This window comes from Robertmurraya siralis (assembly GCF_005502275.1).
GTDB classification, from domain to species: domain Bacteria; phylum Bacillota; class Bacilli; order Bacillales; family Cytobacillaceae; genus Robertmurraya; species Robertmurraya siralis.
The window spans coordinates 1-57,671 of sequence record NZ_SWLZ01000017.1 but is presented as its reverse complement, the minus strand read 5'-3'; the positions used below and the strand labels follow the sequence as shown (position 1 = coordinate 57,671).

General features: G+C 39.4%; 53 protein-coding genes, 1 other RNA gene, 1 pseudogene and 2 other annotated features (1 of these 57 running past the window's edge). Of the genes and pseudogenes, 48 read left to right on the top strand and 7 right to left on the bottom strand.

Features of this window, described 5'->3' with window-relative positions:
• The 3 genes from obgE to pheA all read left to right on the top strand — a co-directional run.
• On the top strand, nucleotides 1-848 hold the 3' portion of the coding sequence (gene obgE, locus FCJ93_RS17255) for a GTPase ObgE (protein ID WP_137744263.1). It extends 439 nt beyond the left edge of the window; only the last 848 of its 1,287 coding nucleotides appear in the window; its start codon lies beyond the left edge, outside the window; its stop codon occupies nucleotides 846-848.
• A gap of 63 nt (nucleotides 849-911) precedes the next feature.
• On the top strand, nucleotides 912-1,367 hold the full coding sequence (locus FCJ93_RS17250; RefSeq protein WP_095307251.1) for an ACT domain-containing protein: 456 nt from the start codon (nucleotides 912-914) through the stop codon (nucleotides 1,365-1,367).
• A 238-nt stretch (nucleotides 1,368-1,605) separates the two neighbouring features.
• The gene (pheA, locus tag FCJ93_RS17245; protein ID WP_095307250.1) at nucleotides 1,606-2,478 is read left to right on the top strand and encodes a prephenate dehydratase; all 873 of its coding nucleotides are present in this window, start codon (nucleotides 1,606-1,608) and stop codon (nucleotides 2,476-2,478) included.
• Nucleotides 2,479-2,515: 37 nt separating this feature from the next.
• Here pheA and FCJ93_RS17240 read toward each other — a convergent pair whose 3' ends face one another.
• Nucleotides 2,516-3,052, bottom strand: coding sequence for a transcription repressor NadR (locus FCJ93_RS17240; RefSeq protein ID WP_095307248.1), 537 nt, complete (start codon nucleotides 3,050-3,052; stop codon nucleotides 2,516-2,518).
• 430 nt (nucleotides 3,053-3,482) lie between these two features.
• Between FCJ93_RS17240 and safA the strand changes: the two genes are divergently transcribed.
• The 10 genes from safA to yajC all read left to right on the top strand — a co-directional run bounded on the left by safA (nucleotide 3,483) and on the right by yajC (nucleotide 12,368).
• Nucleotides 3,483-5,015 carry a SafA/ExsA family spore coat assembly protein gene (safA, locus tag FCJ93_RS17235; protein ID WP_137744262.1) on the top strand — a complete coding sequence of 511 codons (1,533 nt, stop codon included), beginning with the start codon at nucleotides 3,483-3,485 and terminating at the stop codon, nucleotides 5,013-5,015.
• Nucleotides 4,990-5,991, top strand: coding sequence for a phosphotransferase (locus FCJ93_RS17230; RefSeq protein ID WP_235879532.1), 1,002 nt, complete (start codon nucleotides 4,990-4,992; stop codon nucleotides 5,989-5,991). Before safA ends, FCJ93_RS17230 begins: the two co-directional genes overlap by 26 nt.
• Before the next feature lie 103 nt (nucleotides 5,992-6,094).
• Complete coding sequence (locus FCJ93_RS17225) at nucleotides 6,095-6,811, top strand: YhcN/YlaJ family sporulation lipoprotein (protein WP_170211343.1); 717 nt, start codon at nucleotides 6,095-6,097, stop codon at nucleotides 6,809-6,811.
• Nucleotides 6,812-7,054: 243 nt separating this feature from the next.
• Nucleotides 7,055-7,522, top strand: coding sequence for an intercompartmental signaling factor BofC (locus FCJ93_RS17220; protein WP_095307752.1), 468 nt, complete (start codon nucleotides 7,055-7,057; stop codon nucleotides 7,520-7,522).
• A gap of 327 nt (nucleotides 7,523-7,849) precedes the next feature.
• The gene (gene ruvA / locus FCJ93_RS17215; protein WP_137744285.1) at nucleotides 7,850-8,458 is read left to right on the top strand and encodes a Holliday junction branch migration protein RuvA; all 609 of its coding nucleotides are present in this window, start codon (nucleotides 7,850-7,852) and stop codon (nucleotides 8,456-8,458) included.
• 15 nt (nucleotides 8,459-8,473) lie between these two features.
• Entirely contained in the window at nucleotides 8,474-9,487 is a 1,014-nt protein-coding gene (gene ruvB / locus FCJ93_RS17210; protein ID WP_137744259.1) for a Holliday junction branch migration DNA helicase RuvB, read from the top strand.
• Entirely contained in the window at nucleotides 9,471-9,677 is a 207-nt protein-coding gene (locus tag FCJ93_RS17205) for a DUF2905 domain-containing protein (protein ID WP_095307231.1), read from the top strand. Before ruvB ends, FCJ93_RS17205 begins: the two co-directional genes overlap by 17 nt.
• Nucleotides 9,678-9,830: 153 nt before the next feature.
• Nucleotides 9,831-10,859, top strand: a complete 1,029-nt coding sequence (gene queA / locus FCJ93_RS17200) for a tRNA preQ1(34) S-adenosylmethionine ribosyltransferase-isomerase QueA (RefSeq protein WP_095307228.1) — start codon at nucleotides 9,831-9,833, stop codon at nucleotides 10,857-10,859.
• A 46-nt stretch (nucleotides 10,860-10,905) separates the two neighbouring features.
• Nucleotides 10,906-12,045 (top strand): tRNA guanosine(34) transglycosylase Tgt, encoded by a 1,140-nt coding sequence (gene tgt / locus FCJ93_RS17195; protein ID WP_095307227.1) that lies wholly within the window; start codon nucleotides 10,906-10,908, stop codon nucleotides 12,043-12,045.
• 38 nt (nucleotides 12,046-12,083) lie between these two features.
• Complete coding sequence (gene yajC, locus FCJ93_RS17190; protein ID WP_095307226.1) at nucleotides 12,084-12,368, top strand: preprotein translocase subunit YajC; 285 nt, start codon at nucleotides 12,084-12,086, stop codon at nucleotides 12,366-12,368.
• 297 nt (nucleotides 12,369-12,665) lie between these two features.
• Here the strand turns inward: yajC and FCJ93_RS17185 are convergent, their stop codons facing one another.
• Nucleotides 12,666-13,028, bottom strand: a complete 363-nt coding sequence (locus FCJ93_RS17185; protein WP_321177919.1) for a TIGR04086 family membrane protein — start codon at nucleotides 13,026-13,028, stop codon at nucleotides 12,666-12,668.
• Nucleotides 13,029-13,320: 292 nt separating this feature from the next.
• Between FCJ93_RS17185 and FCJ93_RS17180 the strand changes: the two genes are divergently transcribed.
• Complete coding sequence (locus tag FCJ93_RS17180) at nucleotides 13,321-13,965, top strand: DUF421 domain-containing protein (RefSeq protein WP_095307218.1); 645 nt, start codon at nucleotides 13,321-13,323, stop codon at nucleotides 13,963-13,965.
• Nucleotides 13,966-14,061: 96 nt separating this feature from the next.
• On the opposite strand, the gene spoVB is transcribed toward FCJ93_RS17180, so the two are convergent.
• On the bottom strand, nucleotides 14,062-15,621 hold the full coding sequence (spoVB, locus tag FCJ93_RS17175; RefSeq protein ID WP_137744258.1) for a stage V sporulation protein B: 1,560 nt from the start codon (nucleotides 15,619-15,621) through the stop codon (nucleotides 14,062-14,064).
• A gap of 184 nt (nucleotides 15,622-15,805) precedes the next feature.
• On the opposite strand from spoVB, the gene FCJ93_RS17170 reads away from it, so the two are divergent.
• From FCJ93_RS17170 to FCJ93_RS17125, 10 genes are all read left to right on the top strand, one after another.
• Nucleotides 15,806-16,102: a post-transcriptional regulator gene (locus tag FCJ93_RS17170; RefSeq protein WP_095307215.1), complete on the top strand. Its 297-nt coding sequence runs from the start codon at nucleotides 15,806-15,808 to the stop codon at nucleotides 16,100-16,102.
• Nucleotides 16,103-16,239: 137 nt separating this feature from the next.
• The gene (gene secDF, locus FCJ93_RS17165; protein ID WP_137744257.1) at nucleotides 16,240-18,510 is read left to right on the top strand and encodes a protein translocase subunit SecDF; all 2,271 of its coding nucleotides are present in this window, start codon (nucleotides 16,240-16,242) and stop codon (nucleotides 18,508-18,510) included.
• Between the two features lie 247 nt (nucleotides 18,511-18,757).
• Nucleotides 18,758-19,096, top strand: coding sequence for a PadR family transcriptional regulator (locus tag FCJ93_RS17160; RefSeq protein WP_137744284.1), 339 nt, complete (start codon nucleotides 18,758-18,760; stop codon nucleotides 19,094-19,096).
• Nucleotides 19,086-19,844 (top strand): HAAS domain-containing protein, encoded by a 759-nt coding sequence (locus FCJ93_RS17155; protein ID WP_137744256.1) that lies wholly within the window; start codon nucleotides 19,086-19,088, stop codon nucleotides 19,842-19,844. Before FCJ93_RS17160 ends, FCJ93_RS17155 begins: the two co-directional genes overlap by 11 nt.
• 753 nt (nucleotides 19,845-20,597) lie before the next feature.
• Entirely contained in the window at nucleotides 20,598-21,491 is an 894-nt protein-coding gene (locus tag FCJ93_RS17150; protein WP_095307206.1) for a cation diffusion facilitator family transporter, read from the top strand.
• Nucleotides 21,492-21,636: 145 nt separating this feature from the next.
• Complete coding sequence (gene recJ, locus FCJ93_RS17145; protein WP_137744255.1) at nucleotides 21,637-23,994, top strand: single-stranded-DNA-specific exonuclease RecJ; 2,358 nt, start codon at nucleotides 21,637-21,639, stop codon at nucleotides 23,992-23,994.
• Nucleotides 23,985-24,497, top strand: coding sequence for an adenine phosphoribosyltransferase (locus tag FCJ93_RS17140; protein WP_095307195.1), 513 nt, complete (start codon nucleotides 23,985-23,987; stop codon nucleotides 24,495-24,497). The genes recJ and FCJ93_RS17140 overlap by 10 nt, the downstream gene beginning before the upstream one ends.
• A 243-nt stretch (nucleotides 24,498-24,740) precedes the next feature.
• The gene (locus FCJ93_RS17135; RefSeq protein ID WP_095307188.1) at nucleotides 24,741-26,936 is read left to right on the top strand and encodes a RelA/SpoT family protein; all 2,196 of its coding nucleotides are present in this window, start codon (nucleotides 24,741-24,743) and stop codon (nucleotides 26,934-26,936) included.
• 123 nt (nucleotides 26,937-27,059) lie between these two features.
• The gene (gene dtd, locus FCJ93_RS17130; protein ID WP_095307182.1) at nucleotides 27,060-27,500 is read left to right on the top strand and encodes a D-aminoacyl-tRNA deacylase; all 441 of its coding nucleotides are present in this window, start codon (nucleotides 27,060-27,062) and stop codon (nucleotides 27,498-27,500) included.
• Nucleotides 27,501-27,578: 78 nt separating this feature from the next.
• Entirely contained in the window at nucleotides 27,579-27,809 is a 231-nt protein-coding gene (locus tag FCJ93_RS17125) for a hypothetical protein (protein WP_235879530.1), read from the top strand.
• Nucleotides 27,810-27,998: 189 nt separating this feature from the next.
• Here the strand turns inward: FCJ93_RS17125 and FCJ93_RS17120 are convergent, their stop codons facing one another.
• The gene (locus FCJ93_RS17120) at nucleotides 27,999-29,729 is read right to left on the bottom strand and encodes an SH3 domain-containing protein (RefSeq protein WP_137744254.1); all 1,731 of its coding nucleotides are present in this window, start codon (nucleotides 29,727-29,729) and stop codon (nucleotides 27,999-28,001) included.
• Between the two features lie 305 nt (nucleotides 29,730-30,034).
• On the opposite strand from FCJ93_RS17120, the gene FCJ93_RS25060 reads away from it, so the two are divergent.
• From FCJ93_RS25060 to ssrS, 4 genes are all read left to right on the top strand, one after another.
• The gene (locus FCJ93_RS25060; RefSeq protein WP_170211341.1) at nucleotides 30,035-30,211 is read left to right on the top strand and encodes a hypothetical protein; all 177 of its coding nucleotides are present in this window, start codon (nucleotides 30,035-30,037) and stop codon (nucleotides 30,209-30,211) included.
• A gap of 58 nt (nucleotides 30,212-30,269) precedes the next feature.
• Nucleotides 30,270-30,508, top strand: a binding site (T-box leader).
• Nucleotides 30,509-30,572: 64 nt separating this feature from the next.
• Complete coding sequence (gene hisS / locus FCJ93_RS17115; RefSeq protein ID WP_095307171.1) at nucleotides 30,573-31,844, top strand: histidine--tRNA ligase; 1,272 nt, start codon at nucleotides 30,573-30,575, stop codon at nucleotides 31,842-31,844.
• A gap of 11 nt (nucleotides 31,845-31,855) precedes the next feature.
• Nucleotides 31,856-33,622, top strand: a complete 1,767-nt coding sequence (aspS, locus tag FCJ93_RS17110; protein WP_095307164.1) for an aspartate--tRNA ligase — start codon at nucleotides 31,856-31,858, stop codon at nucleotides 33,620-33,622.
• Between the two features lie 68 nt (nucleotides 33,623-33,690).
• A non-coding RNA gene (gene ssrS / locus FCJ93_RS17105) (6S RNA) lies at nucleotides 33,691-33,876 on the top strand.
• A 244-nt stretch (nucleotides 33,877-34,120) separates the two neighbouring features.
• Here the strand turns inward: ssrS and FCJ93_RS17100 are convergent.
• Nucleotides 34,121-35,338 (bottom strand): dicarboxylate/amino acid:cation symporter, encoded by a 1,218-nt coding sequence (locus FCJ93_RS17100; protein WP_137744283.1) that lies wholly within the window; start codon nucleotides 35,336-35,338, stop codon nucleotides 34,121-34,123.
• Between the two features lie 227 nt (nucleotides 35,339-35,565).
• Between FCJ93_RS17100 and FCJ93_RS17095 the strand changes: the two genes are divergently transcribed.
• Nucleotides 35,566-36,333, top strand: coding sequence for a tRNA threonylcarbamoyladenosine dehydratase (locus FCJ93_RS17095; protein ID WP_095307152.1), 768 nt, complete (start codon nucleotides 35,566-35,568; stop codon nucleotides 36,331-36,333).
• Nucleotides 36,334-36,622: 289 nt separating this feature from the next.
• On the opposite strand, the gene FCJ93_RS17090 is transcribed toward FCJ93_RS17095, so the two are convergent.
• Nucleotides 36,623-37,123, bottom strand: a complete 501-nt coding sequence (locus FCJ93_RS17090) for a Myb-like DNA-binding domain-containing protein (protein ID WP_095307146.1) — start codon at nucleotides 37,121-37,123, stop codon at nucleotides 36,623-36,625.
• Nucleotides 37,124-37,734: 611 nt separating this feature from the next.
• Here FCJ93_RS17090 and FCJ93_RS26030 point away from each other — a divergent pair.
• The 6 genes and pseudogenes from FCJ93_RS26030 to FCJ93_RS17065 all read left to right on the top strand — a co-directional run.
• A pseudogene (locus tag FCJ93_RS26030) lies at nucleotides 37,735-37,898 on the top strand (DDE-type integrase/transposase/recombinase); the annotation flags it as partial.
• A 255-nt stretch (nucleotides 37,899-38,153) separates the two neighbouring features.
• Nucleotides 38,154-38,918, top strand: coding sequence for a hypothetical protein (locus tag FCJ93_RS17085; protein ID WP_095307071.1), 765 nt, complete (start codon nucleotides 38,154-38,156; stop codon nucleotides 38,916-38,918).
• A 4-nt stretch (nucleotides 38,919-38,922) separates the two neighbouring features.
• Entirely contained in the window at nucleotides 38,923-39,294 is a 372-nt protein-coding gene (locus FCJ93_RS17080) for a GntR family transcriptional regulator (protein WP_095307069.1), read from the top strand.
• The gene (locus tag FCJ93_RS17075) at nucleotides 39,291-39,980 is read left to right on the top strand and encodes an ABC transporter ATP-binding protein (RefSeq protein WP_095307067.1); all 690 of its coding nucleotides are present in this window, start codon (nucleotides 39,291-39,293) and stop codon (nucleotides 39,978-39,980) included. Before FCJ93_RS17080 ends, FCJ93_RS17075 begins: the two co-directional genes overlap by 4 nt.
• 12 nt (nucleotides 39,981-39,992) lie before the next feature.
• Nucleotides 39,993-40,919, top strand: a complete 927-nt coding sequence (locus FCJ93_RS17070; protein ID WP_095307065.1) for an ABC transporter ATP-binding protein — start codon at nucleotides 39,993-39,995, stop codon at nucleotides 40,917-40,919.
• Nucleotides 40,912-41,871: an ABC transporter permease gene (locus tag FCJ93_RS17065; RefSeq protein WP_095307063.1), complete on the top strand. Its 960-nt coding sequence runs from the start codon at nucleotides 40,912-40,914 to the stop codon at nucleotides 41,869-41,871. Before FCJ93_RS17070 ends, FCJ93_RS17065 begins: the two co-directional genes overlap by 8 nt.
• Nucleotides 41,872-42,108: 237 nt before the next feature.
• Here FCJ93_RS17065 and FCJ93_RS17060 read toward each other — a convergent pair whose 3' ends face one another.
• Entirely contained in the window at nucleotides 42,109-43,380 is a 1,272-nt protein-coding gene (locus tag FCJ93_RS17060) for a replication-associated recombination protein A (protein WP_095307061.1), read from the bottom strand.
• A 377-nt stretch (nucleotides 43,381-43,757) separates the two neighbouring features.
• Here FCJ93_RS17060 and FCJ93_RS17055 point away from each other — a divergent pair, with 377 nt between their 5' ends.
• From FCJ93_RS17055 to FCJ93_RS16995, 13 genes are all read left to right on the top strand, one after another.
• On the top strand, nucleotides 43,758-44,447 hold the full coding sequence (locus FCJ93_RS17055) for a YczE/YyaS/YitT family protein (RefSeq protein ID WP_137744253.1): 690 nt from the start codon (nucleotides 43,758-43,760) through the stop codon (nucleotides 44,445-44,447).
• Nucleotides 44,444-44,863, top strand: a complete 420-nt coding sequence (gene cymR / locus FCJ93_RS17050) for a cysteine metabolism transcriptional regulator CymR (protein ID WP_137744252.1) — start codon at nucleotides 44,444-44,446, stop codon at nucleotides 44,861-44,863. The genes FCJ93_RS17055 and cymR overlap by 4 nt, the downstream gene beginning before the upstream one ends.
• A 67-nt stretch (nucleotides 44,864-44,930) precedes the next feature.
• Nucleotides 44,931-46,076 (top strand): cysteine desulfurase family protein, encoded by a 1,146-nt coding sequence (locus FCJ93_RS17045; RefSeq protein WP_137744251.1) that lies wholly within the window; start codon nucleotides 44,931-44,933, stop codon nucleotides 46,074-46,076.
• 28 nt (nucleotides 46,077-46,104) lie between these two features.
• Nucleotides 46,105-47,220, top strand: a complete 1,116-nt coding sequence (gene mnmA, locus FCJ93_RS17040) for a tRNA 2-thiouridine(34) synthase MnmA (protein WP_137744250.1) — start codon at nucleotides 46,105-46,107, stop codon at nucleotides 47,218-47,220.
• A 214-nt stretch (nucleotides 47,221-47,434) separates the two neighbouring features.
• Nucleotides 47,435-48,088: a tetratricopeptide repeat protein gene (locus FCJ93_RS17035; RefSeq protein ID WP_095307027.1), complete on the top strand. Its 654-nt coding sequence runs from the start codon at nucleotides 47,435-47,437 to the stop codon at nucleotides 48,086-48,088.
• Nucleotides 48,089-48,130: 42 nt separating this feature from the next.
• On the top strand, nucleotides 48,131-50,569 hold the full coding sequence (gene recD2 / locus FCJ93_RS17030; protein WP_137744249.1) for an SF1B family DNA helicase RecD2: 2,439 nt from the start codon (nucleotides 48,131-48,133) through the stop codon (nucleotides 50,567-50,569).
• Between the two features lie 221 nt (nucleotides 50,570-50,790).
• A complete protein-coding gene (locus tag FCJ93_RS17025) occupies nucleotides 50,791-51,261 on the top strand; it encodes a PRC-barrel domain-containing protein (protein WP_095307012.1) in 471 nt (156 codons plus the stop codon).
• Between the two features lie 25 nt (nucleotides 51,262-51,286).
• Nucleotides 51,287-51,478: a hypothetical protein gene (locus FCJ93_RS17020; RefSeq protein ID WP_095307005.1), complete on the top strand. Its 192-nt coding sequence runs from the start codon at nucleotides 51,287-51,289 to the stop codon at nucleotides 51,476-51,478.
• 105 nt (nucleotides 51,479-51,583) lie between these two features.
• Complete coding sequence (locus FCJ93_RS17015; RefSeq protein ID WP_095306997.1) at nucleotides 51,584-52,654, top strand: AI-2E family transporter; 1,071 nt, start codon at nucleotides 51,584-51,586, stop codon at nucleotides 52,652-52,654.
• A gap of 216 nt (nucleotides 52,655-52,870) precedes the next feature.
• Nucleotides 52,871-53,084, top strand: a binding site (T-box leader).
• A 167-nt stretch (nucleotides 53,085-53,251) separates the two neighbouring features.
• The gene (alaS, locus tag FCJ93_RS17010; protein ID WP_137744248.1) at nucleotides 53,252-55,885 is read left to right on the top strand and encodes an alanine--tRNA ligase; all 2,634 of its coding nucleotides are present in this window, start codon (nucleotides 53,252-53,254) and stop codon (nucleotides 55,883-55,885) included.
• 321 nt (nucleotides 55,886-56,206) lie between these two features.
• Nucleotides 56,207-56,476 carry an IreB family regulatory phosphoprotein gene (locus FCJ93_RS17005; RefSeq protein WP_095306982.1) on the top strand — a complete coding sequence of 90 codons (270 nt, stop codon included), beginning with the start codon at nucleotides 56,207-56,209 and terminating at the stop codon, nucleotides 56,474-56,476.
• Nucleotides 56,477-56,479: 3 nt separating this feature from the next.
• Nucleotides 56,480-56,902, top strand: coding sequence for a Holliday junction resolvase RuvX (gene ruvX / locus FCJ93_RS17000; RefSeq protein WP_095306975.1), 423 nt, complete (start codon nucleotides 56,480-56,482; stop codon nucleotides 56,900-56,902).
• A 9-nt stretch (nucleotides 56,903-56,911) separates the two neighbouring features.
• Complete coding sequence (locus FCJ93_RS16995; protein WP_095306967.1) at nucleotides 56,912-57,199, top strand: DUF1292 domain-containing protein; 288 nt, start codon at nucleotides 56,912-56,914, stop codon at nucleotides 57,197-57,199.
• The last annotated feature ends 472 nt before the right edge of the window (nucleotides 57,200-57,671 follow it).

Genomic DNA, 57,671 nt, shown 5'->3' with positions numbered 1-57,671 from the left:
TTGAAAAAGAAGTCGTTCTTGAATTGAAGCTTCTTGCCGACGTAGGGTTAGTTGGATTTCCAAGTGTTGGAAAGTCAACTTTGCTTTCTGTCGTATCGGCTGCGAAGCCAAAGATTGCCGATTATCATTTTACAACGATTGCTCCGAATCTTGGTATGGTGGAGACAGAGGATGGAAGAAGCTTTGTTATGGCCGATCTTCCAGGTTTGATTGAAGGAGCACACTCCGGAGTAGGGTTAGGGCATCAATTTTTACGTCATATAGAAAGAACTAGAGTGATTGTTCATGTCATTGATATGGCGGCAACAGAAGGAAGAGATCCGTACGAGGACTATAAAACGATTAATAATGAATTAAAAGAATATAATTTACGGTTGACGGAGCGGCCACAAATAATTGTAGCGAATAAAATGGACATGCCGGATGCGGAGGAAAATCTGGCAACGTTTAAAGAACAGCTGGAAGAGGATTATCCGGTATTTCCAATCTCTGCTCTGACACGGCAAGGATTAAGAGATCTTTTATTTGCAGTTGCTGATAAAATCGAAGAAACACCAGAGTTTCCTCTTGTACATGAAGAAGAAACAGATATTAATCGTGTACTTTATAAGCATGAAGCAGACCAAAAAGAGTTTGTGATTACCCGTGATCCTGACGGCAGCTTTGTGGTTTCTGGAGATGCGGTTGAGCGATTATTTAAAATGACCGATTTTTCGCGCGATGAATCGGTGCGCCGTTTCGCTAGACAGCTTAGAGGAATGGGCGTTGATGATGCGTTGAGAGAAAGAGGCATTCAGAGCGGAGATACGGTTAAGCTGTTAGATTATGAATTTGAATTTCTTGATTAAATTTTCTCGAAAAGGAGACGTTCAAGAACTTTGACGTTTACCCTTTTCTAATGGGGTGGGGAAATGAGCAAAGACAAATTTGATAAGAAATTTTATTTGGTTCGTGAGGATGTTTTGCCTGAGGCGATGAAGAAGACGCTAGAGGCGAAGGAAATGATCGAACGGAAAAAAGTCGAATCCGTTTGGGATGCTGTTCAACAAGTTGATTTAAGTCGAAGTGCATTTTACAAATATCGAGACACTGTTTTTCCATTTCATACAATAGTGAAGGAAAAATTAATCACTTTGTTTTTCCATTTAGAAGACCGTTCAGGAACCCTATCACAGCTACTTGGGGTTGTAGCATCATCAGGCTGCAATGTTTTAACGATCCATCAGACCATTCCACTTCAGGGGCGTGCACAAGTGACCATGTCCCTCAACATTACAGGAATGGGAATAGAAATCAATGAGTTATTGGCAAATTTAAAAAAGCTAGAATTTGTGGAAAATGTAGAAGTACTTGGGTCTGGAGCGTAGCTCCAAACCCTAGATTGATTGGAATTATTTGAAATTTTAGATAGAATGAATCGATTTCAAACGAACAATATCAAGTTTGACATCATTTATATCTGAATATTTATGAATAAAACAATGTTAAGAGATGTCCGTTTTTAACTTGAAGTGAGCAATATGAATTTGACTAGACATTAACATAAGATCAAGGCGTCCTTTTCATATAGACAACAGGATGACTTCTGGGGAGGAAAAAATCATAATGAAAATTGCATTTTTAGGACCGAAAGCAACGTTTACAGACATCGCAGTACGTGAAATGTTTCCGTCCGATGAGGGGATTCCATATATGACGATTCCTGATTGCTTGGATGCCGTCATGAAAAATGAAGTGGATGCTTGTGTCGTACCATTGGAAAATGCATTAGAAGGGTCGGTAAATATCACTCTTGACTATTTAATCCATGAGATAACGCTTCCTATTTTAGCAGAGGTAACAGCGCCAATTAGGCAGCATTTAATGGTTCATCCGCAAAATAAAGATAATTGGAAAAATATTGAGACGATCTATAGTCATTCGCATGCAATTGCGCAATGTCATAAATTTCTTCACCAAAATTGCCGTGGAGTTCAAAGAGTAAGTGTTACTTCGACGGCAGCAGCTGCGAAACACGTATTTGATCATCCGGCAGAACAAGCTGCTGCGATTGCAAATGAATTAGCAGCTGAAGAATATGGGTTAGCAGTTGTCGCCCCTGATATTCATGACTTTGATTTCAACCATACACGCTTTATTGTTCTAGCGAAGGAGGCGAGTAAATTCAGCAACAGTCCTTTGCAAATGGTTGGGAACAAAACGTCGTTAATGATTACTCTTCCAGCGGATGATCGTTCTGGTGCTCTCCATCAAGTATTGTCAGCATTTGCTTGGAGAAAGCTTAATCTTTCAAAGATCGAATCAAGACCAACTAAAACAGGACTCGGAAACTATTTTTTTATTATCGATGTCGAAATGGCGATGGATCAAGTTTTAATCCCTGGTGCAATTGCTGAATTAGAAGCACTTGGTTGCTCTGTTAATGTTTTAGGGAGTTATCCATACTATCAAGTAAAACAGCAAAAAGGGGTCAAATAGGCTCCTTTTGCTGTTTACTCCTATTTTTACGTTCATTTCATGCTTCGATAAGGAAGCCATTGGTACGTAATGCTTCTTCAGCTTTATTTAGGTCGTCTTCAGTTGCGGCAGCTAGAGTATGGAGGTGGATCCCGTCTGTTAATTCCGATAAATAGGAAGAATTAGTTGCGCTGATTTTCTCAATGAATTGTTGAACTTCTTTCACTGTTGAAACCATGATTGAGGCGGTTAAATCACCATATACGGAGTGTTCAATTTTTACATCAAGGACTGTTACTCCGTGTTGGACTATTAATAACAGCTCCTCTTCCGTTTTTTCTGGTGGATGGAAACAGGCGATTGTTCTTTCCACCCTGTTTAACATTTCCGGTCGTCTCATATACAGATATCCTTGGCTGGTTGCAATAATTGGTTCACCCTGAGCTTTAAGCAATGTAATATCTCCAACTATTACTTGTCTAGAGACATTGGTTTTCATTGCTAATTCACTTCCAGTTATCGGTTCTTGGCTTGTTTGGAGCCAGGTTACAATCAGCCTTCTTCTTTCGTCTCCTAGAATTTTCTGACCTTTCATTTGTTCTCCACCCTTTATTTCTATATTTTCCTTATATTAACTTTGTTAAACAGTAACGATTTTTGGCACATTTCGTGTGAGTCCTTGGTTTCGCACACCTTTTTAGTTGTGTTAAAGCGATGTGAAAAATTCACTTCAAGGAGTCAGACAGAAACAAGTCAAAAGTCAACACCAACCTAGTGCAAACCCCTATCTTAATTGAAAAAGTAACCATCTCGAGAATAGTTTATCGTAGTTTTTCCTTACAGTCGATATTCATGGACAGAACTAAACCCCCTTTTTTGACAAATTTCAAGCTTGTACGAGAATGTTTTCACTCTCTGCTAACATAATTTATTTAGATTAAGCATAAGTTTTTTTGAAGATTATTAGCAAATTACCCACACAATCATACAATATATGGACATTTGCATAGGAGGGAGAAGTCAGAGTGAAGATCCATATCGTACAGAAAGGGGATACTCTTTGGAAAATCGCCAAAAAGTACGGCGTGAATTTTGAAGAGCTGAAGAAACTGAATTCACAGCTCAGCAATCCTGATATGATTATGCCCGGAATGAAAATAAAGGTTCCAACTGCTGGGGGAAGCGTTAAAAAAGAAGCTCCTATTGGTCAGAAAGAAACACAGCTCAATATGGGTGTTAAAAAAGAAAAACAAGTAAAGGAGCAGCCGTTTGTAAAGGAGAAGAAAAAAGAGGCGCCGGTTGAAAAAGCGGAAAAACCAGTGCCTGAAATGCCGAAAGTGGAAACGCCGAAAAAACCATTTGTACCGAAAATGCCTAAACCGATCATTCCAGAAATTGATATTAACAACTATTATATGATGAATATGGCAAATGTTAATATGGAACAAAAGCCTCATGCACCGCAATTGCCACCAAAACCAGCAAATATTTTACCTGAAGCAAAACCGGTGAAACCAGTAAAACAGGTGAAACCAGTAAAACCAGAACCGGTGAAGCCTTTTAAGCCTGTAGAAACGGAATCTTTTGAGGAATCATCCTCAATCGAAATACCGATTAAAGGAGGATTTCAACAGCCAATGAATCCATTCAAACCTTACCCTGCTCCAGGAGGATATCCATATCAGCAATCACCAGTAAATCCTGAAGTACAAGGAGCAATGCAACAGCCACCATACTATGGAGGAATGCCGGGAGTAGAAAATCATTATTTTGATGATGAGTCGTCTCCGTTTATGCCTAATCAACCTGCAGGTGTAATGGGAGCATACGATAATGCCCAATTCCCTCCAATGGCAAACATGCCGAATATGCCAAACATGCCAAACATGCCAAACATGCCGCAAGTGTCACCGGAAATGGCGAATATGCCGCCGATGCCGCAAGTGTCACCGGAGATGGCGAATATGCCGCCGATGCCGCAAGTGTTGCCGGAAATGGCGAATATGCCACTAATGCCGCATATGGCTCCAATGATGCATGCGCCATATCCATGCCCGCCATATGCTGCTCCTTATCCAATGCCATATGGACCAGGACCGGGATTTGCACAACCATATCCTGCATTCCCACCGGCATATGGACCGGGGCCAGAGGTTGCTGGGGCATACGCTCCTCAAGGGATGCCATTCGGGCCGAACCAGCCGTTTCCAGCCGTACAAGGAGCGATGGACGATAAAGATTGCGGATGCGGTGGACCACAATTAGTGGGAAGCTATGGTCCTCAACCACAAATACCTGCAGGTTATGGAATGCCAGGAGGATTTGCACCAAACTATGGTGCCGTACCAACAGGATATCGGATGGAAACGTCAATGGGATATGAGGCTGAAGGGGGATATCCGGAAGCGGGAGGTTATGGATCAGGTGTTGCACCAGTTTATGCTCCACCGTATGGCCAACCGTTTGCTAGCCCGCCGTTTATGAACCCTTATGGACCAATGGGTGCTGGCTTCGGGATGGCAAGGAAACCAAATGAAAGTGATGGAAGTGACGATTAACGATCAGGGAGACGGTTTATATATGGATCGTCTCCTTTTTTATTTACAAGACCAGCTTCCCTTTCAAATTACATCGTTACAGCCTCTTCGCAATCATGTTTTCCTTCTTGAAAGTAAAGACTTTACCAAGTATATCGTCAAAGGTTATCCATCATATCGTCGCCTCAGGACGCAAGTAAACATAACAATGGATTTAAAGAAGCACGGATTTCCTCATACTTATTCTTTTTATAATTTAACAAATGGTTCCCCTTTATTATTTGAACAAACATTTTATGGCATTATCGAATACCTTCCCCCTTCCGCTCATTCATTTACCTATGAAGGGCATGATAATAGGGTTGAAGCTTTAGCTTTGTTACATCAATTCCATGAAGTCGGCAGAGTGCTTGTTGAAAAATATAATGGAAGGCTAAAAAAACAGCACTTACTAAATAAGTGGAGGGAAAGAACAATTGCTTTTCTGAACCAAATTTCATTTATAAAATTTTTTGTTCAAAAAGAAATTATTGAAGAGATATTACAATGGGCAGATTGGTCTTTTCGTGGTTTGGAGCAAGAAGATGGAGCCATCGATTGCCCCACTGTCTTACATGGGGACTTGGCGCATCATAATTTTCTACGAATAGAAGGGGAAGAGTTATATCTCATTGATTTCGATTTAATTACGATAGGAGATAGAAGTCTTGATTATCTTCAATTTGCTAATCGAATTCTTCCTCATATTGATTGGTCGCTTGAGCGGTTGGTAAAATTGGAATTAATACGTCCTTTCTTACATTCGAAATTCTTTTTGTATGGATTAGCTTTTCCATCTGACATTTTTAGGGAATGGAATAGATTGATCAGGGAGAAGCACTATAATAATCCGATTATTGTGCGTCAAGTTCTTGATTTAACAGTAGGCCAGTTTTTTGAAAGAGAGCGTTTTATTAAGGAGCTAAAGCTTGCTTTAAGTGTGCTTTCCCAAAAATAAAGCAGACTGGTCGGAACTGACAGGATGAAAAAGGAATGCACCTCACACTCTAATAGTGAGCAAGTGTTTTGCTCTTATTTGAGAGTAGAAGGGGCGTATTATCTTGAACTATAAAAAATTAACATGGCTTGCTGCTGTAGCTATAGTGTTAAGTCTCGGGGCATGTGGCAATAATGATGAGGCAGTAGACGGCCGGGATCGACAACCTCTTGCTATCGGTTATTATTCAAATGAACACCATGAGGAAGACGGAGGGAATACGAATTGGTTGAATGAGGATAACGATGGGCCCGTAACAGAATTAATGGATCATACCATTGCAGGAGAAGGAAGAAATAACGACATTCGCGGAATTAATAATGAGGCGGCTCCCGGAGGAGAATATAACCATACTTTATTTAGTCGCGATGATCAAAATTATCATGCCCATTTAAATGACAATAACAGTGGAGCAAGAAGCTCTTATTATACAGCCTATAATGGGAGGCTTGCTCAAAGAGTTGGAAATATCGCTACAACAGTTGTCAATGTTGCAGATGCGAGAGCGGTGGTGCATCGGGAGCGGATTATTGTCGGCGCTGTTTTGGAAGATCCTTTGAGAGCTGAAGAAACGAAAGCGGCAATTGTGGATGCTATAGAACCATATGCTGACGGCAGAATAGTTTCAGTTACGACAAATGACAGCACCTATAGCAGAATCCGTACGATTGATAATCAGCTTCGTGATGGTGGACCGCGCGACATGGTCGATGAAGAGATTGATCATATGTTTAAAACAATTAGTAATGAAAGAAATAGAAGTGTTGAGTATAATCAATGACTTAAAGGAGCAAGCTGAAAAAGGCTTTGCTCCTTTGTGTTTTTTCTTTTTTGGAAAAAATTTCTTTTTCTCTTATGAAAAAGGATAATATTTCTTTATTTGGTCAAAATAATAGTGGAGATATAGCAATTGTTTAAACGTTAATTGATATAGGTTTGATTAAAAGAGGTGACCACTGTGAAAGTCATTAGGTCTTTAATATTTTTACTGATTGCAATCTTCCTTTCCGGAATCAATGGCATCATGAGTGCTGAAGCAAAAAATGATCAGACTAAAGAAACGTTACAGTTTGAACCTCTTGAAGTTCAAGTGGTACTGGAACGGATGTATCTGGACGGGGAGTTCAGTCAAGAAACGATCAAAGAAACAATTTGGTCGATGGAGGATTTTTGGGCAAAATATGATGGCTGGCAGCTTATTGACATGACTGAAGATAGAGTAGTTTTTAGAGAATTCGTGGATGATATTTCGCCGCTCCTTAAAGCTAATGGTTATTTTGGGATTAATAACGATGGAGCATTGACCATTTTTAATGGCAAGCCGCAAACCTCAAAAATTATTCATACTTTTTTTCAATTAGATATCGGTAAGCTTGAAAGTAAAAAACATGAAGAGTTGAAGAAGGGAATCCCAATAAAGGATAAGCACCATTATGTCGAAGTGCTAGAAACTTTCAAAGACTTTACCCTAGAAGAGAAGGTAGCCAATTAATGAAGGATTGATGGAACCGAATTAAAATCGGTTCTTTTTTTATCGGTGTTAAGAGGTTGTTCATGCATCTGTCACTCTTATAAACTGTCTCACCACGACAAACGATTGCCATGTTTCGCATTCTGTATTGCAGATAGTGTCCTAGTCTGTTCAGCGTAAAACATTTTTTAAAATTTCCGCAGCATCAATTGTTGCTCCAAAAGAGAAAAATAGTGTTTTAACAGAAATGATTCATAAACGCCGCTCCTGTTTGAAATGAGGCTTTTCTTTATGGCAGGTGGATTGTATGATACAATGAAGTACAGCAAAATAGAGGGGCGAGTGCAGTTGTTTGAGTTTATTCAAGGGAAGGTCGATTTTATCGGCCCTGAATATATTGTGTTGGAAACGAGCGGAGTGGGCTTTCAAATTACAACGCCTAATCCGTTTGTTTATGCGAAGGATCAAGGAAAAGAAATTAAAATTTATACATATCACTATGTTCGTGAAGATATGATGGCATTGTATGGTTTTCAAACAAGGGAAGAAAAAACCTTGTTTACGAAATTGTTAAATGTCTCTGGTATTGGTCCCAAAGGGGCGTTAGCTATTTTAGCTGCGGGAGATCCAGAGCAGGTTGTCGATGCAATCGAAAATGAAGATGAAGGCTTTTTAGTGAAGTTCCCAGGGGTGGGAAAGAAAACAGCGAGACAAATGATTCTTGATTTAAAAGGAAAGCTTCATAATGTCGTGCCAGACTTTTTCCCTGATCTTTTTGCTCCTGACAAAGGGGTTCGAAAAGAGAGCGCAAATCAAGAACTTGAAGAAGCGTTTTTAGCTTTAAAAGCGCTCGGTTATTCTGAAAAAGAGGTTAAGAAGATTGCGCCTGAATTACAGAAAGAAACATTAACGACAGATCAATACATAAAAAAAGGTTTGCAGAAATTATTAAAATAGAAAGGGGTGAAGATCGTGGAGGAACGGATTGTGTCTGGTGAAGCTGATATGCAGGAGCTTTCCCTCGAACAAAGCTTGCGCCCGCAGAATCTAAAGCAGTACATAGGCCAGGATAAGGTGAAAGAGAATTTAGAAATTTTTATTGAAGCAGCAAAACTTCGTCAAGAAACATTGGACCATGTTCTCCTTTACGGTCCACCCGGTCTTGGGAAAACCACTTTAGCAACCATTATCGCAAATGAAATGGGTGTCAATATCCGAACGACGGCCGGACCTGCAATTGAGCGTCCAGGTGATTTGGCAGCCATTTTAACGGCGTTGGAGCCAGGCGATGTCCTTTTTATTGACGAAATCCATCGCTTACCACGATCAATTGAAGAGGTACTTTACCCGGCTATGGAGGATTTTTGCTTGGATATTGTGATTGGTACAGGACCTAGTGCACGCTCGGTTCGTTTAGATTTACCGCCGTTTACCTTGGTCGGTGCAACGACAAGAGTGGGCTCACTGTCGGCTCCTTTACGCGATCGCTTTGGGGTTTTAAGCAGGCTAGAATATTATTGTGAAGAGCAGTTAAGGGAAATTGTGATTCGAACGGCTGACGTATTTGAAGTTGATATCGATTCATTGGCAGCTGTCGAAATAGCAAGAAGATCAAGAGGGACGCCGAGAATAGCTAATCGGTTGCTAAGAAGGGTGCGAGACTTTGCACAAGTTCGTGGCAATGGAGCCATTGATCATTCGTTGGCACAGAAGGCTTTAGAGCTTCTGCAAGTGGACAGGCTAGGCTTAGATCATATTGACCATAAGTTACTAAAAGGAATCATTGAGAAATTTCGCGGCGGTCCAGTTGGTTTAGAGACGATTGCTGCTACAATTGGTGAAGAATCGACAACAATTGAAGATGTGTACGAGCCTTATTTATTACAAATTGGCTTCCTGCAAAGAACTCCTCGAGGTCGGGTTGTAACAGACCTAGTTTATCGCCATTTCGGGATGGAGGTGCCTTCAGTTGAGCGGAATTCCTAAACTTTTAATGATTGTGGGCGTAATCATTTTTGTCGTAGGATTTCTTATGCAATTTATTCAAATTGGAAAGCTACCTGGGGATATTGTTGTAAAAAAGGGCAACACAACCTTTTATTTTCCGATTGTTACATCGATTTTAATTAGTATCGTTCTTTCTCTCATCTTTTATTTTATTGGAAAATTTCGTTGATGCTGTTGTATATTTCAGCAGTTGTCAGCAAACTAAGAGCGAGTTATTTGGCTGTAGCTCATTTTTTCGTGAAATCTAATTTCACCAGAAGTGAGGAAGCATTAGAATATATTAAAGTGAATGAAGTTATGAACTAGAAACAGGGTGACATCATTGAAAGTAGATTTATTTGATTTTCATTTGCCTGAAGAACTGATTGCGCAAACCCCTTTACAGGAACGAGCGAGCAGCAGGCTGATGGTCTTAAACAAGGAAAATGGTGAAATTGAACATGATATTTTTAAAAATTTAAAGAGTTATGTTAAACCAGGTGATTGTCTCGTTTTAAATGATACGAGAGTTTTACCAGCACGGCTTTTTGGGGAAAAAGAAGATACAGGTGCAAAAATCGAAGTCCTTTTGTTAAAACAACTAGAAGGTGATACATGGGAGACTTTGGTAAAGCCGGCTAAACGGATTAAGAAAGGCTCTGTCATTTTTTTTGGGAATGGTTTGCTTTCTGCTGTTTGTGTTGGTGAAAAAGATCATGGCGGCAGACTTCTGCAATTTCGCTATGAGGGTATTTTTTATGAGGTACTAGAGGCTCTCGGGGAAATGCCGTTGCCCCCTTATATTAAGGAACAGCTTGAAGATAAAGAGAGGTATCAAACTGTTTATGCAAAGGAACGGGGCTCTGCAGCAGCACCAACTGCAGGTCTTCATTTTACCGAAGAACTTCTTGCAGAGCTTAAGGTGATGGGGGTTCATATTGCTTTTATTACCTTACATGTCGGTCTCGGTACCTTCCGTCCTGTAAGTGTGGATGATATTAAGGAGCATGAGATGCATGCAGAATTTTTCCAAATGACTGAAGAAACAGCACAACTGTTAAATGGGGTGCGCGACGCTGGAGGTCGAATTATTTCAGTTGGGACGACGTCAACAAGGACGTTGGAAACCATCGCATCAAAGAATGATGGGAAATTTATAGCTGACAGTGGCTGGACCGATATTTTTATTTATCCAGGCTATTCATTTAAAGCAATTGATGGCATGATTACAAATTTTCATTTGCCGAAGTCAACATTAATTATGCTTGTCAGTGCTTTAGCGGGGCGAGAGCATGTACTCCATGCTTACCGAACTGCAGTAGAAGAAAAATACCGTTTCTTTAGTTTTGGAGATGCGATGTTGATATTATAGTTGACGCTTTGTTATATGCAATGCAGACTACAGGAGGTTCAGGAATTTGACTGCAATACGCTATGAATTAATAAAAACCTGTAAACAGACAGGGGCAAGACTAGGAAGAGTCCATACTCCCCATGGATCATTTGAAACTCCCGTATTCATGCCTGTTGGGACGTTGGCTACGGTTAAGACGATGTCGCCAGAAGAGCTCGTGCAAATGGGAGCAGGGATTATTTTAAGCAATACGTACCACCTATGGCTCCGTCCAGGTCATGAAATTGTGAAAGAGGCTGGTGGTCTTCATAAATTTATGAATTGGGATCGAGCTATTTTAACAGACTCTGGCGGTTTTCAAGTATTTAGTTTAAGTGAGTTTCGAAAGATAGAAGAGGAAGGTGTTCATTTCCGCAATCATTTAAATGGTGACAAACTTTTTTTATCACCAGAAAAAGCGATGGAGATCCAAAATGCACTAGGCTCAGATATTATGATGGCTTTTGATGAATGTCCACCATATCCGGCGACATATGAATATATGCAAAAATCGGTAGAGCGTACATCACGATGGGCGGAAAGATGCTTAAATGCTCATCAGCGCCCTGGCGATCAAGGGCTTTTTGGCATTGTGCAAGGTGGAGAATATGAAGAGCTACGGAAGCAAAGTGCTAAAGATTTAGTTTCGTTAGACTTCCCTGGCTATGCAGTTGGCGGCTTGTCTGTTGGGGAGCCAAAGGATATCATGAATCGTGTTCTGGAATTTACGACACCGTTGCTTCCTTCCCATAAGCCCAGATATTTAATGGGGGTAGGCTCTCCAGATTCATTAATAGATGGAGCGATTCGTGGGATTGATATGTTTGATTGCGTTCTTCCTTCCCGAATTGCCCGCAATGGTACATTGATGACAAGTGAAGGGCGCCTTGTTGTTAAGAATGCGAAATATGCCCGCGATTTCGGACCAATTGATGAGCATTGCGACTGTTATACATGCCGCAATTACAGCCGAGCTTATATTCGTCATCTCATAAAATGCGATGAAACATTCGGAATACGACTTACAACTTACCATAATCTTTATTTTCTGTTAAAATTAATGGAGCAAGTCCGAGAAGCGATTCGCGAGGATCGCTTGGGGGACTTCAGAGAAGAATTTTTTGAAAGATATGGCTTTAATAAGCCCGACGCAAAAAACTTCTAAAAGAGTAAATATAAATGGCTTGAAAGGAGGTTGGACGAATGGAAATGCTAGGTACAATTGCACCACTGATATTAATGTTTGCGATTTTCTACTTTTTATTAATTCGCCCGCAACAAAAGCGACAAAAAGCAGTTCAGCAAATGCAAAATGATCTTAAAAAAGGTGACAAGATTGTGACGATTGGCGGTCTTCATGGAATCGTTGATGCGATCGACGAAGGACAAATTGTCATCAAATGTGGCGATGGAAGCCGTCTTACATACGATCGTGCTGCGGTACGTGAAGTAATCGAATCATCAAGTGATTTACTTGCTAAAAGCTAGTGCTTTTCAGCCAAAAACACCCATCAAAAAAGATGGGCGCAAACTGTAGACAAACTCGAAATTTTTCGGGTTTGTCTACAGTTTTTTCTTTAAATATAGATTTATTATATGTCTGTTTGAAAGCTTTAAATAAAGATATATATGCTAGTATAAGCTTTCAAAGAATCGGGTGCCGTGTTTTATGGCTGCTTGATTGTAGCGGTAGGTGCAAGAGAAGCACTCTACAGAACCCACAAAAAGTGAGTTGATCTGAAGGTTTTTGTCACACTTTGAATCATCAGTTAAAAAAGACGGCGTTTAAATGCTTCTTGTTTTTGGACTGCTCATATTAACGCCCAGTATTCCTCCCATCATCGCTGTAAGAATATAGCAAACATGGTAGACAATTTGCTCTAAAGAAAATAAGCTGTCATAACCCAAGTATTGAAATAGGAAAATGATCAATGTGTAAATAGCCCCTGTTAATGCACCAATGAGCCAGCCTTTCTCTTTCCCCTTTCTTCCAGTAATAAAACCGCCTGCAAATAACGTTATAAAGGAAATTATCGTCGTTAAAATTCCTAATGATGATTCTTGTGTATTCGTAAATCGCAGTATAACAGAGAATACAAAGCTGGCAATAATTAATAGTAAAAATATGCCGATTACTCCATATAAAATAGCAATTCCATGGTTTTTTGACTCTTCTATTTTGACCCTCTCCCTTCGATCAAGACTTCATGTATTTTTGTGCTTAGCAGCGAGTTCAACTTTTCATGGCAGGTGATGAACAAGCTACTTTGCTTGTCTTAGTACATGCATATTCAGGAGCAGAGAAAAATAGAAGCTGAACTTTTCCATTTCGAACAAATTGGACTGCTGGCGAAAAAACTCACTTTTCATATTTAGGCAAGGAATGTGGATAATAATAAAAGAAAAGATAGATAAGAAATTCACGGAAGGGGAAAAGAATGTGGCTGAGCTTATTCCAATTGCGTTACGAACACTATTTTTTTATGCTCTTATTATCCTTATTTTTCGCATGATGGGAAAGCGTGAAATTGGCGAACTTAGTATTTTAGATTTAGTCGTTTATATAATGATTGCAGAATTGGCAGTTGCAGCGATCGATGATCCGAATAATAAGCTCTTTCATGTCATTATACCGATGCTGTTACTGATGACCATCCAAATCGTATTTGCCTATATCTCGTTAAAGAGCAAACACTTCCGGGATGTGGTGGAAGGAAAGCCCATATTGATTATCAATAAGGGAAAAATTGATGAAAAAGAAATGAAAAGGCAGCGCTATAATTTTGATGATTTGTTGTTACAATTGAGAGAACAAAATGTTCGCAATATCGCCGATGTGGAATTTGCCATTTTGGAGACATCTGGAAAGTTAACTGTGTTCGAAAAAGAAAAGAATCAAAGCAGCTACACCATTCCGCTCATCATTGATGGGGAGATCCAAACGAAAAATTTGGAACGCATCGAGAAAAATTCATTATGGCTCAGACAGGAATTGCGAAAGCGCGGTTACCGGGATGTAAAAAAAATATCCTTCTGCAGCTTTCAAAATGGCGACTTTTTTATTGATATTCAGGATTTTAGATGAAAGATGGAGAAGATTTTCAAAATGGTTGATTTGGCCCATTTTTTACGAGGGGAATCTCTCAAATGGGCCAAATATAAAAATTCTCGTTAAACAAACTTATTTAAAAGCAAAGATTGCTAAAAATCCGCCGATTTTTGGAATTCTTTGCAGATCATGTTTTCGAACTAAGCCAAACAGGAGCAAAAGAACAGCATAACTTAAGCTCATAACAATAGCAGCAAGGATGATGTGGCTTGCAAGTGAAAGACTTGAAATTTGTGCATAAGTATAAAAACCAAGCGCTCCTGAGAGAAGTATGACGATAAATCCTTTTGCATAATCTCGTATATAAAAAGTAAAGGAAATTCGTTTCAAAACAGTGGCAAAATGGAGAAAGGTAACCAAGACGATGCCGATAATAATTCCAAGTGCTGCCCCATTAATACCAAAGTTTGGTTGACTGGCGAGAGCAAAAATGACCCCGAGTTTCACGGCTGACCCGATGATGCTGTTAATCATCGCTGCTCGTGCTAAATCCAAGGCCTGCAACGTTGCTTGAAGCGGTCCTTGATAATAATAGAACAGGAAGAACGGAGCCATAATCTTGATAAAAGTGGCCCCAGATGTAGAGCCATACATAAATTCCATTAGTGGATCTGCTAGAACGTATAAGATAATAATCGCCAGTCCACCCGTTAAAAAGACAAAGCGCAGTGCCTGTTGTAAGCGATATTCAATGAGTCCCTTATCGTTTTTAGAATTGGCTTCACTGATTGCTGGTACTAGCGAAGTCGATAAAGAATACGTTATAAACGAGGGGAGAAGCAATAACGGCATGGCAAACCCGGTGAGAGAGCCATATTGTTTTGTTGCTAGTGTTGTACCAACTCCGGCTAAAGCAAGGCTATAGGAGACGACAATCGGTTCAAGGAACCAAGAAAAATTGCCGATCAGTCTACTTCCCAAAGTTGGCAGTCCAACACCCATTAATTCCTTAAAGGTCGATTTACCTGCCTGTATTTGCTTAAAGAAATTTCTTCTGATTGGAAATTTCTTTTTCATTTTGAATGTGGTAATTAAATAAAGTAACGATATAAGCTCGCCAATAACAGAGGCAAGCATTGCTCCTGCGGCTGCGAATTCAATTCCATATGGGAGAAACATTTTTGTCAAGACAGCAATAAGAGCAATTCGAATAACTTGTTCAATTACCTGTGAGTAGGCTGCGGGCTTCATGTTTTGTCGTCCTTGAAAATATCCTCTTATAACGGCTGAAATTGCTACAATCGGAATAATCGGTGTAATTGCCAGCAATGGCAGTTTTGTACGATTATCGGTAAATAATAAATCAGATAAATAAGGTGCGAAAAAAAGCAGGGCAGGTGTAAACAATAATGATAAAGAGATCGTCGTTGTTAATGAAACAACTAATATTTTCTTGATTTTTTTGAAGTCTCCTTTTGCTTCAGCTTCAGCAACACTTTTAGAAATCGCAACAGGTAGTCCTAACTGTGTAATGGTGATAACTAGCATAAGGGTAGGAAATGCCATCATATAGAGCCCGACACCTTCTTCGCCAATAAATCGGGCAATGACAATGCGATTGATGAAGCCGAGTACTCTGGTGACTAAACCAGCAATCAATAATATTATCGTTCCTTTTAGAAACTTAGACATTTTGCTCCCTGCCTTCTGATATAAGTTCTACAAGACAAAGCTTGGAAATAAAAAAAGTATTTTCTTGGAAAGCGCCTTTCAGAAATGAGTTAAATCATATACAATTATCTATATGCTTGAATGTGGACAAAGCATGACAAGTTGTTTCGTTTTCTATTTGAAGAATTTTCTAGGAGGAGTCTAAATGAGCACTGTCCATGAATACGACCGTTTCCGTAGTGAAGTAAAGCCCGCTCTTGTCAGTAAAGTGGAAGAATTAAATCTATTAGGATATGGGACGATCCACGAGCAACAGCTATGGGATTTTTTAACGAGTAAAAAGTGGAAGCGAGTAAGGGAGGACATAAGGTTATATGAGATAGTAGCCGATATTCTCTCATTAAAACCTGGTGAATATATGAGCTTTGCATCTGTTGAAGCATTGCGACTCCTCGATTTTTCTCTTGAGGATGAGGCAGAGCTGAAAGAATTATTAAAATGAACCATCTGATACATATAAAATTGACACCTATTCTAAACTGTTTCATAATAATCATATTGACTTCTTTGAAATGAAATAACAGGTTAACAGCACTAAGGAATTAGCTTTTGCGTTCTTTTAAGGAGGATTTCTACATAATGGTTAATCGGAAGAGAATCGTTGCTTTTTTTCTTATCGTCCTTGTTTTGGGTGGATTAATTGGAGCAACGACGACAAACATCTTAGGAAATATTAAACTCGGCTTAGATCTTCAAGGCGGATTTGAAGTGCTTTATGAGGTAAAGGCAAAGGACGGGGAAAAGATTACTGAAACTACTTTGTCAAGTACCGCTGAGGCATTAAATAAACGAATTAATGCTCTTGGTGTTAATGAACCAAGTCTGCAAATTGAAGGAAATAATCGTATCCGTGTCCAGCTGGCAGGTGTTCATGATCAAAATCAGGCCAGGGAAATGCTTTCTACAGAAGCCAACTTATCTTTCCGAGATGTGGACGATAATTTAATGATGGATGGCAGGGATTTAGTCGAAGGCGGAGCACAGCAAACCTTTGATGATAATGGCCAGCCTAGCGTTTCATTGAAATTAAAAAGCGCTGATAAGTTTAAAGAAGTTACAGAACAAATTGTCAATATGGGAGCTCCCAACAATTTATTAGTTATCTGGTTGGATTTTAAAGAAGGTGAACATAGCTTCCAGGAAGAAGTAAAGAAAGAGGAGCCGGCCTTTCTTTCTGCGCCGAGAGTTTCTCAGGTTTTCAGCCAAGATTCGGTTTCTATCACAGGAAATTTTACACTTGAAGAAGCGAGTACATTAGCAAATCTGTTAAATGCAGGGGCTTTACCAGTTGAACTTGAAGAAGTTTATTCCACTTCTGTAGGAGCACAATTTGGGTTGGATGCATTGGATAAAACCGTAATGGCAGGGATTATTGGAATTTTGGCAATTTATATTTTCATGATTTTCTATTATCGATTCCCTGGGTTCATTGCCACTGTTACATTATCGGTTTATATATACTTAATCCTTCTTGTATTTGATTGGATGAATGCCGTTTTAACACTACCAGGAGTTGCAGCGCTCATTCTTGGAGTAGCGATGGCTGTTGATGCCAATATCATCACCTTTGAGCGAATTAAAGAGGAATTAAAAGTCGGTAGAAACTTAAAGGCAGCTTATAAAGCGGGAACGAACGGTTCTTTATCAACCATCATTGATGCGAATATTACAACTCTGTTGGCAGCGGGTGTTCTCTTTTATTTTGGGACAAGCTCTGTAAAGGGTTTTGCAACCACATTGATTGTAAGCATATTAGTAAGTTTTATCACTGCTGTATATGGTTCTAGGTTGTTCCTAGGCTTATGGGTAAACAGTAATCTATTTAATAAAAAACCTGGTTGGTTCGGTGTAAAGCAATCAGACATAAAGGACATTTCCGAAAATTACGAGGCAATAGATCTACCTACGAGATTTGATAAATGGGATTTTATTAAACCACGTAAAAAGTTTTTTGCTTTTTCAGGTATCCTTATAACAATAGGTCTTGTATGTATGATCATATTCCGTCTGAATTTAGGAATAGATTTCTCAAGTGGTAATAGAATAGAGGTTCTTTCAGATCATTCTTTAACGAAGGCTGAATTCCAGGAACAACTGGAGACCGTTGGTATTAAGACAGATGATATCGTCATTTCAGGTGATACTCAAAATATCGGAGTAGCCCGTCTTAAGGGTGAGGATATATTAAATCAAGCTGAAGTTGCGGAATTAAAAGTGAAGTTCAAAGAGAAATATGGTGCTGAGCCGAATGTAAGCACCGTATCACCGACAGTTGGTAAAGAACTTGCCAAAAATGCTGGACTGGCTGTACTAATCGCGTCAATCGGGATTATCATCTATGTCACAGTTCGATTTGAGATGAGGATGGCTATTCCTGCCGTGCTAGCATTGCTATATGATGCATTTTTTATCATTTCGGTTTTTAGTATCACCCGTTTAGAGGTAGATTTAACCTTTATTGCAGCAATCTTAACGATTGTCGGCTACTCGATTAATGACTCGATTGTCACCTTTGATCGCATACGTGAAAATTTAAAGAAGAAAAAACGGATTAAAAAAGTGGAGGAGCTCGCCGATATAGCTAATCGAAGTTTGCGACAAACCTTTGGAAGATCGATAAATACCGTTCTTTCAACCGTGTTTGCTGTAGTTGCTTTACTTATATTTGGCAGTGAATCCATAACGAATTTTTCTTTCGCATTGCTTATTGGTTTAATTACAGGAACATATTCATCTCTGTTTTTAGCTACACAATTATGGTATGTGTGGAAGGCGAAGGAATTGAAGACGAAGGGCACATTGATTACTTACAAAGAAAAACGTAAAAAGACAGATGAGCCGCAAGTATAATGATGAAGAAGCTGAGTCAAAAGGTCGTTAAAATAGACTTTTGATCTCAGCTTTTTTCTGTTTTAAGGAATGGTATTTGGATCAACGTGTGAAATTCTTTCTTTTCAAAAATTCTAAAAATATTTACCTTGCAATACAAGATAAAACTTGTTATTCTTAAACTATACCATGTAATACAAGATAGTGTAATGAAAATATTCGAATTGCAGATTGGCAAGAAAGGAGGAAGAATTTGTCGACAACACAAATGCTGAAAGGGATAATTGACGGCTGTCTGCTGGCAATTATTAAGGAAAAAGAAGTATACGGCTACGAAATGGCAGAAAAACTTGAAAGTTATGGTTTTCATTCCTTTAGTGAGGGGACCATTTATCCATTGTTAATGCGAATGCAAAAAGAGGAATTGATTACCTCTACCTTAAAAAAGTCAACAGCGGGACCAAAAAGAAAATATTACTCGCTAACAGCAAAAGGAGAATTGGAATTAAAAAATTTTATCGAACGTTGGCAAAATTTACAGAGTAGCGTCAACGAAGTAATCAGACAATATACCATTACAAAAGGAGGTCATCAAGATGAAACGTGAATTGCCGCTTTCTAAAAAAAGTCAAAACTTTATAGAGGATTTACGCATTTATTTATTTTCAAGTGGAAAACAATGGGATGAGATTGAGGACGTGATAAATGAATTGGAAATTCATTTATCCGAAGCTGAAAAAAATGGGAAATCCATTGAAAAAATCATTGGCAAATCTCCGAAAGATTACATGGAGATGGTTTCTAATGAAATGCCTATTGATTATCGGACATTGTTTAAATCCATTTGTTTAATTATTTTTGGAGCGTTTTCTTTTAAAGTTTTCTCTGATTTGTTGGCAGGTACCCTTTCATACTCACTTTTGGAAGTCACTGGGTATTTAGCAATTGCTGTTATCTTTATTGCAGTTGTATTTAAAGGGTTTAAATATATTTCAACTATAAGTCAATCGAATATTATACGGGGCGTATTGATTTTTGTTATTAGTTTGCTTCCATTGCTTTTATTTTTAGGAGTTTCTTATCTTGATAAAATGATCTCGACACCAACAATTCATTTTGACAATATCGGAAGTTTCATCATAGGTGGAATTACCTTGCTATTTGTAATTGGTATTTCAATTTGGGCTAAGACAGGGGTGCTAATTATTATGATTGCATTGTTAACATTGCCTGATTATTTCCTTAACTTAACAGCACTACAATATGAGACACAACTGATCCTAAGTATGTTGATAAGTTTTGGTGGAATAGCAATATATCTATTAATCCTTTCTAAATTGGAAAAAAGTAAATAAGTGTTTACCATTATGAACAATCTAAAGGTATTGAATGCAACGAAATTTAGTTTGAGGATCTTTCACAGGTAATTTGTTAATGATGGTTTTACCAAGTTGTTTTTGCTAGTATTGCAGACAGTTATCGAAGTTTGGATAGACTTTTGACTTCAGTAATGAGCATAAAGCACAATCATATCTAAAAATATTTACCTTGCAATACAAGATAAAGCAAGAGAATTTTTAATTGGGGGGGTGTCGATAAATCTCTTTTACGTATTGACCTCTTATTATTGTAAAATAGGACGGTTATTGCATTTTACGAAATAAGTGATAGAAGAGGGACATTCTACCCCTCTTTTTTTACTTACCTCCATATAGAAGCAAGATCGTTCCTTTTGATGAAGCTATGACTTTATTTTTTAGTCGCCATTCCTCTTATTAATACCTCTAAAATTCAGTGAAGCTAGTTGTCCTCATTTTATAGAGTGGAAGAATATGGATGAGGTTTTTAGTAGTAAAAACATGCCAAGATGCGCCATGAAATTGAAATAACAATACGTCGTTGGAAAGTGCGCAAAAGTGAACTTCATCAATATTCATAGACAATACATAACTCAATAATGAAAGCATTTAAGTGCTAAATTACTTTTATGTTTACATTTTCTGATGGAAAAACTGAAACCAACCTTATGAGACTGAAGCGTTTAGGATAGACTGGTAGAAGGATTGTCTAAAGGGATAGTGGATTTTCGTTTAAGGGGGGGGAGTACGTTGGAAAAAAGTGAACGCTTTAAAAAAGCGGAGTTTGCTGCCATTATTGGCGTAGTTGGAAATATTGTTTTGGCAGCGTTAAAATGGAGCGTTGGTATATACGCAAATAGTAAGGCTTTAATAGCAGATGCAGTCCATTCTGCTTCAGATGTGGTAGGATCGTTAGCGGTTTTTATTGGTTTAAGAGCTGCGAAGCAACCTCCTGATGAGGAGCATCCATATGGTCATGGGAAAGCTGAATCGATTGCAGCCATAATCGTAGCCGTTTTGCTGTTTATCATCGGATTGGAAATTGGCCGCTCTTCATTTGACGCGTTTTTCCATTCGATAGAAGCTCCTAATCCGATTGCAATCGTAGCTGTGTTAATTTCAATTATTACGAAGGAATGTATGTTTCGTTATAAATTTCGATTAGGACAGCAATTAAAAAGCGATGCACTTATTGTAAATGCTTATGAACATCGTTCAGATGTTTATTCGTCTTTAGCCGCTTTAATGGGAATTGGCGCAGCAGTAGTTGGTAATCTTTTGCAAATAAGTTGGCTTGAATATGCTGATCCAGTAGCAGGACTTGTAGTAGCTCTTATGATCTTGAGAATTGCGTGGACGCTTGGAAAAGAATCGATTGGGAACGCACTTGACCGGGTCATGAATGATGAAGACACGGTTGAGCTTAGAAAAATTGTAGAAACTGTTCCTGAAGTTAAAAAAATAGATGAGTTTCATGCTCGCGAACATGGTCATTACGTTATTATTAACCTTAAAATATCCGTGGATCCACATATGACGGTAGAGCAAGGTCATAAAGTTGGAAAAGCCGTAAAGAAAAAGCTGCTGCGGGAAAAGAATGTAGAAAATGTATTTGTTCATATTAATCCGTACAAACCGAAATAAGAGAAGCATGGAAATCGTAATGTGCGCCAAAAGTGAAATAAGCTTTCAGCGCACATTTTTTTGTTTTTTCCATATTTACGAATACACTCTTAGCTTGAACCGACTATGGCGCTCTAGTATAATAGAAAAGTTGAGAGGTGAACGTATGTTAAAGCCGAAAACCAGATGGATTTGCCAACAAGTCGATGAAGAAAAAAAGAGAAGACTTGTAGAGGAGCTTAGCATTACACCGCTGGTAGCATCTTTACTTGTTAATCGGGGATTTGATACCCCGGAGCTAGCTTCGTCTTTTCTTTTTGATGAAGACCATGCGTTCCATGATCCATTCACTTTAATAGGGATGGATATTGCTGTTTCACGAATAAAAGATGCGATAGCAAATAATGAACAAATTCTTATATTTGGAGATTATGATGCAGACGGAGTTACGAGCACTTCCGTCATGATGCTCACGCTTCAGGAATTAGGGGCGAATGTACAGTATTATATTCCCAATCGTTTTACAGAAGGATATGGACCGAATGAAAACGCATTTCGCCATGCTGCTGAAAGTGGTATTCATCTTATCATCACCGTCGATACAGGAATTGCTGCGCTCCATGAGGCGCGAATAGCGAAAGAATTGGGGCTCGATTTAATTATTACCGATCATCATGAACCAGGACCGAAATTGCCTGAAGCACTGGCGATTATTCACCCAAAACTGGAGAACAGTCCTTATCCATTTCATGATTTAGCTGGTGTTGGGGTTGCGTTTAAATTGTCACACGCTCTTTTGGGAAAGGTACCAGAGCATCTGCTGCAATTTGCTGCGATTGGTACGGTTGCGGACTTGGTCCCTTTAGTTGGAGAAAATCGATTAATAGCCAAAAGAGGAATCCAAGCGCTAAAAAGTACAGACAATCACGGTCTGAAAGCGTTGTTGAAATTGGCTGGTGCCGATTTGCCTGCCATTAATGAGGAGACGATTGGATTTGTAATGGCTCCTAGAATAAATGCTGCAGGCAGACTGGAAAGTGCAGATATTGCCGTCGATCTCTTATTGACCGAAGATCCATATGAAGCGGAGACCATTGCAGAAGAAATTGATGCATTAAATAAAGAAAGACAAGCTCTCGTCAATGAAATGGTAGAGGAAGCGATACGAGAGGTTGAAGAAAACTATCCAATTGACGAAAATTCCGTTATTGTCGTTGGTAAATCTGGCTGGAACGCAGGTGTGATTGGGATCGTTGCTTCCAAACTTGTTGAGCGATTTTATCGTCCGGCGATAGTATTAAGCATTGATGACGAAAAAGGTTTGGCGAAGGGGTCTGCTCGGAGTATTATGGGATTTGATTTATTCCAAAATTTATCGACATGTCGTGATATATTGCCTCATTTCGGCGGGCATCCGATGGCGGCAGGAATGACATTGAAATTAGAGGATGTCGGAGAACTGCGCAACCGTTTAAATCATTTGGCTTCAAAAATACTTACTGAAGAAGATTTCATTCCTGTCACAAAGCTGGACAGTGAAATAGAATTAAAAAATGTTGATTTAAAGGCACTTGAGGAAATGCAGAAGCTTGCTCCATTTGGGATAAATAATCCAAAGCCGAAGGTACTTATTAAAGCAGCTAGTATTTCCCAAATGAAAAAAATCGGTGCCGATCAAACCCATTTAAAGCTTGTATTAGAGGACCAAGGAAGTTCATTAGATGGAATTGGTTTCGGATTAGGAAGTTTATTAGATGAAGTTTCTCCTTATGCGAGCTTAGCGGTGATTGGAGAATTAGCTATTAATGAATGGAACAACATACGGAAGCCGCAAATTTTTCTTCAAGATTTAGCGGTGCACGAGTGGCAGTTGTTTGATTATCGTGGCTTAAAGAGAATAGAAAAACTGTCCGATAGTGTTTCCGATGCACTTTGGATTGTGTTTAATGAAAAGTTCGTGAGCAAATTTGCCCATCAAAATAATGAATTAGTTGTGGTGGATAAGTTGGATAAAGCTCGGCATTTGGATATGACAGGACGGAACATTGTTCTCTCCGATTTACCCCCTTCTAAGGAGTTTCTTGTTTCACTTTTACAAGGGAAGCAACCAGCGAGAATTTATGCCCATTTTTATGGTGAAGAGAGTGATTATTTTTCCACGATGCCGACGAGAGAGCATTTTAAATGGTATTACGCTTTCTTGATGAAGAAGGCACCTTTTGATCTGAAAAGATATGGCGATGATCTTGCTAAATATCGTGGTTGGACGAGAGCGACGATTGATTTCATGTCGCAAGTGTTTTTAGAACTAGAATTGATAAAGCAGCATAATGGATTTATTACCTTAAATGAGGTTAAAAATAAAAAAGATTTATCAGAATCGATCACATACCAGCAAAAGCAGGCACATTATGCTCTTGAAGGGGAGTTGCTCTATTCATCCGTTGACGAACTAAAAAAGTGGTTTGACGAAATGATAGTTGGGTCGGTTACCAATGAGGAGGCAGTTGAAGAATGGATTTAAAAAAACATATTGCAATTGTGGAAGATTGGCCAAAGCCAGGAATTAAATTTAAAGATATTACACCATTGATGAACGATGGGGAGGCATACCATTACGCAACAGATCAAATTGTGGAATATGCTCGGAAGAAAGATATAGATATTATTGTTGGTCCTGAAGCACGTGGCTTCATTATTGGCTGTCCAGTAGCTTATTCTTTAGGAGTTGGTTTTGCCCCCGTACGTAAAAAAGGGAAATTGCCAAGAGCGACAATTGATGTTGATTATGGCCTTGAATATGGGAAAGATATATTAACGATCCATAAAGATGCGATTAAGCCGGGGCAACGCGTGCTTATTACAGATGACCTTCTCGCAACTGGCGGAACGATTGAAGCAACGATTAAATTAGTTGAAGAGCTTGGCGGGGTTGTGGCTGGAATCGCCTTTTTAATTGAACTTACTTACCTAGAAGGAAGAAGTAAATTAGATGGTTATGATATTTTAACATTAATGGAATTTTAACTGATTGTGAGCGCTGTTTGCGCTCTTTTTCTATATTCATTATGTGAAGGGCAAGTAAAGCAATTCGACAAAATTCTTACTTTTCTCGAAAAAAGAATGCTCAATCTCTTTACATATCGTTGTTTTTTTTCGATAATAGTAACAATTATATTATTTTTTATTTACAAAGAAGTGATCTGTACAGGAATGACAGAATCGATCAAATGTGTTAAACAAATACCTCAGGATAGATAAGGTGATTACATGGCCAATGAACAAGTTTTGACAGCTGAACAGGTCATCGAAATAACAAGGAAATATTTAAATGGTGAACATGTCAAGACTGTTCAAAAAGCATATGAATTTGCTAGACATGCTCATCGTGACCAATATAGAAAATCCGGAGAACCGTATGTTATCCATCCAATCCAAGTGGCTGGAATTCTCGCGGATTTACAAATGGACCCTGATACGGTCGCAGCCGGCTTTCTTCACGATGTTGTGGAAGATACTGAAGTTACGCTCGACGATATTCGTGAGGTCTTTAATGATGAAGTGGCAATGCTTGTTGACGGGGTGACAAAACTAGGAAAAATTAAATATAAATCGCATGAGGAACAACAAGCGGAAAACCATCGAAAAATGTTTGTTGCGATGGCTCAGGATATTCGCGTGATCTTAATCAAGTTAGCAGATAGACTGCACAATATGCGGACATTGAAGCATTTAACCGCTGAAAAACAGCGGCGTATTTCCAATGAAACATTGGAAATATTTGCTCCTTTAGCTCATCGCTTAGGGATTTCAAAAATTAAATGGGAGCTGGAGGATACAGCTCTTCGCTATTTAAATCCACAGCAATATTACCGCATTGTAAACTTAATGAAGAAAAAGCGGGCAGAACGAGAGCAGTACTTAGACGATGTTGTTGTTGAGATGCGTACAGCATTGGATGAGGTTGCGATCAAAGCGGATATTTCCGGACGACCGAAGCATATTTACAGCATTTATCGAAAAATGGCACTGCAAAATAAGCAGTTCAATGAAATTTACGACTTGCTTGCCGTTCGCATTGTAGTTAACAGTATAAAGGATTGTTACGCGGTGCTTGGCATTATTCACACCTGCTGGAAACCAATGCCTGGGAGATTTAAAGATTATATCGCCATGCCTAAACCGAATATGTATCAGTCTCTTCACACAACAGTAATCGGACCAAAGGGTGATCCACTCGAGGTGCAAATTCGAACCTTCGATATGCATCGAATTGCTGAGTTTGGGATCGCAGCCCACTGGGCATATAAAGAAGGGAAAACAGTTGATGAGAATTCTTCTTTAGATGATAAACTCACATGGTTTAGAGAAATTCTCGAATTTCAGGATGATTCTTCAAATGCAGAAGAATTTATGGAATCGTTGAAGATTGATCTTTTTTCCGACATGGTCTTTATCTTCACCCCTAAAGGAGATGTAATTGAATTACCGGCTGGCTCCGTTCCCATCGACTTTGCTTATCGTATTCATTCAGAGATCGGCAATAAAACGATTGGTGCAAAGGTGAATGGAAAAATGGTCACCCTTGATTACGAGCTGAAAACAGGAGATATCGTCGAGATTTTGACATCCAAACACTCTTATGGACCAAGTCAGGATTGGATTAAGCTTGCGCAAACTTCACAGGCAAAAAATAAAATTAGACAATTTTTCAAAAAACAGCGTAAAGAAGAGAATGTAGAGAAAGGCCGCGAGCTTGTTGAAAAAGAAATTCGCAATATGGAGTTTGAATTAAAGGAAATTTTGACGCCAGAAAATATTAAACGTGTGGCTGAGAAATTTAACTTTTTCAGTGAGGAAGATATGTATGCTGCTGTTGGATACAACGGGATTACAGCTCTCCAGGTGGCGAATCGTTTAACAGAGAAATGGCGCAAGCAGCGAGATTTAGAACAGGAAACGACGATTGCCAGTGCGGTCAATGAGTTAAGATCATTCCCGACAAAGAAAAAGCGAGAGTCAGGTGTTAGAGTAACAGGGATTGATAATTTACTGATACGTTTATCAAGATGCTGTAGTCCTGTACCAGGAGATGATATCGTTGGATTCATTACGAAAGGCCGCGGCGTCTCTGTTCACCGTTCAGATTGTACCAATATTGATACGGCAGATGCGAAAGCACGGCTCATTCCAGTGGAATGGGAAACAGCCTTAAATGATCGTAAAGAATATAATGTTGATATTGAAATCACTGGATATGATCGAAGAGGATTGCTGAATGAAGTATTGCAGGCTGTCAGTGAAACGAAAACCAATATCTCTGCTGTAACTGGTAAGTCGGATCGCAATAAAATGGCGATAATTAGCATGACGATTATGATCGTCAATGTTGCTCATTTGCAAAAAGTAGTCGACCGGATTAAACAGATCCCAGATATTTATGCTGTGCGAAGAATAATGAATTAGATTTTTTCATCCGGTTGAGCTAAAAGAACGATTGTGAAAAATCCATTAATTATAAATCCGTGCTAAAATCCCTGCTGTCGAGAATGTGACAGCTTTTCTTTTTTTAGAGGAGGTAAATATATTATGAGAATCGTCGTACAAAGAAGTAAGGAAGCGCAAGTAACGGTTGCAGGAGAAGTTGTTGGAAAAATCAATAAGGGTTATGTTCTTTTAGTGGGTGTCACCCATGAAGACAGTGAAGACGACGCAAAGTATTTAGCTGAAAAAATTGCCCATTTACGTGTTTTTGAAGATGAGCATATGAAAATGAACTTGTCTTTACTTGATGCAGGAGGCGAAATTCTTTCCGTTTCCCAATTCACCTTATATGGAGATTGCCGCAAAGGGCGAAGACCAAACTTTATGGATGCAGCGAAACCTGACCATGCAGAGAAGATATACGAGCATTTTAATCGTTTATTAGAAGAGCAGGGGATTCATGTTGAAACAGGTCAATTCGGGGCAATGATGGATGTACAGTTGACAAATGATGGACCGGTGACACTTATTTTGGAAAGTAAATAGATAAGGTGAAGACCTTAAAATCGTTTTGAGGAGATTCAACTCTTCTTCCAATCTTCAAAAATTGAAGGGAGGATTCAAATGGACAATCAAAATGACAAAAAGAAGAAAGATAATGAAACATGGAAGCTTTGGGATGCTATATTTACTTCAGGTCTATTGTCTTTTTTCAAAGACAGTCAAGAAGCTGGAAATGATCAAAAAAATTCAATCAGCTGCTCTTACAAATTGTATTCGGTCTTATTTTTGCCGTCATTCTGTTTGCGATTGGTTTTTGGATATTTTTGGACTAAAGCCATTTTCGTTAATTAGAAAAGGGTCTGTCCAGAAGGCCAATGATCAACTGATTTTATGATCTTCTTTTTTGGAAAAAGTACAAAAAATCCCCTTAATTGGTTAAATGAAGTTTGAAAATCGAGTAAACAGAAAGGAAGAGGAGAAAAACGATTCGTTTTTCTCCTCTTCCTTTCTACAGCGACATTTCAGAAATCCTCATCTTTATTATTTAAAATACCTCACGACGCCTTGGACAATGGCATTGGTGACCTGTTCTTGATACTGGGAAGTATTTACCATCAGTTCTTCTGTCGGGTTGCTTATATACCCCAGTTCCAGTAAAACAGCTAATTGTTTATTTTCCCGAATGACATGGTAATCCCCTTGGCGAACACCGCGATCATTCAGTTTGGTTTGCTTGATGACGGCATTATGTATGCTTGAGGCTAGTCCCTTCTGATGTGAATGATAATAATAGCTTGTCATTCCTTTGACAGTATAATTATCAATGCTGTCATAGTGAAGGCTTATAAAGGCATCAACATTTTGATAGTGAGCCATACTCACTCTGGAACTGAGAGCAAGGTATTGATCGTTGCTCCTTGTCATGAATACTTTTGCCCCTTGTGCTTTCAATTTATTCGCTAAAAGCTGGGCGGTTTTTAACGTTAAGTTTTTTTCGAGGCTTCCCTTGGCTCCTGTTGCTCCGTTGTCTCTTCCCCCATGACCAGGGTCAATCATGATCTTCTGATTTTTTATATCGCTACTTGTTCCGATTTTTTTGATTTGAGGGACACCGTTACTAACCGTAACAATCCAGCCAGCGACATATCCACTTTTTCCATTTGCTAATTTAACTTCATACCAATCCTTATGGATGTTGACAATTGAAAATTTGTCTCCAGCATTTGCTCTTGCTACTACCTTTGCGCTTAAATCGGGAGCAGACCGAATATTCGTTCCATTATGGTCAATCGTTAAGCTGCTGTTTTTTGGAGAACTATTGGAAGAAGGGGCTTGTGATGGTATTGATTTCTCTATATACCATCCAGCAATCCAGCCGTTTTTGCCAGAATTAAGTTCAATTTTCACCCAACCGTTCACTTCTTCAAGAATTTTAACTCTCTCTCCTTTAGAAACGCTGCCGATAACTTTTCCATTTAAAGAACCAGAATCTCTAACATTTAGAGAAGCTGCCGTGACACTCCCCGTTATCCCAGAAAGGTTTGAATTTGATTTAGCTGGTGGAACAGAAGTACCGGTGTCCGATTCAAGCTTTACATATTCACTGCTAATCCATGCTTGTTGGTTTTTAAATGTAATTTCAATCCATCCGTTATGATGTGAGAGAACGGTTATTTGTTCCCCTTTTTTCAGACTTCCTAAAGATTGCCCTTGCGTAGATGGAGTTGAACGGACATTAAGGGAGGTTGCGGTAATTGTCCCGATATTTCCTCCTGTTGTTGTTTCCTTCTTTGTTTGTAAATAGTCTTTTGAAATCCAGCCTTTTCCGAAGCTGCTATTAACCTGATACCAATTAGCTTCAGATTTAAGAATTTCCACCGTATCGCCCTTATTTAAAGCTCCAAGTACAGAGTGGCTTGTCCCAGGACCGGTTCTGACTCTAACGCTATTGGCTGTAACATTTCCCTTTATGCTTCCATCTGCAGGTGCCACCGTCTCTTTTTTTGTAACAAGCCAGCTTGCAATCCATGCTTTCTTTCCTGAGCCGATATCGATTTGGTACCAATCGCCTTCTTGTTTTATAAAGGAGAAGGTATCCCCTTTATTTACCTTTTTAAGGACATTATAGCTAAGCCCCGGACCTTCCCTGACATTGACGTTCGCTTCGCCAACTTGTACCGTGCCTGCAGCAGCAGGTTGAAGCGGCAGAAAAATACATGATAAAAAAAGTATAAGACAAAGCATTAGTGGCAAATATTTATTTCTCTGCATTCTCTGTCTCCCTTCGCTAAATACTAGGTATCCTTCTTTGTTACAAGCTATTGCTTTTCTCTCAAAGGCTCGGCAATTTTCATGAACTTTGCCGTTATTTCGAATTTTGGTTACTATAATTTGGTTTCTCTGCATTCTTCTATTCTAAGGGATCGGACTAAACTTGTTAAGTCCATGCTTCACGATCTTTTTGTTTTTTTAAGGTTTGTTCTATGTCGGTGATCGTTTTATCCATTAAGTAAAGGATAATTATCTATCCTTCATGGAAACAATAGAGAGAGAAAAAAATAAGAAGGGTGATTTCGATGAGGTTTAGTGATAAAGGAACGACGATTCAACAAGGTGAAAATCAACTATTTGGCATTGATCTCCATGATTTTCTGCAAAAGGAACAGAATTCAAGCATGATCGAGCTAGCATCTGAATTCGGCTTAACGATGAACGATGTGCGAAAATTAAAGAAACAGTTAGAACGTTCATGAATAGTCTTGACAATTGCAGTCTTGCTCCGTATTATTATATAAATAAAGTATGAGAAGATGATAACCGTTGATGGAGAAGAGTAGTTAAGATACATATGATTAGAGAGGGAGTGCCACAGGCTGAAAGCATTCCTACATAATGGCTTAATGAAAGAACACTCCGTAGGCTTCGCTCTGAAAGAGAAGATTCTTTAGTAGGAGAGGAACGTGAACAGGCGTTAACTGTCAAAGTGGAATGGCGTAATAGCACGTCTTCAATTAGGGTGGCACCACGGGATTATATCTCTCGTCCCTTGTATATTTATATACAAGGGACGGGAGTTTTTTATTTTTATTCGGAAGATTTCAGAGGAGGATTCTCATGTCTATTAATATTCCAAGAGGAACTCAGGATATTTTACCTGGACAAGTAGAAAAATGGCAGCTCATTGAAGAAAAGGCTCGAGAGCTTTGTGGGAAATTTCAATATAAGGAAATTCGCACGCCGATATTTGAACATACAGAATTATTCACAAGAAGCGTGGGAGATACAACTGATATTGTTCAAAAAGAAATGTATGAATTTGAGGATAGAGGAGGCAGAAGCCTGACGCTTCGTCCTGAAGGAACGGCTGGAGTCGTCCGCTCATTCGTTGAACAAAAAATGTTCGGCTATGCTAACCAGCCAGTAAAGCTCTATTATATGGGGCCAATGTTTCGTTATGAAAGACCGCAAGCCGGTCGCTTTCGTCAGTTTGTCCAATTTGGAGTGGAAGCTTTAGGAAGCGCAGATCCAGCAATTGATGCAGAGGTCATCTCATTAGCGTATAGCTTATATCAAGAAATGGGCTTGAAAAAACTGAAGATCGTCATCAATAGTCTTGGTGACAAAGAAAGTCGAAATGCCCATAGAGAGGCGCTGATTCAACATTTTCAGCCACGAATTGGAGAATTTTGCAGCGACTGTCAAAATCGCCTCACGACCAATCCATTAAGAATTTTAGATTGTAAAAAGGATAGGGAGCATGAGCTGATGAAAACAGCACCTTCCATTCTTGAATTTTTAAATGCCCAGTCTCAAGCATATTTCGAGAAGGTGCAACAATATTTAACAGCACTTCAAATCCCCTTTGAGGTCGATTCTAATTTAGTAAGAGGATTGGATTATTATAACCATACAGCATTTGAAATTATGAGCGATGCAGACGGGTTTGGTGCAATCACTACTTTATGTGGCGGAGGTCGCTACAACGGCTTAGTCGAAGAGGTTGGTGGACCAGAAACACCAGGGATTGGTTTTGGTTTAAGCATAGAACGCCTTATTGCCGCTCTTGAAGCAGAAAAAGTAGAGCTTCCATTAGCAGAAGGTATTGATATCTATTTAGCAGGTTTAGGTGAAGCTGCTCAAGAATATACTGTAAAGCTTTTATATCAGCTTAGAAACGCTGGTTTTTCAGCAGAACGTGATTACTTAAATCGAAAAATTAAAGCGCAGTTTAAAGCAGCCGATCGCTTAAAAGCCAAATATGTAGCAATTTTAGGAGAAAATGAGCTAAATGAAAATAAAATTAATGTGAAGTCATTAGCATCCGGTGAGCAAACGGAGTATTCGCTTGACCAATTTATTGAACAATTTAAGGCTTCAGTTGAATAGGAGGAGTTTTTGTGTACGGGAGAACGTATTTTTGTGGAGAAGTACCAGAGCAAGCGATTGGAGAGCAAATCGTTTTAAAGGGATGGGTACAAAAGCGCCGCGACTTGGGCGGCCTCATTTTTATTGATTTACGTGATCGGACCGGAATCATTCAGGTCGTCTTTAATCCTGAAGAATCACCGGAAGCACTCGCGATTGCAGAGAAGATTAGAAACGAATACGTTCTTGATATAAATGGGATCGTAGTGGCGCGCGAAGAGGGAACGATTAACGAAAATGTGAAGACAGGAAAAATTGAAGTAAAGGCACAGAAGGTAACGATCATAAATGAGGCCAAAACTCCTCCTTTTACGATCGATAATAAGTCTGAAGTATCCGAAGATATCCGTCTAAAATATCGTTATCTAGATTTACGGCGTCCAGTGATGTTTGAGACGTTCAAAATGCGTCATCAAGTCACTAAAGTAGTGCGTGATTTTCTAGATAGTGAAGGCTTCTTAGATATTGAGACGCCCATTTTGACGAAGAGCACACCTGAAGGGGCACGGGATTATTTAGTACCGAGCCGTGTTCATCCAGGAGAATTCTATGCCCTACCGCAATCGCCACAGCTTTTTAAACAGATGCTTATGGTCGGTGGAATTGAACGGTATTATCAAATTGCTCGTTGCTTCCGTGATGAAGATTTACGTGCAGACAGGCAGCCTGAATTTACACAAATCGATATTGAGACAAGCTTCTTAAGCCAAGATGATATCATTGCCATGATGGAAGCGATGATGAAGACAATGATGAAGGAAGTAAAAGGGCAGGATATTTCGATCCCATTCACTCGCATGCCTTATGATGAAGCGATGGCACGCTTTGGTTCTGATAAGCCTGATACTCGCTTCGGACTTGAGCTAGTCGATTTATCAGAGATTGTGAAAGAATCTGGCTTCAAAGTATTCGCAGGTGCTGTTTCCTCTGGAGGACAAGTGAAGGCGATCAACGTCAAGGGTGCTGCTTCTGCTTATTCTAGAAAAGATATTGATGCTTTGACAGAGTTTGTTGCAGTCTATGGTGCAAAAGGTCTCGCTTGGCTGAAAGCTGAAGCAGAAGGATTAAAGGGACCCATTTCAAAATTCATTTCTGAAGATGAAGCAGCGGGCATTCGCTCAGCATTAGAAGTAGAGACAGGCGACCTCTTACTATTCGTAGCCGATAAGAAAACGGTCGTCGCAGACGCTTTAGGGGCTCTTCGCCTCAAGCTTGGAAAAGATCTTGAATTAATTGATCAAAGCAAGTTTGAATTTCTTTGGGTCACTGATTGGCCGCTATTGGAATATGATGAAGAGGCTGGGCGCTACTTTGCTGCTCATCATCCATTTACAATGCCTGTACGAGAAGACTTACAACTATTGGATACTGACCCGGGTGCAGTAAGAGCACAAGCATATGACTTAGTTTTGAATGGCTATGAGCTAGGCGGGGGATCTCTTCGTATTTTTGAAAAAGAAGTACAAGAAAAAATGTTCAAAATTCTTGGTTTTTCAGAAGAAGAAGCAAGAGAGCAGTTCGGTTTCTTACTTGAAGCATTCGAATATGGGACACCACCGCATGGCGGAATCGCTCTCGGATTGGATCGCCTTGTTATGCTACTTGCTGGTCGAACGAATCTTCGCGATACGATTGCGTTTCCGAAGACGGCGAGCGCAAGCTGCTTGTTAACAGAAGCACCTGGTGAAGTCAGTGAAGCGCAGCTTTCCGACCTCCATTTATCGTTGAAAAAGAAGTAATTGGTAATAAATGCATAGGGAGCCTTCTTGAAAGGGCTGCCTGAATATGCTATGATTAAAACAAATAAAGAGTCCTGATGTGTTTGTGGTAAACCCTATGTTTTGACCTAACATACTACCTTCGGGAGTTTGCGTTTCCTCGTGAAGTAAATGCCTATTTAGTAGGACTTACAACCACTCGGAACAGAACACCCACCTGCTGAGTGCGGGTTCAAAACGAAGGATAAACGAGCGACGGCACAATTGGGACTCTTTACATATGAAAAAACCTTCATGCGCAAAGCATGATTTTTTTTTAGGTTTATTAGTGTTGATTTCTCGCTTATTTCGTTTAAACCTTAATCCAATACGAAATGAGCCAAAAATCGTTATATCAGTAATATTGTTTAACAAAGCCTTTTAAAACTAAATACGTTTCTTGTCAAACTAAGAAAGAGGCTGTCCGAAAAGCTAAGCTTTAGGACAGCCCAGTGCGATACTATTTATATTTAAAAGGAATCAAACTTCTTCCACCTTTTCTATCCAATCCTTACCTTCTACCCTTCTTGAAACCAACATCGCAGAAGCATTATCTCCTGTCACGTTTAAGGCAGTTGCCGGTGCATCGATGATGGTGCTAATGGCTGCAATAATCGGTAGTGCCTCCATTGGAAAACCATATAAACTGATGATTAACATTTCAGCAATCATCCCACCACTTGGAATAGCTCCCATTACCGTTCCTCCAAGAACCGCAATTAACATTGCAAGTCCAATTGTTCCGAAACCAGAGAAATCCATATCGAAGACGCTGAATAGGACGGCGATTTTTAAAATGACACCTAAGACAGAACCATCTTTATGCATGGAAGCTCCTAGTGGAATAACGGTTTCCCGGATATCTTTTGGAATCCTCATCTTCTCTGTTGCTTCAAGATTTACAGGAAGAGATGCCATACTGCTACAAGTTGCTAATGAAGTAACGGTTGGTGAGAGCATGTGACTCCAAAACAATTTAATTCCTTTTTTACCTCCTGATAGAAATGCATAACTTGTATAAGCAACCACAAAAAATACTGCTGCTACGATAAAATACAAAATAGCTGTTTTCATGTATGTTTCGAGTAAATTTGTCCCAAATGTTCCCACCAAATAAGCGAAATATGCTCCTAATCCAATGGGAGCGTAGTACATGACTAGGTTCACCATTTTCGTTAAGACAATTGTTCCGGCATTCATAAAAATCGCAAGGGGTTTCGCTTTTTCTCCAACCTTTGTTATGGCAAAACCAAGCAGTAATGAGAAAAATATAAGAGCTAGCATGTGTTCTCTACTAAATAATTCGATGAAGTTGTCGGTAGTAAAGATTCCTACAAGTTGTTCTCCAGCTGATATAGTTTCGATAGATTCTGGTTTAGTTAATTCAACATTCATATCTGTTGCACCTGGGAACATTTTTACTGCACCTACCATCACCAAGGCTGCAATTAGTCCTGTCCCTAAAAAAACAATAAATGTAGATGACATGACCTTTTTGAATCTTTGCCCACTTCCCATATTAGCAATAGCCGATGTAGTTGCAAAAAAGACTAAAGGTACTACAAGTGTGAACATCAAATTTAGAAAGATATCACCTAAAGGTTTGATAACTTCTGCCTGTGCACCCATGTTGATTCCTAATATGCTTCCGATAATGACTGAACTCAGTAGTATGATAGGGAAGCGATAGTTTTTCAATATTGCTTTCATGAATTCCTTCCTCCCTGACTTTCATGGCTCTCTAATGGTACCATATTTCAATGGTATTTTTGCTTATTTTCGCAATATTGTTCTTTGCGCATTCATGCTATGGATTGAACCGCAATTTTCACCTCTAGATGCTAAATAGGATAAAGTATGGTATATTCTTTACGGGTAAAAATAGAACCAAAATGTTTTTAAACTGAATATGGAGTGGTTAATAGATGTTACATCAGTTTTCAAGAAATGAACTTGCCATTGGAACAGAAGGATTAAAAATTATGAAAAATAGTACAGTGGCAGTATTGGGAATCGGCGGAGTAGGTTCCTTTGCCGCTGAAGCACTGGCTCGGTCAGGAGTCGGACGTCTTATTTTAATTGATAAAGATGATGTTGATATTACGAATGTCAATCGACAAATTATCGCCCTTCTTTCCACAGTCGGGAAACCGAAAGCGGATTTAATGAAAGAGAGAATTAAAGACATTAATCCTGAGTGCGAGGTTATTGCTTTAAAAATGTTCTATACGGAAGAAACGTATGAGCAAATTTTTGAGTATGGGCTTGATTTTGTTGTTGATGCTTCGGACACGATTGTTTATAAAATTCACTTAATGAAAGAATGCTTAAAGAGAAATATTCCGATTATTTCAAGTATGGGTGCGGCAAATAAGATGGATCCGACTCGTTTTCAAATTGCGGATATTTCGAAAACACATACGGACCCAATTGCTAAAGTTATTCGTACAAAATTACGAAAAGAAGGGATTAGAAAAGGAATTCCAGTTGTGTTCTCAGATGAGAGCCCTGTCGTTATTCGTGAGGATGTGAGGAAGGTTGTCGGTAAAGAGGATGCTCCAATTAGAAAGGCGAAAATGCCACCAGCCTCCAATGCCTTTGTACCGTCTGTATCGGGATTAATTATGGCGAGCTATGTCGTCAGAGAATTATTAAAGGATATTAAAATTCAGCGGGTAAAGGATGAAAATTAGGTTAGCGTAGAGTAGACAAAAATGCACAGTTCAGCCGTATATTATCAGCAGCATGGCATGGGGCTGCAAACCTTTTTAGCTAAAGCAAGTGGAGACAATGTCCTCATTTTCCCCCACTTGCTTTTCTTTGTTGTATTAAAGTAATTGTTTAATGAAGGCAGTCCCTCGGAGAAAGTTTGTATGAAAGAATAGGGTGATTCGTACTGTCCACTGAAGAAGCGGAAGACAGATACTAGTGAAATTTGCCCTCACAGCCTCGTTTGGACCATAAAAAAACGTCATCCCCTCGTTAATGAGCAATATGCTCTCCTAAAAGAGATTCAGTTTCGCTTAAAATTCTAGCAATTGTTTCGTATTGCCGCGTCAGCTTCTGATTTTGCTCTTTTTTCTCGTTATATAATTTTTTTAAAGCCGCCGCCTTGTTTTTTAGAGCAACATGCTCTGCTTTTAGTTTTTTATGTTCTTCAGCGAGCGCTGCATGTGATTCTTCCTGTGCTAACGTTTGTAAATATTGAACAACGGTATCCAATGTTAAAGGGTCTGGCGCTGGAGGGTCACTTTTTTCAGGTGCGGGAAGCTGGAGTTGCGCTGTCGGAGTGGAGGAAGTCTTTTCCTCCTTACATAAAACATGATTCCAGCGGTGACTGCAGGCCGCAGGTGTTCTTCCTAAGAGGGCTGCAGCTTTTTTAAAAGCAGCCGTTTTGGTAGCTCCTAATTGCACATGTTCAAGTACAATTTTTTTTAATAGATGATGGTCTTCGTCTGTCCATTTTTCCCTTCTGTTTTTCATATTTTCACTCCTTAACTGATGTCCGTATTGTCAAAACTTTTATAAGAAATAGGTTATAGAATACCTAGATAGAGGGCTTTATAAGCAAAAAAATGGCCACCCCCTGAATTTTAGGCAAGAGTGAGGTTACCACACGACACTAAAATCCTAAATTGGCGTTCTTTGTCCCCATGAACCCTCTATGAGGACACACTTTGCTTTTTTCAGCTTTCTTTGTCCCCATGGACTCTTTATGAGGACACATTTTGCTTTTTTTTGGCGTTCTCTGTCCCCATGAACCCTCTATGAGGACACACTTTGCTTTTTTTCAGCTTTCTTTGTCCCCATGAACCCCCTATGAGGACAAGGTTAGCTTTTTTTTAGCGTTCTTTGTCCTCATGACCGCTTTATGAGGACACGCTTTGTTTAATTTTGGCGTTCTTTGTCCCCATGACCGCTTTATGAGGACACGCTTTGTTTAATTTTGGCGTTCTTTGTCCCCATGAACCCCCTATGAGGACACACTTTGCTTTTTTTCAGCTTTCTTTGTCCCCATGAACCCTCTATGAGGACACACTTTGCTTTTTTTCAGCTTTCTTTGTCCCCATGAACCCTCTATGAGGACACACTTTGCTTTTTTCAGTTTTCTACGTCCTCATGAACCCCTAAAAGGAAAGTACCTGTTATTCATCCAGAGTTATCAAGCTTGCCAACGATGCCAGCTCGATGGACAAAACTCATTGGGTTCGCTCAACAATGGATTCCCCAACAGAGGTCTGCCTCACTTTTTGTTTAGCAGAGCCCTTGAGTTTTAGCGATTGCGTGACCTCCCACTCAATAACTGGAAGAGAACCTAAACATCTAGGTAGTTTTCATAGAACTTTTGACACTACCCTGATGTTGTTATTCTTATCGTCACCGAAAGAAATTGAATCTATGTAAAGTGTCGTAAATTCCTAGCATCGGAAAATAAAAATAAATTTATGTTGCATTATAAAAAGTACCAGTGTATTATTTAACTAGAACACTAAGTCGCGAGGAGAGAGTTATCATGTTAGCATTTAAAGGTTTATATTTAAAGGATTTAAAAATATCGAAAGGCAATTTTCTAATTGGAATGGGTCTTTTGTTTTTAATAGTGGTGTTTGCTTATGGGTTAAGGGGATATTTTGGGGAACCACTTGTACCGCTCATATTCTTTTTTGCCATATTGGTTCTGCATGTCTTATATCTTCCCGTAATATTATTTACTTCATTGCAATTAGAGGGGCAAAGTCAATTATGGCTTCACAACCCAAACGGTGGAATAAAGCTTTTCTTATCTAAATTGGGAGCGGCCTTGACTTATTACTCTGCTTCACTGCTAGCGACCTTTCTATTGTTGCAATTTGCTATTTCAACGACGGAGATTTCCGAAGACCTGTACGGTATGACTGAGGTGTTAAATAATCATCTCTTGCTTGTTATTGGTGGCGTTACATTAACTGGAATTTATATTAGCGTTTGGTTGCTATTTTACTGGACACTCTATCATTCTTTGAAGGGGATCCCATTTCTAAGTAGAATTCGCTGGCTTGTTTTACTAGTCGTATGGATTGTAATTAGTACGGTTAGCAATTATCTGGCAGAAACGAAAGTGTTCGAGGTCATTCAAGAAAAAGGTACAGTGCAACTTAATATTTTTAGTTCACAATTCGTTGATATGACAGGGACGGTTGGTCAGATTAATTTAGTTTCCATTGCTCTACATGTTGTTACGGCGATCGCAGTATTTCTAATATCTGTTTTGTTATTAGAAAGGAAAGTGGAGGTGTAGCAGAATGGAAGATTTTCAAGCATCAAAACCTATTTATATGCAAATTGTTGATAAAATTAGTCATCAAATTGTTCGGGGAGATATCAAGCCGGGTGAAAAGCTTCCATCAGTCAGAGAAATGGCAATTAAAACTGGGGTGAATCCAAATACCATTCAGAGAACGTATAGTGAAATGGAGAGGATGGAAATCGTGGAATCGAGAAGAGGACAAGGAACATTCGTCACGGAAGTTAATGAAGTTATTGTCGATTTAAAAGAAAAGTTGCAAACCGATATGATCGCTGCTTTTGTTCACAACATGAAAGAATTAGGGTTTACACAGGAAGAAATGCTGAAGGGCTTGCAAAATTATATTGATAGGGAGGGTGGCAAATGATTAAGGTTGAGGAAGTGTCAAAAAAGTACGGTGGTGAAGCGGCTGTAGAAGGTATCTCTTTTTCACTGGAAAAAGGAAAAATTTATGGGTTTATAGGTCCGAACGGTAGCGGCAAATCAACTACATTAAAAATGATAGCAGGTCTTGTTTTTCCTGCAAGTGGCTCCATTACGGTGAATGGAAAAAAGGTAGAACGAAAAATTGCGAAAGAAGTCGCTTATTTATCAGAGCTTGATTTTTTCTATCCAACTTTTACTGTAAAAGATATGATCGCATTCTCAGCTACCCAATTCCCTGATTTTAATATGGATCGAGCCAATGAGCTATTGGCTTTTATGAAGCTGGACCCAAAGAAAAAGCTAAAGCAGCTTTCAAAGGGAAATCGTGGGAGATTGAAGCTTGTTCTCACTTTAGCTCGCACCGCCCCTGTTCTTTTATTGGATGAACCATTTTCAGGTCTTGATCCAATGGTCAGAGAATCGATTGTTAAAGGGTTATTGTCCTATATCGATTTTAACGAGCAAACGGTCGTTATTGCGACACATGAAATCGATGAAATTGAGATGCTTCTTGATGAAGTGATTGCCATTCAAAACGGTCAAATCGTTGCTGTAGAAAATGTGGAAGAGCTGCGAGAATCAAAAGGGCTATCTGTGTTAGAGTGGATGAAAAAAATTTTTGCTTAAAAGGAGCTAACAATGGAAGCGGTAATTGAAATTCAAAATGTGACAAAACAAATTAAAGGTAGGAAAATCATCGATCAAATCAGCTTTGATGTCAATCGCGGAGAGGTTTTTGGTTTTCTGGGCCCGAATGGTGCGGGTAAGACGACAACGATTCGGATGATCGTAGGGTTGATTGGAATTACTGAAGGTGATATCAAAATTGCAGGTCACAGTATTCGGACCGATTTTGAAAAAGCAGTAAGTCATGTAGGAGCAATTGTAGAAAACCCGGAAATGTATAAATTCATGAGTGGCTATGATAATCTTCTCCATTTTGCCAGAATGTCTGCAAATGTATCTAAGGAAAAAATTGATGAGGTTGTAGAATTGGTTGGCTTAACGGATAGAATTAAAGACAAGGTTAAAACTTATTCTCTCGGTATGAGGCAGCGTCTTGGTTTAGCACAATGTTTGCTCCATGACCCAGACGTGTTAATCCTGGACGAACCGACAAACGGACTCGACCCTGCCGGTATTAGAGAAATAAGAGATCATATTAGGATGCTTGCACGGGAAAGGAATATGGCTGTCATTGTGTCCAGTCATTTATTATCGGAAATGGAAATGATGTGTGATCGAATTGGAATCATTCAGCAAGGTATGCTAGTTGATGTTCAACTTGTTCATGATTTCATCAATGGGGCAGAAAAAGTGTATCAATTCGAACTCATTGAAAAGGAGAAAGCAAAAGAGCTTCTTAAACATTCACATCCTCAGCTTTCTGTTGAGATAACGTCTGAGGGAGTGGCCGTGGCGATGACAAGAGAGGAAATTCCGGCAATTGTGAAAATTTTTGTCAGTGAAGACATCTCTTTATACGGAATAGAAGAAGTGACAAAATCTTTAGAGGAGCGATTCTTAGAGATTACAAAAGAAAAAGAAGGTGTCGCCCATGTATAAATTAGTTCAAAATGAATTATTGAAAATTTTCAAGCGATCTGGAACATATGTAATGATTGGGTTACTTATTTTAATCGTCACGGTTGTAGGAGCCTTTGTAAAATATCAGGAAAGTGGTGGAACAGTTCCAGATAATTCTGAATGGAAACAAGGCTTGCAATTGGAAAACACAAACTTAGAAAAGCAGGTTGCCGAATTAGAAGGTCAGGTTCCGGATTCACAAATTACTTATTATAAGCGGCAAATAGCGATTAATGAATATCGTATTGAACATGGGCTTTCTCCAAACAGCGCGTATTCCGTTTGGGAATTTGTCAGCGACAATGTATCGATTATCGAGTTAGCAGGAATGTTTACGATTATCATTGCGGCGGGAATCGTCGCCAGTGAATTCAACTGGGGTACGATAAAGCTTCTGCTTATCCGACCAGTAAGCAGGTCAAGAATTTTAGTGGCTAAGTATTTAACTGTTCTTATTTTTGCTCTAATTGTTGTTGCTTTATGTTTTAGTTACTCAACTGTACTTGGTTTTATTTTATTTGGGGGACCTGAGAATGCTAGTCCGTATTTAAACTATCATCAAGGAACGGTAACAGAACAAAGTATGTTTATGCATCTGTTAAGTTCCTACGGTTTAAACTCTGTAAATATGCTCATGCTTGCGACGATGGCATTTATGATTTCAGCCGTTTTTAGAAGCAGTTCATTGGCGATTGGAATTTCTCTTTTCCTTATGTTTACCGGAGCACAGCTTACAAGCCTAGTTGCAATGAAATACGATTGGGCGAAATATATTTTATTTGCTAATACTGACTTAACGCAATATTTTGAAGGCTCTCCATTAGTGGAAGGAATGACATTGCCGTTTTCGATTATAGTTCTTGTCGTTTATTTTATCCTATTTCAATTACTTGCCCATCTAGTTTTCAAAAAACGCGATGTCGCAGCATAGTTCAAACAAAAAACCGCATTTGTGCGGTTTTTTTTAACTCAATAAGCGAATCTAGTCTAAGAAGCACGAACATTGGATTTATTATTGCAACCTACGATAAGTAAACTGGAGACGGTAGCAGTGCAGGTTTCCAAGGGTTCCAGCTTGAGCACCAAGGAAAGCTTGTTAGAATAAACATTACAGGAACAATTTGCTTCCGGTTGTTCCGTAGACACTCCCCGCGTTTTTGCTCTTGACTCATCCTTTTTTTGATAGGTTTTCATAGACAGTTGCTAAAGCTTGTTCAAACTTTCCTGTCCGTTTCGGTTCATAATAGATCTTATTTTTAATACGGTCGGGCAAATATTGTTGCTTGACCCAGCCATTTTCATAATCATGAGGATACAAATATTCTAGGCCCCGACCTAGTTCTGCTGCTCCCTTGTAATGGGCGTCCTTTAAATGATCTGGAACCTCCCCGCTGATTCCCTTGCGTAAATCGGATATCGCCTGATCAATGGCAATGATCGCTGAATTTGATTTAGGTGATAAGCAGAGCTCTATTACTGCGTTGGCTAAGGGAATTCTTGCTTCAGGGAATCCAATTCGCTCAGCAGTTTCAATCGCAGCAAGAGTTCTCGCCCCTGCTTGGGGACTGGCAAGGCCAATATCCTCATACGCAATAACAAGCAGCCTCCTGCTGATGCTTTGTAAATCACCAGCTTCAATGAGGCGTGCTAAGTAATGGAGGGCAGCATTGACATCACTGCCGCGAATAGACTTTTGAAAGGCGGAGAGCACGTCGTAGTGTCCATCGCCGTCTTTATCATGGGTGAAGCTTTTCTTTTGCATACATTCCTCTGCGACAGCAAGGTCAATATGGATCGTTCCCTTCTCATCCTTCTCTGTTGAAACAACGGCAAGCTCAAGTGCATTTAATGAACTGCGAACATCGCCGTTCGAAGCTGTTGCGAGATGGATCAGTGCTTCCTCAGAAATATCGATCAGATAATGACCAAGTCCTCTTTCCTGATCAGCTATTGCCCGCTTTAATGCTTCAACAATTTCTCCGCTTTCTAACGGTCTCAGTTCAAAAATTTGACAGCGGCTGCGAATCGCCGGATTAATGGCATGATATGGATTGCTTGTCGTTGCTCCAATTAAAACAATCGAACCATTTTCAAGATGGGGGAGAAGGAAATCCTGTTTTCCTTTATCAAGTCGATGAACCTCATCTAAAAGCAAAATAACCTTACCAGACATTTTCGCCTCGGCTGCAACAATTTCTAAGTCTTTTTTATTATTGGTCACCGCATTTAGCATGCGAAAAGCAAATTGAGTACTCCCCGCGATCGCACTGGCGATGGAAGTTTTTCCAATTCCCGGTGGCCCATAGAGGATCATTGAGGAAAGTTGTTTTGCTTTAACCATGCGGTGAATGATTTTTCCTTCTCCAACGAGATGTTTTTGGCCGATGATTTCATCAATTGTTCTCGGTCTCATACGAAAGGCAAGGGGCTTCACATTCATTCCAATCTCTCCATTTTCTTAAAGTGATTTATTTCTTTAACCATAACATGTGGAACATACATTTGCATACTGATGAGAGAGGATGGGAAAAAAACGATTTTTGGCTCATTTCGTGCAAAGCCTTGATTTCACACCCCTTTCAGCCATAGTGAAAGGTTGGCTCTGGCAACATGAAAAGTGAGCTTTCTCCCACTTTTCATGTTGTAGAGCTTAAATGAGTCAAAAATCTAGCTTGTCTTATCCGCATGACTTATTAAGTTGTGCTATAATGGCTATTGCCTATCAAATTAATCAGGTTTTTGGTAATATTTATATGAAAGATAGCATGGGTCCTTCGGTAAACGAATCATCTGTGTTGAAGAATGGGGATTACAGCGATGAGAAATCGAAGAAAAGGGCAAGTGGGTCCAAGATTTGCTATATATATTTTAGGATTATTAATTATGTCTTTAGGTCTTGTATTATTGATTAAAGCAGACTTAGGAGCCACACCTTGGGATGTATTGCACGTAGGGTTATACTATCAATTAGGCTTAACAATTGGTAGCTGGTCAGTGATTGTCGGCATGTTTATTTTACTAGCGGCTGCTATTATATCAAAGGAATTTCCACAAGTTGGAGCTTTCTTAAATATGGTTCTTGTTGGTCTCTTTATTGATATGTATTTTCTCCTTCCTTTTTTACATACACCAGAGGGACTGATGGGCAAACTTCTCATGTTTACGATTGGTTTACTTCTTAATGGATATGGAATGGGACTTTACATTTCAGCGCAATTTGGTGCAGGCCCACGAGATAGCCTCATGATCGCTTTGACATCAAAAACGGGCTGGAAAGTACGCAATGTAAGAGGTGTGATGGAAATTTTTGTGCTCCTTGTCGGTTGGTGGCTCGGCGGACCAATCTTTTGGGGTACGATCGTCATCGGCTTATTGATTGGGCCGTTGGCAGGCATTTGTCTGCCTCAATGCCACAAATTCACAGAATACTGGCTGTCCTCTTTAAAAGAAAAAAAGATGGTTGTAGAACATTCAAAAACTGAATCAAAACGAGGTGCGAGTTTATGAAAATTTCAACAAAAGGACGCTACGGGTTGACGATTATGATCGAATTAGCTAAAAAGCACGGAGATGGACCAATCTCCTTAAAGGCGATTGCCCAAGCCAATGATTTGTCAGAACATTATTTAGAGCAATTAATTGCCCCTTTAAGAAATGCGGGCTTAGTTAAAAGCATTCGAGGTGCGTACGGTGGCTACGTATTAGCAGATGAACCGGCGAAAATTACTTCAGGGGATATTATTCGTGTATTAGAAGGGCCGATTACTCCGGTTGAAGGCATTGAAGATGAAGAACCGGCGAAAAGGGAATTATGGATACGGATTCGCGATGCAGTGAAGGATGTTTTAGAAAATACAACGTTAGAGGATTTAGCGAACCATACGGATGATGGAGAGTCTGACGCATATATGTTTTATATTTAAGTCTTGTTAAATAATATTGGTGAGCAAATAATTTTTTCTTCATTTCGAAGTTAGTAGGTGAATGAGATTGGAACGGATTTATGTAGATCATGCTGCCACTGCTCCGATGCATCCGCAGGTGATTGAAGTGATGACAAAAGTGATGAGTCAGCTATTCGGAAACCCATCAAGCATCCATGCTTATGGCCGTGAAGCTAGACATATTGTTGATGAGGCAAGAGATCAGCTGGCCAAAAGTATAAACGCCCATCCGAATGAAATCATCATGACGAGTGGTGGAACGGAAGCAGATAATTATGCTTTGATCGGCGTTGCTGAAGCGAATAAAGAAAAAGGAAACCATATTATTACGACGCAAATTGAACATCATGCTGTTTTGCATACTTGTCAGCAGCTGGAGAAAAAAGGCTTTGAAGTAACATATTTACCTGTTGATTTTACAGGGGCAATTTCAATTACTGATTTAAAAAAAGCTTTGCGCGAAGATACGATTCTTGTTTCGATTATGTATGGAAATAATGAGGTCGGAACTTTGCAGCCGATAAAAGAAATTGGCGCGCTGCTAACAAGCCACGGGGCCCTGCTTCATACCGATGCCGTACAGGCTTACGGATTGGTTAACCTCGATGTCAGAGAATTACATGTTGATTTATTAAGCGTGTCGGCCCATAAAATTAACGGCCCAAAAGGAATTGGGTTTTTATTTATTCGTAATGATGTGAAAGTGTCTCCACTTATTTTTGGCGGTGAGCAAGAAAGAAAAAGACGTGCTGGCACAGAAAATGTCGCTTCGATTGCCGGTTTTCAAGAAGCGGTAAAAGTAGCCCAACTTAAAAGAGATGAGAGAGTAAAAGAGTATCAGCACTATAAAGAAATATTAATCAATGAACTAAAAACACAGGAGATCGATTTTTCCGTAAACGGATCACTTGAAAATTCTCTCCCTCATGTTTTAAACTTAAGCTTCCCAGGTATTAATGTCGAAGCAATGCTTGTTCATTTAGATTTAGCAGGAGTGGCTGTTTCAAGCGGTTCAGCTTGTACGGCCGGCAGCATTGATCCATCACATGTCCTGGTTGCGATGTTCGGTAGTCAATCCGAAAAGTTGCGAAATTCTATCCGCTTCAGCTTTGGTCTATATAATACTGCTGACCAGATTCAAAAGGTTGCGGAGACGACAGCAGAAATTGTGAAGCGGCTAACAAATAAATAATGGCAATGGGCAAGTGAGGTGAAAGAAATTGATGAAGGATCCGAAGGACACACGTGTTGTTGTAGGGATGTCCGGTGGAGTCGATTCATCTGTAGCGGCATTATTGTTGAAACAGCAAGGATATGATGTCATCGGAATTTTTATGAAAAATTGGGACGATACAGATGAGTTTGGAGTATGTACAGCGACGGAAGATTATAATGATGTGATTCGTGTATGCAATCAAATCGGAATTCCTTACTATGCTGTTAACTTCGAAAAACAGTATTGGGACAAAGTATTCACGTATTTCTTAGATGAATATAAAGCAGGGCGGACACCGAATCCGGATGTCATGTGCAATAAAGAGATTAAATTTAAGGCTTTTCTAGAGCATGCCCTTAATCTCGGTGCAGATTATTTAGCTACCGGTCATTATGCCCGTGTTGACCGCAGAGATGGAGAAGTTAAAATGCTCCGTGGTATTGATGAAAATAAGGATCAAACTTATTTTTTAAATCAACTTTCACAGGAGCAATTAGAAAAGGTAATGTTCCCAATTGGCGATATTGAAAAATCAAAGGTGCGGGAAATTGCGATAGAGGCAGGTTTAGCTACAGCTACGAAAAAAGATAGCACCGGAATTTGTTTTATTGGAGAACGTAATTTCAAAGAGTTTTTAAGCAACTATTTACCTGCACAACCAGGCAATATGGAAACTCTTGATGGAGAAGTGGTTGGCAAGCATGATGGATTAATGTATTACACAATCGGTCAACGTCATGGACTTGGAATTGGTGGCTCTGGTGAACCGTGGTTTGTGATTGGGAAAGATTTAAAGCGCAATGTCTTATTTGTTGGACAAAGCTTTCACAATGAAAAACTATATTCAGATTCCATTATTGCTTCTAGTGTAAGCTGGATCTCAAATGAACCTAAGCCAGATTCGTTTCAATGTACAGCGAAATTCAGATACCGTCAACCTGATAATCATGTGACTGTACAAGCTTTGGGGGATGGCAAAGTAAAAGTAGTCTTCCATGAACCAATTCGTGCCGTAACACCTGGACAAGCCGTTGTTTTTTACAATGGGGATGAATGTCTCGGTGGAGGAACGATAGACGAGATCTACAAAAATGGAGAACGACTTACTTACGTTGGCTAACATAATTTAAGGAATAAGGGTGTCCAAAAAAAGCATTGCTTTTGGGGCACCCTTTCATACGTCTAGCATCCATATTACTAAAGTGAATCATAAGGGGGTGCTGACGAACATGAGTATGAGGGTTCAACAAAAAAGGAGCTCGCGATTCCTGCGCTTGATTTCGTTTTTGCCGTACATTAGATATGCTATACTTTTGATAATGGGAGTGAAAAGAATGGATAAAAACCAGCAAGGTATACAATATATGCAAGAAGGAAAATGGGAAGAAGCAGCGAAAATTTTTATGGAAGCCATTGAGGAGAATCCAAAGGATGCGGTCTCCTATATTAATTTTGGCAATGTCCTTGCGGCAGTTGGCGAAAATGACAAAGCACTATCTTTTTTTGAAAAAGCGATTGAACTTGACGATCGTGCAGCAGCAGCCTATTACAGTGCTGGCAATCTTTATTTCGAAAACGACAATCTCGATGCAGCAAAAAAAATGTTTGAAAAAGCAATGCAGCAAGGTTTGGAATCCAGTGACAATTATTTTATGCTCGGCTTAACCCTTGCTCAGCTTGAACAGCCTCGTCTAGCTTTGCCATATCTGCAACGTGCTGTTGAATTAAATGGTGATGACGCAGAGGCCCGTTTCCAATATGGTCTATGCTTGGCAGGCTTAGAATTAATTGATGAAGCAATTGCCCAATTTACAAGCTGTGTGCAATTGGATCAAGAGCATGCCGACGCCTATTATAATTTAGGTGTTGCCTATGGATACAAAGAGAATGGCGTTAAAGCGATGGAGATGTTTGAAAAGGCATTGGACATACAGCCAGACCATATGTTAGCAGGCTACGGTAAAAAGCTATTGGAAAAAGAGCAATAAAAAAATCTTTGCTAAAAGCTTAACAGCAAGGAGGGAGAGTCTTTGGCAGAACAGGAAAAGCTGGATTTGTTTAACGAGGAAAGCAAATATATAAAAGGGAAGCATCTCGTGACCATATTCCATAATGAGCAAAACCTTTATACGGTGTTAAGAATTCGTGTTGAGGATACGAATGAAAATTATAAAGATAAAGAAGCGGTTATTACTGGTTATTTTCCAAAGGTTCATGAGGAGGAAACATACATTTTTTATGGTCAAATGAAGGAGCATCCAAAGTTTGGACCGCAGTTTCAAGCTGAGCATTTCCGTAAGGAACTTCCGCAAACGAAACAAGGAGTGATCGCTTACTTATCTGGTGATTTGTTTAAAGGGATTGGAAAAAAGACAGCAGAAAACATTGTGGAAACATTGGGTGAAGATGCGATTTCCCGTATTCTTTCCCAGCCTTCCATTTTGGATACTGTTCCGAAGCTTCCTTCTGAAAAAGCTAAGGAATTATATGAGACATTAATGGAAAATCAAGGCTTAGAGCAGGCGATGATTGCTTTAAACCAATATGGATTTGGTCCGCAAATTTCGATGAAAATTTATCAAACCTACAAAGAATTGACGGTTGAGGTTATTCAATCGAATCCGTACAAGCTTGTTGAGGATGTAGAGGGGGTTGGTTTTAGCCGTGCTGATGAGCTTGGCTATCAAATCGGAATTTCCGGCAGCCATCCGGACAGAATCAAGGCTGGCTGCTTATATGTATTAGAACATGAGTGTATGCAAGCAGGGCACGTCTATCTTCCAGCTAAACATCTTCTCGTTAGTGTGAAAAAGCTTTTAGAGGAAAATAAGCGAGATACGATTGAGTATACGGATATTTCCAATGAATTGCTTAAACTTGAAGAAGAAGGGAAAATTATCATTGAAGATAAGAAAATTTATCTTCCATCCCTTTATTTTTCCGAAAAAGGGCTTGTTTCGAACATAAAGCGTATTCTAGAGCAAAAAGATTATGATGAACAATTTCCAGAGTCTGAATTTCTTTTGGCATTAGGAGAACTTGAAGAGAGATTGAAGGTTCAATATGCTCCTACGCAAAAAGAGGCGATACAAACCGCATTAATGTCACCGATGTTAATTTTAACGGGAGGACCTGGTACTGGAAAAACAACAGTCATTAAAGGAATCGTTGAGTTGTATGGAGAATTGCACGGATGTTCATTGGATCCAAAGGATTATAAGGATGATGAGCCATTTCCTTTTTTATTGGCTGCCCCTACCGGACGAGCCGCCAAAAGGATGAGCGAATCGACAGGACTACCTGCGGTTACGATTCATCGGCTACTAGGCTGGAATGGAGTAGAAGGTTTTAGCCGTGATGAGGACGAGCCCCTTGAAGGAAAGATATTGATTGTCGATGAAACATCAATGCTCGATATATGGCTCGCCAATCAATTATTTAAGGCACTTCCAGATCATATTCAAGTCATACTTGTCGGTGACGAGGATCAACTACCATCCGTTGGACCCGGACAAGTACTAAAGGATTTACTTGAATCAAAAAGGATTCCGACGGTAAGGTTAACGGATATTTATCGGCAAGAGGAAGGTTCTTCCATCATTGAGTTGGCTCACAGCATTAAGCATGGGCGACTTCCAGATGATATTTTGAAGCCGCAAAAGGATCGCTCTTTTATTCGTTGTCATGCAGGTCAAATTGGTGAAGTTGTCGAAAAGGTGGCCGAGAACGCTAAGAAAAAAGGCTATACGCAACGGGATGTTCAGGTTTTGGCACCGATGTATAAAGGGCCAGCTGGAATAGACAAATTGAACGAAATTGTCCAACAGATTTTTAATGATAATGATGACGGATCGAGAAAAGAATTAAGATTCGGCGATGTTAAATACCGTATTGGCGACAAAGTGCTACAGCTCGTTAATCAACCTGAAAATCATGTTTTCAATGGTGACATTGGCGAAATTGTTTCGATTTTTACAGCCAAGGAAAATACGGAAAAAGAAGATATGGTTATTGTTTCGTTTGATGGAATTGAGGCGACATATACACGCCAAGACTTAACGCAAATTACCCATGCCTATTGCTGTTCTGTTCACAAGTCTCAGGGGAGTGAATTTCCAATCGTCATTCTTCCAATTGTGAAAAGCTATTATCGCATGCTGAGAAGGAATCTTATTTACACCGCGATTACAAGAAGCAAAAGTTCTCTTATTTTATGTGGAGAAGAAGAAGCGTTGCGAATGGCGATCGGTCGAGTTGATGAACAGACAAGATTAACTTCGCTGCAGGAGAAATTGAAAGTGGCCATTTGGAAAACGGATCATTCTGAAGATATGACAGCTTCCATTGATGTTAACCTAGAGACAAAGATGGAGCCTGGGTTATATGATGACTCAATAATGGATATCGATCCGCTCATTGGGATGGAGAATGTAACTCCGTATGATTTTATGGAGCTGGAAGAAATTTAGAGTGCCGGGTTGGTGCTCTATTTTTGTTTCAACACTTTGATTTATCGATTACAAATCCGATTATTTTCTGCGAATATTTGTCAAATCCGACATGTACTGAAGAAAATACCACATCTACGCTCAGCTCCCGCCATGAAATACATCATGCTTGGTAAACCTTTCTTTTAATGATTCTTCATAACCTGCAGAAACTAATACTGTTCGGAAAGGTGGGATAGCTCCTGCGAACAGTATCATTATTAAAGGGTCTGCCGATCTATGTAAAAAGTTCTGGAGAAAAAATAGGTGAAGTGTGTGATATTTGTTTAGCGGAAAATGGCGAAATTGAGGGCATCTTAGTGAAAAAGGGTGCACTCATAAAAAAGCCATGGCTCATTCCTTTACATGCTATAGCCTCTTTTGGAACTGATGGGATTATGCTGGAAGATGATGTGAATTTCCAGTCGGTAAAAGGATCTTATCATATTCTTGATGGAAGAGAAAAACTAGTTGGAAAACCGTTATTGTCAGCTGAAGGTGAAAAGTTGGGAATTCTTCAAGATGTATATTTTCATGAGGAGCTGGGAACAATTTTAGGGTATGAATGTTCGGATGGCTTCTTTGCTGATATAACGGAAGGGAAGCGGGTTTTTAAAAGCGATGCTCCACCTAAAATTGGGAAAGACGCCATTATCGTAAATATACAATCATAATTTGAGATAAGAGGGGTCTTTTTCAATGTTTAGTTGTCCTAATTGTCAAAGTAAAGATATTGGTAAGATCGGAATCAATCAATACTATTGCTGGAACTGCTTTATCGAATTAACTGTGTCCCAAGGCATAATCAGTACGCACCAGGTTGAAGAGGATGGCTCCTTAAGTTCGCTTGACGATCTTTTCGACGAGGATGTACGTCGCTACATTCTTTAATTCATACTGTCTTGTTCCTCCCTTATGTAAAGGGGGGGATTTTTTTATCTCTTTCGTATATTTTCCATTGAGGCTTCCACACTAACGATAAGGAGGTAGGGGGAAATGGACAACCGATTGAGGTGGATTTATCGATTTGCTTTTTTATTATTACTGTTTGTTCTTATCTACATATTTTTTAAACTAAAGCCTGTTTGGCTTCCTTTTATTGATATGGTTGCGGTGATTTTTACACCGTTCATCATTTCAGCGTTTATTACTTATTTACTGCATCCAATTGTAGAAAAACTTCATGAAAATTACTTTCCGCGCTGGCTTTCGATTTTAATTATCTATTTGCTTTTTTTTGGCGGGATTGCTTTTGCGATTTATAAAGGTTTGCCAGCCTTCATCCTTCAACTCCGAGATCTAGTCGAAAGCGCGCCTGAATTTGCAAACCAGTATCGGAACTGGGTCATCTTAATACAGGAGCAAACTTCCGCCTGGCCTGAAGGGTTCCAAGAGCGTGTTGATGAAGGCATTATCGCAGCTGAGCAGGCCGTGGATAGAATGCTAACGAAAGTATTAGATTATCTTGTAGGAATTTTAAATTCAATGATTATGATTGCGCTCATTCCGTTTATTACTTTTTATATGTTAAAGGATGTCGACTTAATCAAAAAAGCGACCTGGTATTTAACGCCGAGAAAATGGAGGAAAAGGGGCGTCCAGTTTTTAAGAGATGTTGATGAATCATTGGGAGGATATATTCGTGGACAAATTCTAGTAGGTGCTTCGATTGGAACGATAGCAGCATTTTTATTTTGGTTTGTCGACATGAAATATCCACTGCTGCTTGGTGTAATCGTAGGGATTACGAACATTATTCCCTATTTTGGACCGATTATTGCCCTTGTGCCGATCACGATTATTGCGGCAACGATGTCCATGAAAATGGTCATTACTTCGGTGATCATCGTTGTCATATTACAGTTTTTAGAAGGGAATATATTATCACCCCTTATTGTTGGGAAAAGCCTTCATATGCACCCATTGCTGATTATGCTTGCTCTTTTTGCCGGCGGTGAAATTGCTGGTATAATCGGGCTCATTCTCGGTGTGCCGATTCTCGCAATATTAAAAGTTATCCTTTTGCATTCCCGAAACCATTTTATCCAAGCAAGACTAAAGGGATAGAACATTGTTGTACTCCACAATGTTTTTTCTATAAACTGATATAGGGTACGAAACGATTTGCTTTAAAATCCATCGGAAGAGGAAATGTCAATTTTGCCTATTTAAACGAAAAAATGGCTATTCGCGAAAAAGTGACAATCAAGATGAAGCAGACAAAGGATAAAGCATTGACAAATGTAAATTTTACTCGCTATAATGCGATATAGGAATCAATAGGAAAACATGATGAAGGAACGAAGTATGTTACAGTCCATCTATATAGAGAGGAATTTCCTTGGCTGAAAGAAATTCTAGATGAAGGGTGACAGAAAGCTAATCCAGAATGCAGACTAATCTCTGCCGTAACCTTGCGTTAAAAGGTGTTGAGAGATGAATGAGGCTTTTCATTCGTAATCAGGGTGGTACCGCGGGCATAGTCCCCGTCCCTGTTTAGGAATGAGGGCTTTTTTTATTCTAAGCTTTGTTAAACAATACAGTTGATCAAACGATTTTTGGCTCATTTCATGTGAAACTTTGGTTTCACATGAAATGAGTCAAAAATCAACACCGACATATAACAGAGCCATTTGTAAAAATATAAAATAGGAGGAATTATAAATGAAAAACCTTACTGGTGCTGAAATCCGCCGCATGTTCTTAGATTTTTTTAAGGAAAAAGGTCATACAGTTGAACCGAGTGCACCTCTTGTACCTCATGATGATCCATCACTACTTTGGATTAACTCGGGGGTTGCGACATTAAAGAAATATTTCGATGGCCGTGTGATTCCGGATAATCCGCGTATTACTAATGCACAGAAATCAATTCGTACGAACGATATTGAAAATGTTGGGAAAACAGCTCGACACCATACTTTCTTTGAAATGCTCGGAAATTTCTCCATTGGTGAATATTTCAAAGAGGAAGCAATCGAATGGGCGTGGGAATTTCTAACGGACGAGAAATGGATTGGTTTTGAGCCGGAGCGCTTGTCGGTTACAATTCATCCAGAGGATGACGAGGCCTATGAATTATGGCATAAAAAGATTGGCGTGCCTGAAGAACGAATTATTCGTTTAGAGGGGAACTTTTGGGATATTGGGGAAGGACCAAGTGGTCCAAATACAGAGATTTTTTACGATCGTGGTGAAAAATACGGAAATGATCCAAAGGACCCTGAATTATATCCTGGTGGCGAGAATGATCGTTATTTAGAGGTTTGGAATCTTGTGTTCTCTGAGTTTAACCATAATCCAGATGGAACCTATACACCGCTGCCAAAGAAAAACATTGATACAGGAATGGGACTAGAGCGGATGGCCTCCGTCGTTCAGGATGTGCCAACTAATTTTGATACTGATTTATTCATCCCGATTATTCGGGCAACGGAAGAGATCTCGGGTGCAAAATATCGTCAGCAGGAAGAAACAGATGTTGCCTTTAAAGTTATTGCTGATCATATCCGTACAGTGGCGTTTGCAGTTGGAGACGGAGCACTTCCATCCAATGAAGGCCGGGGGTATGTCTTACGTCGTCTTCTTCGCCGTGCTGTTCGTTATGCGAAGCAAATTAATATTAACCGTCCATTTATGTATGAATTAGTACCGGTTGTTGGCGAAATCATGGCAGACTTCTATCCTGAGGTTAAGGACAAAACAGAATTTATCCAAAAGGTGATTAAAAACGAAGAGGAACGCTTTCATGAAACGCTCCATGAAGGTTTAAATATATTAGCTTCTATCATTAAAAAGGAAAAAGAGAATAGAAGTGAAACCATTTCAGGAAAAGATGTTTTCCGCTTATATGATACGTATGGCTTTCCAGTTGAACTAACGGAAGAGTATGCAGAAGAAGAAGGCATGAAAGTGGACCATGACGGTTTTGAGCTTGAAATGGAAGCACAAAGGGAACGTGCACGTGCTGCTAGACAAGATGTTGATTCGATGCAGATTCAAGGCGGCGTGTTAGGTGATATTAAAGTAGACAGCAAGTTTATTGGCTACGATAAACTACAAACGAATGCATCCGTTTTGGCAATTGTCAAAGATGGACAGCTCGTAAAAGCAGCACAAGCAGGGGAAGAGGTACAGATTATTCTTGATGAAACCCCATTTTATGCGGAAAGCGGCGGACAAATTGCTGATGAAGGGTCACTTGAAGGGAACGGGCTTAAGGTTTTAATCAAGGATGTTCAAAAAGCGCCGAATGGTCAAAACCTCCATCGGGCAGTCGTTGTAGAAGGAACATTAACGGAAAAGACGGAAGTCATCGCAACGGTTAATGAATTAAATCGCAATAAAATTATTAAAAATCATACAGCTACCCATTTACTGCATCAAGCGTTAAAGGATGTATTAGGGCCGCATGTTAATCAAGCTGGTTCCCTTGTAGAAGCGGATCGTCTCCGTTTCGATTTCTCCCATTTTGGGCAAGTAAAAGCGGAAGAGCTTGAGCAAATTGAAGCGATCGTGAATGAGAAAATTTGGCGAGGCCTTGCTGTAAATATAGACTATAAAGGTATTGAAGAAGCAAAAGCAATGGGAGCAATGGCTCTATTCGGGGAGAAATACGGTGATATCGTCCGCGTTGTTCAGGTTGGTGATTACAGCTTAGAATTATGTGGTGGATGCCATGTTCCGAATTCTTCCGTGATCGGCTTGTTTAAAATTGTTTCCGAAAGTGGAATTGGCGCTGGTACGAGACGAATTGAAGCAGTGACAGGGGAAGGCGCATATCAACAAATGAATGAGCAGATCACCGTATTAAAATCTGCCGCTGCTAAATTGAAAGCAAATCCAAAAGAGGTAGCTAATCGTATTGATGGATTGCTGCAGGAAATGAAACAATTACAAAGAGAAAATGAATCTCTTGCTGCGAAATTGGGTAATATTGAAGCTGGGAGTCTTGTTGAGCAGGTGAAAGAAGTAAATGGTGTCAAAGTTCTATCTGCAAAGGTACAAGGTGTCGACATGAATCATCTTCGCAACATGGCAGATGACCTAAAGCAAAAGCTTGGTTCAGCGATCTTAGTTTTAGGGAGCGTAAATGATGATAAAGTGAATATCATTGCTGCTGTTACGAAAGATTTAATCGATCAAGGCTATCATGCAGGAAAGATTGTCAAGGAAGTGGCAACACGCTGTGGCGGTGGCGGTGGTGGCCGACCGGATATGGCGCAGGCTGGCGGTAAGGATCCGAATAAGCTTGATCAGGCACTTGCATCTGTCGAGGAATTTGTGAAATCTTTTTGATCTTGTAGTAAAGTAGTGTAAAATGTAGGTAACAGAGGTCCATATCACAATGTACGAGGGTGAATGAAAACGAACATCGTCTTGAAATTAAAGATTCTAGTGTTAAATTGTTCGTTTTTTAACTTGAAATGTGTCATTATGTGGTTGATGCAGTATAATAGAGAAGCTCTATTTTATGCATGGTGGCTATATTGGACGAACGAGCCTGGACAAGCAGATTGTGCACCATTTATAAGCTAATGATTTTCGGAAAAAAATCACTCTTATGTGCAAACCAACTTTACCAATGATTCGTGAAAGAAGAAAAGCGAGGTGCATACCATGAGCTCATTTGATAAAACAATGAGATTTAGTTTTCCGGAGGAGCCCTTTGAACACGACGTAAAAGAAGTCCTTTTTGAAGTGTATGAAGCTCTTCAAGAAAAGGGATATAATCCCATAAATCAAATTGTTGGTTACCTACTGTCAGGAGATCCGGCCTATATACCGCGTCATCGAGATGCAAGAAATATCATTCGCAAGCTTGAAAGAGACGAGATTATTGAAGAACTCGTGAAATCTTATTTGAAACGTCAACGTGAGGGATCGTAATATATGCGAATGATGGGACTTGACGTCGGCTCTAAAACAGTCGGCGTCGCACTTAGTGATGAATTAGGATGGACTGCCCAGGGCTTGGAAACCATTCGTATAAATGAAGAAGAAAACGTGTTTGGTTTTGAGCAAATTGGAAAAATTATTAAAGACAATGATGTAACAAAAATCATTGTAGGCATGCCGAAAAATATGAACGGCACGATCGGTCCAAGGGGTGAAGCTAGTCAATTCTACGGAACCGAGTTGGAGAAGCTTTTTAGCATCCCCGTCGTATACTGGGATGAACGGTTAACAACGATGGCAGCTGAAAGAGTGCTTCTTGAGGCAGATATGAGTCGTAAAAAGCGTAAAAAAGTGATCGACAAAATGGCGGCTGTCATGATTTTACAAGGTTATTTAGACAGTCAAAAAAATGGATGAGGTGAAAAAATGAACCACGGTGATAATAACATTACAGTAATTGATGAAGAAGGAAACGAGCAGCTTTGCGAAATCTTATTTACCTTTGATTCAGATGAATTTGGAAAGTCCTACGTTCTGTATTATCCAATTGGAGAAGATGATTCAGACGATGAGGAAATTGAAATCCATGCTTCCGCATTTGTCCCATCCGAAGACACAAATGACGGTGATCTTCAGCCGATTGAGACAGAAGAAGAGTGGGATTTAATTGAAGAAATGTTAAACACCTTCCTTGAAGAGCAGGATGATGAATAATCATTAACAAAAAAGCTGGCCCATGTCAGCTAAGGCATTGAGAGTATATTTATCTCAATGCTTTTTTTGTTTTTGAAGAGAATGGCTTGATAAAGCTCAGACAGCAATAGTTGGATAAGAAACATTGTTTCCTTATCTAACTATGTTGGTAAAACTAAAAATCAAATAAATTACTAACAGAATGGAGACAATAACAAAAAAACAAAATTCTGTAGTTCGACCTTTTGTTTTAGAAATTTCTACAGATCTTTTAATACATACAACAATAACTAATAATTGACAAAATATCATACCGACTTCAGTGCTGAGATTAAACAATAATATGATTATTACTAGTGCAATAACAAAGAGTTGTAGACGTCAAGTCAAATTTTACACTTTTTGCTCGTTTCCTTTTTACACTTCTGCTGAAAAAATACTTTTCCTGTTTTTCATCCGATGACTTTCCTCATCCTCTCCACCATGTATGACT

Bases quoted from the DNA above. Each gene is read 5' to 3' on its own strand.
- FCJ93_RS17020 (WP_095307005.1), top strand. From the start codon at position 51,287: ATGTTTAGTTGTCCTAATTGTCAAAGTAAAGATATTGGTAAGATCGGA.
- recJ (WP_137744255.1), top strand. From the start codon at position 21,637: ATGTTAAAGCCGAAAACCAGATGGATTTGCCAACAAGTCGATGAAGAA.
- secDF (WP_137744257.1), top strand. From the start codon at position 16,240: ATGGTTAATCGGAAGAGAATCGTTGCTTTTTTTCTTATCGTCCTTGTT.
- FCJ93_RS17015 (WP_095306997.1), top strand. From the start codon at position 51,584: ATGGACAACCGATTGAGGTGGATTTATCGATTTGCTTTTTTATTATTA.
- FCJ93_RS17035 (WP_095307027.1), top strand. From the start codon at position 47,435: ATGGATAAAAACCAGCAAGGTATACAATATATGCAAGAAGGAAAATGG.
- FCJ93_RS17065 (WP_095307063.1), top strand. From the start codon at position 40,912: ATGTATAAATTAGTTCAAAATGAATTATTGAAAATTTTCAAGCGATCT.
- alaS (WP_137744248.1), top strand. From the start codon at position 53,252: ATGAAAAACCTTACTGGTGCTGAAATCCGCCGCATGTTCTTAGATTTT.
- FCJ93_RS17140 (WP_095307195.1), top strand. From the start codon at position 23,985: ATGGATTTAAAAAAACATATTGCAATTGTGGAAGATTGGCCAAAGCCA.
- FCJ93_RS17005 (WP_095306982.1), top strand. From the start codon at position 56,207: ATGAGCTCATTTGATAAAACAATGAGATTTAGTTTTCCGGAGGAGCCC.
- FCJ93_RS17160 (WP_137744284.1), top strand. From the start codon at position 18,758: ATGCTGAAAGGGATAATTGACGGCTGTCTGCTGGCAATTATTAAGGAA.
- FCJ93_RS17125 (WP_235879530.1), top strand. From the start codon at position 27,579: ATGGACAATCAAAATGACAAAAAGAAGAAAGATAATGAAACATGGAAG.
- FCJ93_RS25060 (WP_170211341.1), top strand. From the start codon at position 30,035: ATGAGGTTTAGTGATAAAGGAACGACGATTCAACAAGGTGAAAATCAA.
- FCJ93_RS17075 (WP_095307067.1), top strand. From the start codon at position 39,291: ATGATTAAGGTTGAGGAAGTGTCAAAAAAGTACGGTGGTGAAGCGGCT.
- FCJ93_RS17135 (WP_095307188.1), top strand. From the start codon at position 24,741: ATGGCCAATGAACAAGTTTTGACAGCTGAACAGGTCATCGAAATAACA.
- FCJ93_RS17220 (WP_095307752.1), top strand. From the start codon at position 7,055: ATGAGTGCTGAAGCAAAAAATGATCAGACTAAAGAAACGTTACAGTTT.
- ruvX (WP_095306975.1), top strand. From the start codon at position 56,480: ATGCGAATGATGGGACTTGACGTCGGCTCTAAAACAGTCGGCGTCGCA.
- dtd (WP_095307182.1), top strand. From the start codon at position 27,060: ATGAGAATCGTCGTACAAAGAAGTAAGGAAGCGCAAGTAACGGTTGCA.
- hisS (WP_095307171.1), top strand. From the start codon at position 30,573: ATGTCTATTAATATTCCAAGAGGAACTCAGGATATTTTACCTGGACAA.
- FCJ93_RS17230 (WP_235879532.1), top strand. From the start codon at position 4,990: ATGAAAGTGATGGAAGTGACGATTAACGATCAGGGAGACGGTTTATAT.
- FCJ93_RS17060 (WP_095307061.1), bottom strand. From the start codon at position 43,380: ATGAATGTGAAGCCCCTTGCCTTTCGTATGAGACCGAGAACAATTGAT.
- FCJ93_RS17240 (WP_095307248.1), bottom strand. From the start codon at position 3,052: ATGAAAGGTCAGAAAATTCTAGGAGACGAAAGAAGAAGGCTGATTGTA.
- FCJ93_RS17155 (WP_137744256.1), top strand. From the start codon at position 19,086: ATGAAACGTGAATTGCCGCTTTCTAAAAAAAGTCAAAACTTTATAGAG.
- FCJ93_RS17070 (WP_095307065.1), top strand. From the start codon at position 39,993: ATGGAAGCGGTAATTGAAATTCAAAATGTGACAAAACAAATTAAAGGT.
- FCJ93_RS17085 (WP_095307071.1), top strand. From the start codon at position 38,154: ATGTTAGCATTTAAAGGTTTATATTTAAAGGATTTAAAAATATCGAAA.
- FCJ93_RS17090 (WP_095307146.1), bottom strand. From the start codon at position 37,123: ATGAAAAACAGAAGGGAAAAATGGACAGACGAAGACCATCATCTATTA.
- spoVB (WP_137744258.1), bottom strand. From the start codon at position 15,621: ATGTCTAAGTTTCTAAAAGGAACGATAATATTATTGATTGCTGGTTTA.
- FCJ93_RS16995 (WP_095306967.1), top strand. From the start codon at position 56,912: ATGAACCACGGTGATAATAACATTACAGTAATTGATGAAGAAGGAAAC.
- FCJ93_RS17080 (WP_095307069.1), top strand. From the start codon at position 38,923: ATGGAAGATTTTCAAGCATCAAAACCTATTTATATGCAAATTGTTGAT.
- pheA (WP_095307250.1), top strand. From the start codon at position 1,606: ATGAAAATTGCATTTTTAGGACCGAAAGCAACGTTTACAGACATCGCA.
- FCJ93_RS17095 (WP_095307152.1), top strand. From the start codon at position 35,566: ATGTTACATCAGTTTTCAAGAAATGAACTTGCCATTGGAACAGAAGGA.
- FCJ93_RS17250 (WP_095307251.1), top strand. From the start codon at position 912: ATGAGCAAAGACAAATTTGATAAGAAATTTTATTTGGTTCGTGAGGAT.
- cymR (WP_137744252.1), top strand. From the start codon at position 44,444: ATGAAAATTTCAACAAAAGGACGCTACGGGTTGACGATTATGATCGAA.
- FCJ93_RS17055 (WP_137744253.1), top strand. From the start codon at position 43,758: ATGAGAAATCGAAGAAAAGGGCAAGTGGGTCCAAGATTTGCTATATAT.
- yajC (WP_095307226.1), top strand. From the start codon at position 12,084: ATGGAAATGCTAGGTACAATTGCACCACTGATATTAATGTTTGCGATT.
- FCJ93_RS17170 (WP_095307215.1), top strand. From the start codon at position 15,806: ATGAGCACTGTCCATGAATACGACCGTTTCCGTAGTGAAGTAAAGCCC.
- FCJ93_RS17120 (WP_137744254.1), bottom strand. From the start codon at position 29,729: ATGCAGAGAAATAAATATTTGCCACTAATGCTTTGTCTTATACTTTTT.